The 56,335-nt window shown below is 72.4% G+C and carries 52 protein-coding genes and 6 tRNA genes (1 of these 58 only partly in view); 43 read left to right on the plus strand and 15 right to left on the minus strand.

Annotated features, from left to right (window positions below):
* Window positions 1-23: 23 nt before the first annotated feature.
* From ACFQ6N_RS13230 to ACFQ6N_RS13245, 4 genes are all read right to left on the minus strand, one after another.
* A tRNA-Val gene (locus ACFQ6N_RS13230) sits at window positions 24-95 on the minus strand.
* A gap of 41 nt (window positions 96-136) precedes the next feature.
* Window positions 137-208 (minus strand) — tRNA-Val (locus ACFQ6N_RS13235).
* 33 nt (window positions 209-241) lie between these two features.
* A tRNA-Cys gene (locus ACFQ6N_RS13240) sits at window positions 242-315 on the minus strand.
* Between the two features lie 40 nt (window positions 316-355).
* A tRNA-Gly gene (locus tag ACFQ6N_RS13245) sits at window positions 356-428 on the minus strand.
* 341 nt (window positions 429-769) lie between these two features.
* Here ACFQ6N_RS13245 and ACFQ6N_RS13250 point away from each other — a divergent pair.
* From ACFQ6N_RS13250 to ACFQ6N_RS13260, 3 genes are all read left to right on the plus strand, one after another.
* Window positions 770-1,831, plus strand: a complete 1,062-nt coding sequence (locus tag ACFQ6N_RS13250) for a chorismate-binding protein (RefSeq protein WP_380648949.1) — start codon at window positions 770-772, stop codon at window positions 1,829-1,831.
* A gap of 38 nt (window positions 1,832-1,869) precedes the next feature.
* Window positions 1,870-2,700, plus strand: coding sequence for an aminotransferase class IV (locus ACFQ6N_RS13255; RefSeq protein ID WP_380648950.1), 831 nt, complete (start codon window positions 1,870-1,872; stop codon window positions 2,698-2,700).
* A gap of 80 nt (window positions 2,701-2,780) precedes the next feature.
* Complete coding sequence (locus ACFQ6N_RS13260) at window positions 2,781-3,626, plus strand: GNAT family N-acetyltransferase (RefSeq protein ID WP_380648952.1); 846 nt, start codon at window positions 2,781-2,783, stop codon at window positions 3,624-3,626.
* 12 nt (window positions 3,627-3,638) lie between these two features.
* Here ACFQ6N_RS13260 and ACFQ6N_RS13265 read toward each other — a convergent pair whose 3' ends face one another.
* On the minus strand, window positions 3,639-4,139 hold the full coding sequence (locus ACFQ6N_RS13265; protein ID WP_380648953.1) for a DsbA family protein: 501 nt from the start codon (window positions 4,137-4,139) through the stop codon (window positions 3,639-3,641).
* A 110-nt stretch (window positions 4,140-4,249) separates the two neighbouring features.
* On the opposite strand from ACFQ6N_RS13265, the gene ACFQ6N_RS13270 reads away from it, so the two are divergent.
* Window positions 4,250-4,705: a hypothetical protein gene (locus ACFQ6N_RS13270; RefSeq protein WP_380648954.1), complete on the plus strand. Its 456-nt coding sequence runs from the start codon at window positions 4,250-4,252 to the stop codon at window positions 4,703-4,705.
* Between the two features lie 71 nt (window positions 4,706-4,776).
* Here ACFQ6N_RS13270 and ACFQ6N_RS13275 read toward each other — a convergent pair whose 3' ends face one another.
* Window positions 4,777-5,346: a CGNR zinc finger domain-containing protein gene (locus ACFQ6N_RS13275; RefSeq protein ID WP_380648956.1), complete on the minus strand. Its 570-nt coding sequence runs from the start codon at window positions 5,344-5,346 to the stop codon at window positions 4,777-4,779.
* Window positions 5,347-5,775: 429 nt separating this feature from the next.
* The gene (locus tag ACFQ6N_RS13280; RefSeq protein ID WP_030056266.1) at window positions 5,776-6,189 is read right to left on the minus strand and encodes an SsgA family sporulation/cell division regulator; all 414 of its coding nucleotides are present in this window, start codon (window positions 6,187-6,189) and stop codon (window positions 5,776-5,778) included.
* A 195-nt stretch (window positions 6,190-6,384) separates the two neighbouring features.
* On the opposite strand from ACFQ6N_RS13280, the gene ACFQ6N_RS13285 reads away from it, so the two are divergent.
* The 3 genes from ACFQ6N_RS13285 (at window position 6,385) to ACFQ6N_RS13295 (ending at window position 7,274) form a co-directional block, all read left to right on the plus strand.
* Entirely contained in the window at window positions 6,385-6,843 is a 459-nt protein-coding gene (locus ACFQ6N_RS13285) for a TIGR02611 family protein (protein ID WP_380648957.1), read from the plus strand.
* A gap of 78 nt (window positions 6,844-6,921) precedes the next feature.
* Window positions 6,922-6,993: transfer RNA gene (locus ACFQ6N_RS13290), tRNA-Val, on the plus strand.
* Between the two features lie 209 nt (window positions 6,994-7,202).
* Window positions 7,203-7,274 (plus strand) — tRNA-Val (locus ACFQ6N_RS13295).
* Window positions 7,275-7,354: 80 nt separating this feature from the next.
* On the opposite strand, the gene ACFQ6N_RS13300 is transcribed toward ACFQ6N_RS13295, so the two are convergent.
* On the minus strand, window positions 7,355-8,122 hold the full coding sequence (locus ACFQ6N_RS13300; RefSeq protein WP_380648958.1) for an exonuclease domain-containing protein: 768 nt from the start codon (window positions 8,120-8,122) through the stop codon (window positions 7,355-7,357).
* A gap of 150 nt (window positions 8,123-8,272) precedes the next feature.
* Between ACFQ6N_RS13300 and ACFQ6N_RS13305 the strand changes: the two genes are divergently transcribed.
* The 4 genes from ACFQ6N_RS13305 to ACFQ6N_RS13320 all read left to right on the plus strand — a co-directional run bounded on the left by ACFQ6N_RS13305 (window position 8,273) and on the right by ACFQ6N_RS13320 (window position 12,753).
* Entirely contained in the window at window positions 8,273-8,827 is a 555-nt protein-coding gene (locus ACFQ6N_RS13305) for a DUF4365 domain-containing protein (RefSeq protein WP_380648960.1), read from the plus strand.
* Between the two features lie 32 nt (window positions 8,828-8,859).
* Window positions 8,860-10,011, plus strand: a complete 1,152-nt coding sequence (locus ACFQ6N_RS13310) for a hypothetical protein (protein WP_380648961.1) — start codon at window positions 8,860-8,862, stop codon at window positions 10,009-10,011.
* Between the two features lie 120 nt (window positions 10,012-10,131).
* Window positions 10,132-12,111, plus strand: coding sequence for a threonine--tRNA ligase (gene thrS, locus ACFQ6N_RS13315; protein WP_380648962.1), 1,980 nt, complete (start codon window positions 10,132-10,134; stop codon window positions 12,109-12,111).
* 81 nt (window positions 12,112-12,192) lie between these two features.
* Window positions 12,193-12,753 (plus strand): HIT family protein, encoded by a 561-nt coding sequence (locus ACFQ6N_RS13320; RefSeq protein ID WP_380406880.1) that lies wholly within the window; start codon window positions 12,193-12,195, stop codon window positions 12,751-12,753.
* Window positions 12,754-12,814: 61 nt separating this feature from the next.
* Here ACFQ6N_RS13320 and ACFQ6N_RS13325 read toward each other — a convergent pair whose 3' ends face one another.
* Window positions 12,815-14,461, minus strand: a complete 1,647-nt coding sequence (locus ACFQ6N_RS13325; protein ID WP_380648963.1) for a hypothetical protein — start codon at window positions 14,459-14,461, stop codon at window positions 12,815-12,817.
* A 206-nt stretch (window positions 14,462-14,667) separates the two neighbouring features.
* On the opposite strand from ACFQ6N_RS13325, the gene ACFQ6N_RS13330 reads away from it, so the two are divergent.
* Window positions 14,668-15,093: a thiol-disulfide oxidoreductase DCC family protein gene (locus ACFQ6N_RS13330; RefSeq protein ID WP_380648964.1), complete on the plus strand. Its 426-nt coding sequence runs from the start codon at window positions 14,668-14,670 to the stop codon at window positions 15,091-15,093.
* A gap of 62 nt (window positions 15,094-15,155) precedes the next feature.
* Here the strand turns inward: ACFQ6N_RS13330 and ACFQ6N_RS13335 are convergent, their stop codons facing one another.
* A complete protein-coding gene (locus tag ACFQ6N_RS13335; RefSeq protein WP_380648966.1) occupies window positions 15,156-17,204 on the minus strand; it encodes an elongation factor G-like protein EF-G2 in 2,049 nt (682 codons plus the stop codon).
* 254 nt (window positions 17,205-17,458) lie between these two features.
* Between ACFQ6N_RS13335 and pgsA the strand changes: the two genes are divergently transcribed.
* From pgsA to ACFQ6N_RS13415, 16 genes are all read left to right on the plus strand, one after another.
* Window positions 17,459-18,106 (plus strand): phosphatidylinositol phosphate synthase, encoded by a 648-nt coding sequence (gene pgsA / locus ACFQ6N_RS13340; RefSeq protein ID WP_380648967.1) that lies wholly within the window; start codon window positions 17,459-17,461, stop codon window positions 18,104-18,106.
* 16 nt (window positions 18,107-18,122) lie between these two features.
* Window positions 18,123-19,085: a phosphatidylinositol mannoside acyltransferase gene (locus tag ACFQ6N_RS13345; protein ID WP_380648968.1), complete on the plus strand. Its 963-nt coding sequence runs from the start codon at window positions 18,123-18,125 to the stop codon at window positions 19,083-19,085.
* Between the two features lie 40 nt (window positions 19,086-19,125).
* A complete protein-coding gene (locus ACFQ6N_RS13350; protein WP_380648969.1) occupies window positions 19,126-20,310 on the plus strand; it encodes a glycosyltransferase family 4 protein in 1,185 nt (394 codons plus the stop codon).
* 60 nt (window positions 20,311-20,370) lie between these two features.
* The gene (locus ACFQ6N_RS13355) at window positions 20,371-20,736 is read left to right on the plus strand and encodes a 5-carboxymethyl-2-hydroxymuconate Delta-isomerase (protein ID WP_380648971.1); all 366 of its coding nucleotides are present in this window, start codon (window positions 20,371-20,373) and stop codon (window positions 20,734-20,736) included.
* A 74-nt stretch (window positions 20,737-20,810) separates the two neighbouring features.
* Complete coding sequence (locus ACFQ6N_RS13360; RefSeq protein ID WP_380649046.1) at window positions 20,811-21,311, plus strand: hypothetical protein; 501 nt, start codon at window positions 20,811-20,813, stop codon at window positions 21,309-21,311.
* 129 nt (window positions 21,312-21,440) lie between these two features.
* On the plus strand, window positions 21,441-22,352 hold the full coding sequence (gene pdxS, locus ACFQ6N_RS13365) for a pyridoxal 5'-phosphate synthase lyase subunit PdxS (RefSeq protein WP_030300161.1): 912 nt from the start codon (window positions 21,441-21,443) through the stop codon (window positions 22,350-22,352).
* 101 nt (window positions 22,353-22,453) lie between these two features.
* Window positions 22,454-23,077, plus strand: a complete 624-nt coding sequence (gene pdxT, locus ACFQ6N_RS13370; protein WP_380648973.1) for a pyridoxal 5'-phosphate synthase glutaminase subunit PdxT — start codon at window positions 22,454-22,456, stop codon at window positions 23,075-23,077.
* Window positions 23,078-23,233: 156 nt separating this feature from the next.
* Window positions 23,234-23,992, plus strand: coding sequence for a YebC/PmpR family DNA-binding transcriptional regulator (locus ACFQ6N_RS13375; RefSeq protein WP_380648974.1), 759 nt, complete (start codon window positions 23,234-23,236; stop codon window positions 23,990-23,992).
* A gap of 184 nt (window positions 23,993-24,176) precedes the next feature.
* Window positions 24,177-24,731, plus strand: a complete 555-nt coding sequence (ruvC, locus tag ACFQ6N_RS13380; RefSeq protein ID WP_380648975.1) for a crossover junction endodeoxyribonuclease RuvC — start codon at window positions 24,177-24,179, stop codon at window positions 24,729-24,731.
* Window positions 24,728-25,339, plus strand: a complete 612-nt coding sequence (ruvA, locus tag ACFQ6N_RS13385; protein ID WP_380648976.1) for a Holliday junction branch migration protein RuvA — start codon at window positions 24,728-24,730, stop codon at window positions 25,337-25,339. The genes ruvC and ruvA overlap by 4 nt, the downstream gene beginning before the upstream one ends.
* 55 nt (window positions 25,340-25,394) lie before the next feature.
* A complete protein-coding gene (gene ruvB / locus ACFQ6N_RS13390) occupies window positions 25,395-26,465 on the plus strand; it encodes a Holliday junction branch migration DNA helicase RuvB (protein ID WP_380648977.1) in 1,071 nt (356 codons plus the stop codon).
* A 259-nt stretch (window positions 26,466-26,724) separates the two neighbouring features.
* On the plus strand, window positions 26,725-27,141 hold the full coding sequence (gene yajC, locus ACFQ6N_RS13395; protein WP_380648979.1) for a preprotein translocase subunit YajC: 417 nt from the start codon (window positions 26,725-26,727) through the stop codon (window positions 27,139-27,141).
* Between the two features lie 147 nt (window positions 27,142-27,288).
* Window positions 27,289-29,094 (plus strand): protein translocase subunit SecD, encoded by a 1,806-nt coding sequence (gene secD / locus ACFQ6N_RS13400; RefSeq protein ID WP_380648980.1) that lies wholly within the window; start codon window positions 27,289-27,291, stop codon window positions 29,092-29,094.
* Window positions 29,095-29,098: 4 nt separating this feature from the next.
* Window positions 29,099-30,193 (plus strand): protein translocase subunit SecF, encoded by a 1,095-nt coding sequence (gene secF, locus ACFQ6N_RS13405; RefSeq protein ID WP_380648981.1) that lies wholly within the window; start codon window positions 29,099-29,101, stop codon window positions 30,191-30,193.
* Between the two features lie 28 nt (window positions 30,194-30,221).
* Window positions 30,222-30,773: an adenine phosphoribosyltransferase gene (locus ACFQ6N_RS13410; protein ID WP_380648982.1), complete on the plus strand. Its 552-nt coding sequence runs from the start codon at window positions 30,222-30,224 to the stop codon at window positions 30,771-30,773.
* 177 nt (window positions 30,774-30,950) lie between these two features.
* Window positions 30,951-33,383, plus strand: coding sequence for a RelA/SpoT family protein (locus ACFQ6N_RS13415; RefSeq protein WP_380648983.1), 2,433 nt, complete (start codon window positions 30,951-30,953; stop codon window positions 33,381-33,383).
* 65 nt (window positions 33,384-33,448) lie between these two features.
* Here ACFQ6N_RS13415 and ACFQ6N_RS13420 read toward each other — a convergent pair whose 3' ends face one another.
* A complete protein-coding gene (locus tag ACFQ6N_RS13420; RefSeq protein ID WP_380648984.1) occupies window positions 33,449-34,678 on the minus strand; it encodes a DUF349 domain-containing protein in 1,230 nt (409 codons plus the stop codon).
* A gap of 264 nt (window positions 34,679-34,942) precedes the next feature.
* Window positions 34,943-35,788 (minus strand): peptidylprolyl isomerase, encoded by an 846-nt coding sequence (locus ACFQ6N_RS13425; RefSeq protein ID WP_380648985.1) that lies wholly within the window; start codon window positions 35,786-35,788, stop codon window positions 34,943-34,945.
* 262 nt (window positions 35,789-36,050) lie between these two features.
* Here ACFQ6N_RS13425 and ACFQ6N_RS13430 point away from each other — a divergent pair, with 262 nt between their 5' ends.
* The 7 genes from ACFQ6N_RS13430 to rpsD all read left to right on the plus strand — a co-directional run bounded on the left by ACFQ6N_RS13430 (window position 36,051) and on the right by rpsD (window position 43,789).
* Window positions 36,051-36,758, plus strand: coding sequence for an MBL fold metallo-hydrolase (locus ACFQ6N_RS13430; protein ID WP_380648987.1), 708 nt, complete (start codon window positions 36,051-36,053; stop codon window positions 36,756-36,758).
* 11 nt (window positions 36,759-36,769) lie between these two features.
* The gene (gene hisS, locus ACFQ6N_RS13435; protein ID WP_380648988.1) at window positions 36,770-38,032 is read left to right on the plus strand and encodes a histidine--tRNA ligase; all 1,263 of its coding nucleotides are present in this window, start codon (window positions 36,770-36,772) and stop codon (window positions 38,030-38,032) included.
* Entirely contained in the window at window positions 38,029-39,819 is a 1,791-nt protein-coding gene (gene aspS / locus ACFQ6N_RS13440; RefSeq protein WP_380648989.1) for an aspartate--tRNA ligase, read from the plus strand. The genes hisS and aspS overlap by 4 nt, the downstream gene beginning before the upstream one ends.
* Before the next feature lie 155 nt (window positions 39,820-39,974).
* Window positions 39,975-40,421, plus strand: a complete 447-nt coding sequence (locus ACFQ6N_RS13445; protein ID WP_380648990.1) for a GNAT family N-acetyltransferase — start codon at window positions 39,975-39,977, stop codon at window positions 40,419-40,421.
* A gap of 142 nt (window positions 40,422-40,563) precedes the next feature.
* Window positions 40,564-41,382, plus strand: coding sequence for a polyphosphate kinase 2 (gene ppk2 / locus ACFQ6N_RS13450; protein WP_380648991.1), 819 nt, complete (start codon window positions 40,564-40,566; stop codon window positions 41,380-41,382).
* A 40-nt stretch (window positions 41,383-41,422) separates the two neighbouring features.
* Window positions 41,423-42,865, plus strand: coding sequence for a replication-associated recombination protein A (locus ACFQ6N_RS13455; protein ID WP_380648993.1), 1,443 nt, complete (start codon window positions 41,423-41,425; stop codon window positions 42,863-42,865).
* 309 nt (window positions 42,866-43,174) lie between these two features.
* A complete protein-coding gene (rpsD, locus tag ACFQ6N_RS13460; protein WP_063346792.1) occupies window positions 43,175-43,789 on the plus strand; it encodes a 30S ribosomal protein S4 in 615 nt (204 codons plus the stop codon).
* 147 nt (window positions 43,790-43,936) lie between these two features.
* Here rpsD and ACFQ6N_RS13465 read toward each other — a convergent pair whose 3' ends face one another.
* On the minus strand, window positions 43,937-44,263 hold the full coding sequence (locus ACFQ6N_RS13465) for a tetratricopeptide repeat protein (RefSeq protein ID WP_380648994.1): 327 nt from the start codon (window positions 44,261-44,263) through the stop codon (window positions 43,937-43,939).
* Between the two features lie 64 nt (window positions 44,264-44,327).
* Window positions 44,328-46,586, minus strand: coding sequence for an ATP-binding protein (locus tag ACFQ6N_RS13470; RefSeq protein WP_380648995.1), 2,259 nt, complete (start codon window positions 46,584-46,586; stop codon window positions 44,328-44,330).
* Between the two features lie 221 nt (window positions 46,587-46,807).
* Here ACFQ6N_RS13470 and ACFQ6N_RS13475 point away from each other — a divergent pair, with 221 nt between their 5' ends.
* The 5 genes from ACFQ6N_RS13475 (at window position 46,808) to mltG (ACFQ6N_RS13495) (ending at window position 52,297) form a co-directional block, all read left to right on the plus strand.
* Window positions 46,808-47,287: a DUF948 domain-containing protein gene (locus tag ACFQ6N_RS13475; RefSeq protein ID WP_380648996.1), complete on the plus strand. Its 480-nt coding sequence runs from the start codon at window positions 46,808-46,810 to the stop codon at window positions 47,285-47,287.
* 4 nt (window positions 47,288-47,291) lie between these two features.
* Window positions 47,292-47,717 carry a DUF6167 family protein gene (locus tag ACFQ6N_RS13480; RefSeq protein ID WP_380648998.1) on the plus strand — a complete coding sequence of 142 codons (426 nt, stop codon included), beginning with the start codon at window positions 47,292-47,294 and terminating at the stop codon, window positions 47,715-47,717.
* Entirely contained in the window at window positions 47,717-50,386 is a 2,670-nt protein-coding gene (alaS, locus tag ACFQ6N_RS13485) for an alanine--tRNA ligase (RefSeq protein WP_380648999.1), read from the plus strand. Before ACFQ6N_RS13480 ends, alaS begins: the two co-directional genes overlap by 1 nt.
* Window positions 50,386-50,865: a Holliday junction resolvase RuvX gene (gene ruvX / locus ACFQ6N_RS13490; protein WP_380649000.1), complete on the plus strand. Its 480-nt coding sequence runs from the start codon at window positions 50,386-50,388 to the stop codon at window positions 50,863-50,865. The genes alaS and ruvX overlap by 1 nt, the downstream gene beginning before the upstream one ends.
* 139 nt (window positions 50,866-51,004) lie before the next feature.
* Window positions 51,005-52,297, plus strand: a complete 1,293-nt coding sequence (mltG, locus tag ACFQ6N_RS13495) for an endolytic transglycosylase MltG (protein ID WP_380649001.1) — start codon at window positions 51,005-51,007, stop codon at window positions 52,295-52,297.
* 185 nt (window positions 52,298-52,482) lie between these two features.
* Here mltG (ACFQ6N_RS13495) and ACFQ6N_RS13500 read toward each other — a convergent pair whose 3' ends face one another.
* Window positions 52,483-53,070, minus strand: coding sequence for a hypothetical protein (locus ACFQ6N_RS13500; protein ID WP_380649002.1), 588 nt, complete (start codon window positions 53,068-53,070; stop codon window positions 52,483-52,485).
* A gap of 6 nt (window positions 53,071-53,076) precedes the next feature.
* On the opposite strand from ACFQ6N_RS13500, the gene mltG (ACFQ6N_RS13505) reads away from it, so the two are divergent.
* The 3 genes from mltG (ACFQ6N_RS13505) to aroC all read left to right on the plus strand — a co-directional run.
* Complete coding sequence (mltG, locus tag ACFQ6N_RS13505) at window positions 53,077-54,477, plus strand: endolytic transglycosylase MltG (RefSeq protein WP_380649003.1); 1,401 nt, start codon at window positions 53,077-53,079, stop codon at window positions 54,475-54,477.
* A gap of 40 nt (window positions 54,478-54,517) precedes the next feature.
* Entirely contained in the window at window positions 54,518-55,348 is an 831-nt protein-coding gene (locus tag ACFQ6N_RS13510) for a shikimate dehydrogenase (protein ID WP_380649004.1), read from the plus strand.
* 196 nt (window positions 55,349-55,544) lie between these two features.
* On the plus strand, window positions 55,545-56,335 hold the 5' portion of the coding sequence (aroC, locus tag ACFQ6N_RS13515; protein WP_380649005.1) for a chorismate synthase. It continues 394 nt past the right edge of the window; the window shows 791 of its 1,185 coding nt (coding positions 1-791); it begins with the start codon at window positions 55,545-55,547; its stop codon lies beyond the right edge, outside the window.

Raw genomic sequence — 56,335 nt, forward strand, 5'->3', positions numbered from 1 at the left:
AGCAGGCCCCGAAGGACCTGACGTGCGCGATACTGGGATTGAACCAGTGACCCCTACCGTGTCAAGGTAGTGCTCTCCCGCTGAGCTAATCGCGCCTGGTAAGGCGGTCATGCAGCAGGCCCCGAAGGACCTGACGTGCGCGATACTGGGATTGAACCAGTGACCCCTACCGTGTCAAGGTAGTGCTCTCCCGCTGAGCTAATCGCGCGGGGGGTCTCCCAGCGAAACCGGGTGATCCTCTTGGAGGTGGAGACGGGATTTGAACCCGTGTACACGGCTTTGCAGGCCGTTGCCTCGCCTCTCGGCCACTCCACCAGGCAACACATGAAGAACGATCTTACACTGTTCTCCATCGAGCGGACGACGAGATTCGAACTCGCGACCCTCACCTTGGCAAGGTGATGCTCTACCAACTGAGCCACGTCCGCTTGTCTCCCCGGGGGCCTCACCGGTTTTCCCGGCTGCGCTCCCTGGCGACGTGTTGAACTCTAGCGGATTCCCGGGCCAGCTAAAAATCCGTTCCCGCAGCGTGCCGAGGGGGACGCCGCCGGAGTGCCGTTCCGTCAGCCCTCGCGGCCGGCCACCCGCGGCCACCTGCGGTGCTCCCGGACGATCATCCGCAGGCCACCCGACGCACACCCGCGCGATGTCCGGACCTGCTCGCGCCCCGGCTCGCACGCTCCGTGGCGAGGGCAGCTCACCAGCGCCGGGCCCGCGCCCCCGACCTACACTTCAGGCACCGCCGCCCAGCACACCGCGCAGGAGAACCGTGTCCGGCCACCCCGACCCCCGCACCCCGCTCGCCCGCTTCGGCGGCCGCCTGGCCACCGGACTGCGCGACGTCACCTCGGACCCGGCCGCCCTCGACTCCGCCGGCTACTGGGCCGTCGTCCACGACTTCGAGGGCCGGCTGACCTGCGCCCGGTTCGACGAGGTCCGCCCCGCCCCCGCCCCGCCCTCCGGCGCCGGCTGGCGCGGCCCGGACGCCGGCGACTGGCGGAGCTCACTGGACCGCGCCGCCTACACGGAGGGCGTCCGCCGGATCCGCGAACGGATAGCCGCCGGCGAGGTCTACCAGGCCAACCTCTGCCGCGTGCTGTCCGCGCCGCTGCCCGACCCGGACCTCAGCGACATCGACGCCCTCACCGGCCTGCTCGCCCACGGCAACCCCGCCCCCTACGCGGGCACCGTCCGGCTGCCCGGCCACGGCGTCGAGATCGCCACCGCCTCGCCCGAGCTCTACCTGCGCCGCACCGGCCGCACCGTCTCCTCCGGCCCGATCAAGGGCACCGGCCGCACCGAGGACGACCTCCTCGACAAGGACCACGCCGAGAACGTGATGATCGTGGACCTCGTCCGCAACGACCTCGGCCGGGTCTGCGAGACCGGCACCATCACCGTCCCCGACCTCTGCGCCGTCGAGAAGCACCCCGGCCTGGTCCACCTGGTCTCCACCGTCGAGGGCACCCTGCGCGCGGACGCCGGCTGGCCCGCGCTGCTCGCCGACACCTTCCCGCCGGGCTCCGTCACCGGCGCCCCCAAGTCCAGCGCCCTGCGGATCATCGACGCCCTGGAGACGGCCCCCCGCGGCCCCTACTGCGGCGCCGTCGGCTGGGTCGACGCCGACCGCGGCGAGGGCGAACTCGCCGTCGGCATCCGCACCTTCTGGCTCGACCGGACCGACCCCGGCACACCCGTCCTGCGCTTCGGCACCGGCGCCGGCATCACCTGGGGCTCCGACCCCGAGCGCGAGTGGGCCGAGACCGAACTCAAGGCCGCCCGCCTGGTCGCGATAGCGTCGGGCGGCGACACCGACCCGACCGGGGCATGAGCACACCCCCCCGGTCCACCGCTGAGGAGCAGCACCGCATGCACGACCGCACCACCAGCTGGGTCAACGGCACGCTCGTCGACACCGCCGACGCCGCCGTCTCGGTCCTCGACCACGGCCTCACCACCGGGGACGGCGTCTTCGAGACCCTGAAGGCCGTCGACGGCGAGGCCTTCGCGGTCACCCGCCACCTCGACCGGCTCACCCGCTCCGCCCGCGGCCTCGGCCTGCCCGACCCCGACCGGGACCTGGCCCGCGAGGCCTGCGCCCGGGTCCTCGCCGCCAACCCCGCGCCGCTCGGCCGCCTGCGCGTGACCTACACCGGCGGCCCGGCCCCGCTCGGCTCCGAACGCGGCACCACCGGCCCCACCCTCGTCGTCGCCTTCGGCGCCATCGACCGCCGCCCCGACGAGACCGCCGTCGCCGTCGTCCCCTGGCGCCGCAACGAGCACAGTGCCGTCGCCGGCCTCAAGACCACCTCGTACGCCGAGAACGTCGTCGCCCTGGCCGCCGCCCACCGCGTCGGCGCCTCCGAGGCCCTGTTCGCCAACACCGCGGGCCGGCTCTGCGAGGGCACCGGCTCCAACGTCTTCGTGGTCATCGGCGGACGCCTGCTCACCCCCGTCCTCGCCTCCGGCTGCCTGGCCGGCATCACCCGGCAGCTCGTCATCGACTGGTGCGGAGCGGAGGAGGCCGACCTCCCGCTCGACGCCCTCCAGGACGCCGAGGAGGTCTTCCTGACCTCCACCACCCGCGACGTCCAGGCCGTCACCCGCGTCGACGGCCGCGAACTGCCCGGCACCGGCCCGGTCACCGCCAAGGCCATGAGCGTCTTCGCCGAGCGCAGCGGGGACGACCTCGACCCCTGACCGGCACCCCGGCACCGCCGGGCCGTCCGCGTGGCCGACCCCGTGGATGAACCTTCCGAGCGCAGGGAAGGGACCACCACATGACCACCACCCTGCGCCCCGAGGGCCCGGAGACACCCACCGCGGCCGGCGGCCGCACCAGACGCTGGCGGATCCTCTCCAACGGCCGCCCGGTCGGATTCCTACGCACCACCGCGACCCCCTACGGCGGCCGACTCTGGGGTGAGATATCCGAGTTGGAGGTCACCGAGGGGCGCGGCCGGGGCCGCGGCACGTTCGGCGCGCTGGCCGCGGAGGAGGTGCTGCGCCACTGGGACTGCGTCCGGGTGGACGTCAAGGTCCCGGAGTCGGCCCCGATCGCCCGCGGCCTCGCGGCCACCCTCGGCTACACCGAGCGGATGCGGACCCTGAACAAGCGCCTGGGCGCCGCCCCCGCCCTGCCCGCCGGGGTCCGCACCCGCCCGATCGACGGCGAGGACCTCCGGGCCTGGCTCGACCGGGGCGCGGAACGGTTCGCCCGCGCGCTGGTGGCCTCCGGCCTCACCGAGGAGCAGGCCCGCGCCAAGACGGACAACGGCGGGCGGCACCGGCTCCCGCACGGCACCGACACCCCCGGGGTGGTGCTGAGCAGCCTGTACGGCCCCGACGGCGAGCCGGAGCTGTACGGCTCGCTCTGGCTGGCCCTCCACCTGCGCGACCTGCCGGACGGCGAACCGTTCGCCTGGGTGATGGTGGTCGAGGTGAACCCGGCCCACCGGGGCCGAGGCCACGGCCGCACCCTGATGCTGCTAGCCGAGCGGGAGTGCCTGGCCGCCGGGGTGCACAGCCTCGGCCTCAACGTCTTCGCCGACAACGAGGCGGCCATCCGGCTCTACGACTCGCTCGGTTACCGGGTGGTCGACCGGCTCTACGGCAAGGCGCTGTGAGCCGACGTGGCGTCAGGAAGCCTTCGCTGCCTCGATGACGGCCACGATCTCCGCCCGGAGCCCGTCCTGGCTCTGCCCGCCGTCGAGCCGCTTGCCGCCGATCACGTACGTGGGCGTGCCGGTGATCCCGATCGCCTTCCCCTCGGCCTGGTCGGCGTCGACGGTCAGCATGTGCCGGCCGTCGACCAGCGCGGTGTCGACCTCTTCGACGTCCGCCCCGACCTCGCGGGCGACGTCCAGCAGCACCTGCTGCCCCCGTGCGTCCAACTCCTCGACCCGGGCCAGCAGCGCCTCCACGAAGGGCCAGCCCAGCCCCTGGCCGAACGCCTCCTCGGCCGCCTCCGCGGCGGCGTAGGCGTGCTTGTGCTTCTCCAGCGGGAAGTGCCGCAGCTCCACGGACAGCGCGTCGCCGTACTGGGCGCGCAGCGCCCGCACGTCGTCCAGCGCGGTGCGGCAGTCCGGGCACTGGAGGTCGCACCAGAACTCAAGGCGGGGGAGGGAACCATCGATCATCCCCCCAGTGTTCCACTAGTGGGCGCCCGCTCCGGCCGGTGGTGTGCCCGAGGGCGGACCGAGAGGGAGGCACCGATGACCAGGACGACCGGACGCGAAGGAGTGGCCCCGTGCTGAGCGCGGCGATCAGCTTCATCCTCACGGCGGGCGGCGTGGCCGTCGCGGGCCTGCGGGCCTACCGGCGGCGCTTCCTGTCGGCGACCCGCTGGTTCGCGGTCGCCCTGCTGCCCGCCGGGCTCTACCTGACCGGACTGTTCCCGCTGGCGAGCACGATCGGCCGGGCGTTCACCGACTGGGCGGCCAAGCTGGTCTTCGACCCCCGGGTGTGGACCGGCATCGTGCTGCTCGGCGTCTCCGCGGTCCTGCTGCTCACCACCCGCTGGGCGGGCCGCCGCGGCGCGGTGGAGGCCCCGCCGGAGCGTCCGGCGGCGACGGGCCCGGCGTCCGAGCGCCCGGCGGTGGCTCCGGCGCCGAAGCCGGCGAAGAAGCCGGCCGGGGGCAAGCGGGCGGACGGCCTCGGGGACTTCGAGGACATCGAGGAGATCCTCCGCAAGCGCGGGATCTGAGCGCCGGATCCGAGCACGGGGTCCGAGCCCCGGCGCCGGGACGCCGGGCCCGTGGCCGCCTGGGAGGCGGCTCAGGCGGAGGGCACGGCCTCCGCCGAGCGCTGCCGTGCCCGGTAGGCGGCGACGTGCAGCCGGTTGCCGCAGGTGCGGCTGTCGCAGTAGCGCCGCGAGCGGTTCCGGGAGAGGTCGACGAAGACCCGTGCGCAGTCCGGCGCCTCGCACCGGCGCAGCCGCTCCCGCTCGCCCGCCATCAGGATGAAGGCCAGCGCCATCCCCAGCTCGGCCGCCAGGTGGTCGCCGAGCGCGGCGTGCGGCGCGAAGTAGTGGATGTGCCAGTCGTGGCCGTCGTGGTCGGTCAGCCGGGGCGTCGTCCCGGCGGCTGCCACGATCGCGTTGACCAGTTCGGCGGCCGCCTCGGTGGACTCCGTCCCGAACACCTCGCGCAGCCGGGTGCGCAGCTCGTGCACCCGGCGCAGGTCGTCCTCGGTCAGCGAGTCGATCTCGCTGATCTGCTGGCCGACCACGAAGGCGCCGAGCGCGGCGACGTCCGGCAGCCGCTCGGCGCCGCACACCTCGGGTGCGGTGTTGAGCAGCTCGACGAGGATGCTCAGCGCGCACTCGGTGTCATGGGTGATCAGCACGTTGGGGACTCCTCGCGCAGGGGACTCCGATACCCCGCGTCCACGGTTACCCCAGACCATACCGGGCCTTGTGCCGTAAGGGCGGCGGGTTCTTTCGAAGGCGTGTGCGGATCCCGGCAGAGCGTCCGAAACCGGGCGCGGCCCCGCTGTCGCGGCCGTCGGGGCGGCGTGCGGAGGCCGTGGCCGTGTGCGACTCCGGAAAGACGTCGACGCCCGGCACCCGGGCCGGCCACCCGAACGGATGGCCGACCCGGCTGCCGGGCGCCTGCGGTGCTGCGGACCCGCTCCGGTGGGAGCGGGCCGTCCACCGGCCCCGAGGCCGCGTGGTGCGCGGCTGAGTCCGCTGCCGTGCCCCCGAGTAGGACGGCTGCGATGACGGCAGGGGGTACTGCCCCGCCGACGGCGGGGCGTGACCGCCTCCGGTCGGGGTCAGCTTTCGGCGAGGATGTGGGACAGCTCCCGGTCGAGGTCGAAGTGGCGGTGTTCGGTGCCGGGGGGCACCGCGGCGTCCGTCCGCTTGAGGAACGACTCAAGCGCCCGGGCAGGGGCCTCCAGCAGGGCTTCTCCTTCCGGAGAGCTCAGTGCGATGCAGACCACCCCTTGCCCGTGGCTGCGCGACGGCCACACCCGGACGTCGCCGGTACCGGTGGGTCGGTGCAGCCCCTCCGCGAGGAGATCTCGGGCGAACACCCACTCCACGGTCTCGTCGGCGCCCGTGTGGAACGTGGCGTGCACGGCGTAGGGGTCGGCGGTGTCGTAGCGCAGGCCCGCGGGGACGGGCAGTGAGGACTCGCTGGACACGATGAGGCGCAGGTGCAGCTCGCAGCTGACCGTGGTGTTCATAAGCGCCATGGCCTTTCGCTCAGTGTGCGCTCGGGGAATCGCACGTCGGCGAACGGACCATCCCACCCCCAAGACCGATGTAAACCCCTCTGTCCCGATTCGGGCGCGAGTCGTACCCCTTACGGCGCATTGCGGAATGGTCCCGGAGCGGGCGGGCCAGGCATTACCGAGGTTCTTCTTGGTTAGTTTCCTGGCATGACTGTGCGAAACGACAAGACGGCCGGGAACACGAGAACGGGTGAAGCGGCCGCATCCGCTGACGCGACCGTCGAGGGGGGCCGGGCGGCCGGTTCCAGGGCCCCGGCCTTCGTCCGCCGCTCCCGCGCGCTGCACCGGGCCTGGCAGGTCCTGGTCTTCCTGGCCGGCCTCGCGGTGGTCGGGGCCGGCCTGGTGCTGCTGCCGCTGCCCGGGCCCGGCTGGGTGGTGATCTTCCTGGGCATGGGGATCTGGGCGACCGAGTTCGCCTGGGCCCGGCTGGCCCTGCGCCGGATCCGCCGGAAGGTCGCCGAGGCCGCCCAGCGGGCCTTGGACCCGAGGGTGCGCCGCCGCAACCTGACGGTCACCGCGATCGGGCTGGCCGCGCTCGCGGGGGTGGGCGGCTGGTACCTCGCCCGCTACGGCCTGGCCGTCCCCTGGCCGCAGGAGGAGAGCTGAGCCGGTCGGGCCCGGGGTCGCGGGCCGGGAGGGTGTTCGGACCACCCTCCGGGATGCGGTAATGTTTTCCCTGCACCCGGGCGATTAGCTCAGCGGGAGAGCACTTCGTTCACACCGAAGGGGTCACTGGTTCGATCCCAGTATCGCCCACCGGAATGCATTGTGATACGTGAGGCCCAGCCGATTATCGGCTGGGCCTCACGTGTATTTCCGGAATCCGCCTGAAGGGCCGTCCGTAATCGGCTGAGGCACAGTCACCTTCCGCGCGGAGCGCGAGTTCTGCGGATGCGTCGGCGGTACCCGGAACGGGCGAGTTGTACGACGACCCCCGAATGGTGCTAGAGTTCTTCTCGTTGCCCGGGCGATTAGCTCAGCGGGAGAGCACTTCGTTCACACCGAAGGGGTCACTGGTTCGATCCCAGTATCGCCCACCGGACAGCATGCAGGCCCTGACCAGGAAACAGGTCAGGGCCTGCGGCGCGTTCCGGGCCCGAACGTCCGGGACCGCCCGCTACGCCGCCGCCTCGCAGCCGTGCTCCGGCTCCAGCCGGCGCCCGCAGCCGCACCGGGCCGGGCGCAGCGGCCAGGACAGGTCCACTCGCTCCGTCACCCCCGAGCGGTCGAACCAGCTCTGCAGCCCGCGCGCCTGCGCCGCGTGCCAGACCGCCTGCCGCAGGTGCAGTTCGGACGCCGTCAGCCCGCCGAGCGCGGCCGGGTAGCGGGCGCCTATCCGCCGGGTCAGCGCCAGCGCCGCCGTCGCGTCCGCCGCGGCGTCGTGCGCCCCGGCCAGGTCGACGCCGTAGTGGGCGCACAGGTCGGTCAGCGTCCGGCGGCCCTTGCGGTAGCGGTCCACGTGCTTGTCGAGCACCCGCGGGTCCAGCACCAGCAGCCCGGCCGCCGCCAGGCCGCCGGTGAGCGTCAGCCCGTGGTGGCGGCGCAACTCCCGGTCCAGCAGCGTCAGGTCGTACGGCGCGTTCATCACCACCACCGGGTGCCCGGCCCGGGCCTCGGCCGCCAGCGCGTGGGCGACCTCCGCCACCACCGTGCGGGCCGGCCGGCCGTGGGCGCGCACCTGCTCGTCGGTGATGCCGTGCACCGCGCGGGCGCCGTCCGGGATCGGGACGCCCGGATCGGCGAGCCAGGTGGTGGTCCGCACCGGTTCGCCCGGGGCGGTCTGGACGACCAGGGCGGCCGAGACGATCCGATCGGTCTCCACGTCCACGCCGGTGGTCTCGGTGTCGAAGGAGGCGAGTGGGCCGGTGTACCAGTGCTGCTGCATGACTGCCCCTCAGGCGTGCGTTCCGCGCCCGGTTGATACCCGGTTCTGACGCACCTTCAACCCGTTTGGCCCAGGCCCGACCGGGGATCCTGCCCAAGGACGCTCCGTTCGAACCGGACGGGCCCGGGAGCCGGGGGAGGCCACGGGGCGATGGCACTGACACAGCCGCAGCCCGAGGGCGCGGCGGCCGTCCTGCGGGGGAACCTCGCGGTCACCGCCTGCATGGAGACGCTGCAGGTCGGCTATCTGCACGCGGTCGCCGCCGCGGCCGGCTGCTCGCTCTCCCAGCCCTTCCCGGACAACGGCATCGACTGGCAGGTCAACCACGGCTCCCGGGTGCACGAGGTGGACGACGAGGTCACCATCAAGATCCAGCTCAAGGCCACCCAGCAGACCGCACCCGACCCGGCCGGTCGGTTCTTCAGCTTCACCCTGGACAACGACCACCTGCGCAAGCTCGCCCGGGCCCGGGTCGCCGTGCCCCGGATCCTGGTGGTGATGCTGCTGCCGCGCCGGGTCGACCACTGGCTGCTGGCCCGCCCGGACGCCCTGGAGCTGCGGCACTGCTGCTACTGGGTCAACCTGGCCGGCCACCCGGTCACCGGGCAGCGGCGCACCAACGTCCGGGTGCCCACCGACAAGGTCTTCGACGACCGGGCGCTCTGCGACATCATGGCCCGGGTCGGCGCGGGCGACAGCCCGTGACCGCCCGGCCCCGGCAGCGAGGAGCCGAACCCATGACACCGCCGCACGGAACGGGCGAGCCGGCCCCGACCCTCCCCGACCCGGCCACCGTCGACCCCTCGGTGCTGGCCACCCTGCTCGCCCGGCACGGCTGGGTCCGCCGCGGCGGACCGGCCGCCCGGTACGGCCGCTGGACCCCGCCCGACGACGAGCCCGGCACCAGCCTCCTGGTCCCGGCCGGGGACGGCTTCGACGACGCCGTCGAACTCCTCACCGACGCCGTCACCGCGCTCTCCCGCTCCCGCACCCCCTCCGCCCGCTCGATCCTGCTGGCCCTCGCGGTGCCCGGCGACGAACTGCGCTGGCGCCGCGAACCGCCCGGCCCCGCCGAGGCCACCCCCTGGGAGGACGCCGAGCGGCTGCGGCAGGCGGCGCGCGGGATGCTCGCCGCCGGGGCCAAGGCCGCCCGGACCAGGGCCGGCTACTTCGGCGCCCGGCTGGACGGCCTCGCCGGGGACTTCCTGGACCGCGTCCTGGTGGTCGAGCAGGGCGCCGCGCTCACCGCGTACACCCCGGCCCCCGAGGGCCGCGCCGCCGTCACCACCCTGGTGCGCGCGCTGGAGGCGCTGCGTGACGCCGTCGACTACCGCCGGGTCAGCGGCGGGCCCGAGGCCTTCGAGAACGCCGTCCAGGCCGGGGTCAGCCGGGAACTCGTCCAGTCCGTCGAGGACCTCGTCCGGGACGCGACGGCGGCCCGGCTCACCGTCGCCTGGTCGCCCGGGGCCGGGCCGCCCGGCGGCTTCGGGGACCGCCGGGTCGTCCTCGACTTCTCGCCCGGCGACCTGCCCGCCCTCGCCGAGGCCGCCGACCTGTTGGAGCGGATCGAGCCCGCCGTCGCCGTCACCGTGGTCGGCGTGGTCACCCGGCTCAAGCGCGCCGACCCGGCCGGACCGGGCTCGGTACGGCTGCGCGTCCTCGGCGGCGCCGACGTCCGCGAACTCAAGATCCGGCTGCCCGACCCCGACTACCGGCTCGCCGCCGAGGCCCACCTCGCCGGGCTGCCGGTCCGGGTCTCCGGCCGGCTGGAGCGGCAGGGCGGCTTCCGCCGGCTGACCCGTCCGCACGGGCTGGAGCTGTCCGGCTGGGAGGAAGGGGACCGCGAGCGGCTGCTCAAGGGGCTGGGAGAGGGGAGCGCGGAGGCGTAGCGGGGAGCCGGTCGGACCGGCAGCGGGCGCAGGTGGACGCCGGGGGCGGCGCTCTCGGTACCATCGTCACGCGCAGCGCAGTGCTGCGTCCTCTGAAATCCAGCACGTCAGGAGAGACCGGTGACGGACGTCCGGGTAATCATCAGCCGCGAACCCGATCGGGAAGAGCGCGTGGTGACGACGGGCACCACGGCCGCCGAGCTCTTCGCCGACGACCGCTCGATCATCGCCGCCCGTGTCGGCGGCCAGCTCAAGGACCTCGCCTACGCCGTCCAGGACGGCGACGAGGTCGAGCCGGTCGGGATCGGCAGCAAGGACGGCCTCGACATCCTGCGGCACTCCACCGCGCACGTGATGGCCCAGGCCGTGCAGCAGCTCTTCCCCGAGGCCAAGCTCGGCATCGGCCCGCCGGTCAAGGACGGCTTCTACTACGACTTCGACGTCGAGAAGCCGTTCCACCCCGATGACCTCAAGGCCATCGAGAAGCGCATGCAGGAGATCATCAAGCGCGGGCAGAAGTTCTCCCGCCGCGTGGTCACCGACGAGGCCGCCCGCGAGGAACTGGCCGCCGAGCCGTACAAGCTGGAGCTGATCGGCCTCAAGGGCTCCGCCGCCACCGCCGGGGAGGGCGCCGACGTCGAGGTCGGCTCCGGCGAGCTCACCATCTACGACAACCTGGACGCCAAGAGCGGCGACCTCTGCTGGGGCGACCTCTGCCGCGGCCCGCACCTGCCCAGCACCCGCCAGATCCCGGCGTTCAAGCTGATGCGCAACGCGGCCGCCTACTGGCGCGGCAGCGAGCGCAACCCGATGCTCCAGCGCATCTACGGCACCGCCTGGCCGACCAAGGACGAGCTGAAGGCCCACCTCGACTTCCTGGTCGAGGCCGAGAAGCGCGACCACCGCAAGCTCGGCAACGAGCTCGACCTCTTCTCCATCCCGGAGGAGATCGGCTCCGGCCTCGCCGTCTTCCACCCCAAGGGCGGCATCATCCGCCGGGCGATGGAGGACTACTCGCGCAAGCGGCACGAGGAAGAGGGCTACGAGTTCGTCTACACCCCGCACGCCACCAAGGGGAAGCTCTTCGAGAAGAGCGGCCACCTCGACTGGTACGCGGACGGTATGTACCCGCCCATGCAGCTCGACGAGGGCGTGGACTACTACCTCAAGCCGATGAACTGCCCGATGCACAACCTGATCTTCGACGCGCGCGGCCGCTCGTACCGTGAACTGCCGCTGCGCCTCTTCGAGTTCGGGACGGTGTACCGCTACGAGAAGTCCGGCGTGGTGCACGGCCTGACCCGCGCCCGCGGCTTCACCCAGGACGACGCGCACATCTACTGCACCCGCGAGCAGATGGCGGAGGAGCTCGACTCCACGCTGACCTTCGTCCTCAACCTGCTCCGCGACTACGGTCTGACCGACTTCTACCTGGAGCTGTCGACCAAGGACCCGGTCAAGTACGTCGGGTCGGACGACACCTGGGAGGAGGCCACCGCCGTCCTGGCGGCCGTGGCCGAGAAGCAGGGCCTGCCGCTGGTGCCGGACCCGGGCGGCGCGGCCTTCTACGGCCCGAAGATCTCGGTGCAGGCGCGCGACGCCATCGGCCGCACCTGGCAGATGTCGACGATCCAGCTGGACTTCAACCTGCCGGAGCGCTTCGACCTGGAGTACACCGCGGCGGACGGCTCGCGCCAGCGGCCGGTCATGATCCACCGTGCGCTGTTCGGCTCGATCGAGCGCTTCTTCGCGGTGCTGCTGGAGCACTACGCCGGCGCCATGCCGCCGTGGCTGGCCCCGGTCACCGTGACCGGCATCCCGATCACCGACGAGCACGTGCCGTACCTGCTGGAGGTCGCGGCCGAGCTGAAGAAGCAGGGGATCCGGGTCGAGGTGGACACCTCGGACGACCGGATGCAGAAGAAGATCCGCAACGCCCAGAAGCAGAAGACGCCGTTCATGCTCATCGCGGGCAACGACGACGTCGAGGCCGGCGCGGTGTCCTTCCGCTACCGCAACGGCGAGCAGAAGAACGCCGTGCCGGTGGCCGAGGCCGTCGCCGAGATCGTGGACGCGGTCAAGAACCGGATCCAGGTGTGATCCGGTAGGACGACCGTCACGCGCGGGGCAGGCTCCCAAGGAGTCTGCCCCGCGCGGCTTTGCAAGCCCGGTCGGGCGAATATGCTGATCAGCATGACGACTGAGCCGGAACTGCAGCGGGGCGTCGGGGAGCCGGACGGCTTCCGCCGCCTGTGGACCCCCCATCGGATGGCGTACATCCAGGGTGAGAACAAGCCCACCGGTCCGGCTCCGGACGACGGTTGCCCGTTCTGCTCGATCCCGTCGCTGAGTGACGAGGAGGGGCTGGTCATCGCCCGGGGGAGCGCCGTGTTCGCGGTGCTGAACCTGTACCCCTACAACGGCGGTCACCTGATGGTGGTCCCGTACCGGCACGTGGCCGACTACACCGACCTGGACGGGGCGGAGACGGCCGAGCTGGCGGACTTCACCAAGAAGGCGATGACCGCGCTGCGGGCGGCCTCCGGGGCGCACGGGTTCAACATCGGGATGAACCAGGGCGCGGCGGCCGGTGCCGGGATCGCGGCGCACCTGCACCAGCACGTGGTGCCGCGCTGGGGCGGGGACACCAACTTCATGCCGGTGGTCGGCCACACCAAGGTGCTGCCGCAGCTGCTGGCGGACACCCGGAAGATGCTGGCCGAAGCCTGGCCGCAGGGCTGAGCCGCAGGACGCGAGGAGGGCCCCACCGACAGTCGGTGGGGCCCTCCTCGCGTACTCCGGCTCAGCCGGCGTTGAACGTGTCGACGTCGTACGGGCGCGGGGACTGCGCCTCGGACTTGATGATCGAGGTGCGGTTCTTGAAGAACCGGTCGGCGTCCAGGTCGTGCTCCTGGAGGAACTCCAGGGTGGCGGTGTGGACCGCGTTGAGCACCGGGACGGAGGCGTTCATGGCGTTGTCGACCATGGAGCGGTTGTCCCAGGCGCGGCCGGCCCAGACGTGCCGCAGGCCGAACGGCTCGGGCAGGCCCAGCCCGCCGCCGAGCCAGCCGAGCAGGCCGGGCATCCGGCGGAAGGGGGCCCGGACGGCCTGGCGGACGACCTCGTCGTTGTCGATCAGCGGGAGTTTGATGGTGCGGTCCTCCCAGAACTTCACGGTCTTGGAGACCGTCTTCTCCTTGTCCTTGGGCTTGTCGAAGAAGACGCCCTTGACCGGGCCGAGCGCGTAGCCGGCCACCGAGATGTTCAGGACGTTGGCGAGCAGGGTCACCGTGATGGTGAAGGTGAGGACCAGCTTGCCGTCGTGGGTGATGAACTGGGTGGCGAGGTAGTGCCGGGGGCCGCCGGAGAAGGTCTGCTTGTCGGCGATGGTCTGCACGGCGAAGTCGCGCATCCGGTCGCCGTCCATGTCGGCGTTGCCGGGGCGGCTGATCTCGTCGGCGCCCTCGCCGATGTCGAAGACCACCCACTGCTTGATGGTGACGTTGGGCATGCCGCTGTTGGCGACGTGGCTGATGCCGAGGCCCTTGAGGTGCGAGGAGATCCGGCGGACCAGGTCCCAGGGGTGGAAGGCGCGGAAGTCGACGTGGCCCTCGGCGGGGTGGAGGGTGTCGGCGAGGCGCCACTCGCCCCAGCGGCGACCGGCGCCGAGGATGCCCTTCGGTCCGGCGTAGTGGTGGACGTTGGTGTCCTGCTCGGCGTCCAGGCGGCCGAGCTTGTCCCGCAGCTCGTTGGCCTTCTTGTCGAGGTCGTCGCGGGGGACGGCGGTGGCCACGGTCGCGGCGACGGCGCTGCCCTCGACCAGGGCCTGCCAGCGGGAGCGCAGGTCCTTGGCGGAGCGCTCGACGATCCGCCGGGCGAGGTACCAGCCGATGACCGGGGCCAGCATCGTGACGCGGATGTAGACGCCGAGGGGGCCGGCCACCGGCGGGCGCAGCACGAAGAAGACGGCGAGGGCGGCGGCCAGGGCGAGGACGATGCCCCCGTACACGCCGGCGTTCTTCGGGTTGTCGCGCTTGAGCCAGGCGCGCACCTGGAAGGCGGCGAGCCAGAGCACGGTGCCGGGCAGGGCCAGGGCGCCGGTGACGAGGGTGACCGCGGTGAGCTTCCGGTCGCGGGTGTGGCGCAGTTCCTCGGCGGCCAGGCAGTGTTCGACGACCTGGCGGGTGTCGACACCGAAGGCGGGGACGATGGGTTTGCGGTCGCCGCCGAGGGCACGGGAGACCAGGGCCTTGCTGAAGGCCTCGCCGAGGTTGGGGCGGAAGAGGGCGAAGCGGCCCTTCTTCTCCTTGGCGGCGTCGACGGCCGTGACGAAGCCGGCGATCTCGCCGTCGCGGTAGGCGGCCGAGGAGAGCGCCTGGGTGACGGCGGTCTGCGGGCCGGCGTCCGTCCGGGGTATCTGCGCACCCGGGGTCATGTCGAGTGTGGTCACGGTGGCGTCCCCTCCTCCCCTTGTCAGCGGCAGGTTACCGTGCCGCGGCGCCCCCGCGCGGATGATCGTCTGAAGTGCCGTCACGATCGGGCCGTACCGGGCCCGAGGGGCATGATGCCCAGCTTCGGGCGGGTCGATACCCGCCGGGGCGGGCCGGGTCGGGGTGGAGGAGGATGGTGGTGAAGGCGAGGAGAAGGGGAACTGTTGTGAAGGATCCGGTGCTGGTCTTCGATGGGGACTGCGCGTTCTGTTCGTCCTGCGTGCGGTGGGCGGAGCGGTATCTGCGGCAGACGCTGGCCTCGGGGGGCTGGGAGGCGGTGGCGTTCCAGTTCGCGGACCTCGAGGCGCTGGACGCGCGGGGCGGCGGCCGGGGCGGGGTGTCGGCCGAGCGGGCGGAGCGCGAGGTGCTGTGGGTGACGCCGACCGGGGGGGTGTACGGGGGCGCGCAGGCGGTCGCGCGGCTGCTGATGCGCTCCGGCGGATTGTGGGCGTACCTGGGCGCGGTGTTGACGCTCGCTCCGGTGCGGCCGGTGGCCGGGCTGGTGTACCGGTGGGTGGCGCGCAACCGGCACCGGATGCCCGGGGGGACGGCGGCGTGTGCCCTGCCCGACCGCGGGGCCGTCCGGCCGTAGGGGTCAGACACGCCCCGGGCCCCGAAGTCCGCCCGTCGGCGGGGCCGTTCAGGCGGGGCCGTTCAGTCGGTGAGGCGTTGGGCCAGGGCGGGCGGCACGGGTTCGTGGCGCAGGTAGGCGCGGGAGAACTCGGCGGTGCCGTGGGTGAGGGAGCGCAGGTCGACCGGGTAGCGGACGAGTTCGAGTTCGGGGACCTCGGCGCGCAGCAGGGTGAGGCCGGAGCCGCCGGTCTCGGTGCCGAGGACGCGGCCGCGGCGGGCGGAGAGGTCCCCGAGGACGGCGCCGAGGTAGTCGTCGGGCAGCAGGACGCTTACGGCGGCGACGGGTTCGAGCAGCCGGATGACGGCGTGTTCGGCGGCGTCGCGCAGGGCGAGGGCGGCGGCGTTCTGGAAGGACGCGTCGGAGGAGTCGACGGAGTGGGCCTTGCCGTCGGTGAGGGTGACCCGGACGTCGACGAGCGGGTACCCGGTGGCGACGCCCTTGGCGAGCTGGGCGCGGACGCCCTTCTCGACGGAGGGGATGAAGTGCTTGGGGACGGCGCCGCCGACGACGTGCTCCTGGAACTCGAAGCCGGAGCCGGCCGGGAGGGGTTCGACCTCCAGGTCGCAGATGGCGTACTGGCCGTGGCCGCCGGACTGCTTGACGAGGCGGCCGTGGCCGGCCGCGGCGGTGCCGAAGGTCTCGCGCAGGGCGACCTTGGGTTCGACGGTGTCGACGTGGACGCCGTGGCGGGTGCGCAGGCGGTCGAGGACGACCTCGGCATGGGCCTCGCCGGTGCACCAGAGGACGAGTTGGTGGGTGTCGGGGTTCTGTTCCAGGCGCAGGGCCGGGTCCTCGGCGGTGAGGCGGGTGAGGGCCTGCGAGAGCTTGTCGTCGTCGGCCTTGCTGTGGGCCTCGACGGCGATCGGGAGCAGCGGTTCGGGCAGGGTCCAGCCGTCGAGCTCGACCGGGTGGCCGGGGTCGTGGACGGTGTCGCCGGCGCGGGCGGTGGTGAGCTTGGCGGCGCAGACGAGGTCGCCGGCGACGGCGTGCGGGACGGGGCGCTGGAGCTTGCCGAAGGGGCTGGTCAGCCCGGTGACGCGTTCGTCGCCGTTCTGGGCGGCGGTGTGGGCGGCGCCGAGCAGGTGGATCCTGGTGTCGGGGCGCAGGGTCCCGGCGTACACGCGCAGCAGGCTGATCCGGCCGACGTAGGCGTCGCCGGTGACGCGGACGACCTGGGCGGCGAGCGGGGCGTCGGGGTCGCAGGCGGGGCCGGGGCGGGTGCGTTCGGTGGGGTCGGGGAAGGTGTGCGCGACGAGGTCGAGGAGTTCGGTGGCGCCGAGGCCGTTCTCGCTGGTGGGGACGGCGGGGTGGAGGACGCAGGCGAGGACTTCGCGGCGCAGGCCGGCTTCGAGGGCGTCGGCGTCGAGGGTGTCGCCGGCGAGGTAGCGCTCCATGAGGGTGTCGTCCTGGCCGGAGATGGCCTCGACGAGGCTGTCGTGGGCGGGGCCGGTGTCGGGGAGCGGGGCGGCGTCGCCGTAGGTGTCGCCGGTGATCAGGTCGACGCTGCCGTCGGGCCGGCCGTCGTGGAGGACGGGCAGGAAGAGCGGGCGCAGGGTGTCCGGGCCCAGGTCGAAGGCGTCGTGGCAGGCGGTGAGGATGTCGTCGAAGCCGGTGTGTGCGAGGTCGAGCTTGGCCACGGCGATGGCGCGGGGGATGCCCTCGGCGGCGCACTCGCGCCACAGGGCGCGGGTCGAGGCGGTGACCGGGTCGGTGGCGGAGACGACGAAGACGGCGGCGTCGGCCGCGTGCAGGGCGGCGCGCAGGTCGGCGGTGAAGTCGGGGTGGCCGGGCGGGTCGATCAGGTTGATCTTGACGCCCTTCCATTCGAGCGGCAGCAGCGAGAGCTGGACGGAGCGCTGCTGCTGGTGCTCGATCTCCTCGTGGTCGGAGACGGTGGTGCCGTCGGTGACGCGGCCGACGCGGCCGGTGGCGCCGGCGGCGTGGGCGAGGGATTCGGCGAGCGTGGTCTTGCCCACACCGCTGGAGCCGATGAGGACGACGTTGCGCAGGTCCCGGGGGCCGGTGACGGCGGGCGCCTGGCCGGCTCGTGCCGTGCTGCGGTCGGGCATCGGGGTCTCCTCCCGTGGCGCCGAGGCTGTCCTTCGCAGTTTAGGGGCGGGTCTGCCCGGGGCGCGTGTCGTACGGCCGGTCGGTGACCGTACGTGTGCGTGCCGTGGTGGGGGGTGGGTCCGGCGGTGCGTGAGACGGAGCGTGTCGTCGGCGTGGCTACGATGGGTGGGCCGGTCGGGCTGATCCGACCGGTCGCCTGCCGCGTGTGCTGCGCCAGGCGGGTATCCGGGAGATCGGGGCGGCTGGGAAGGCCATGCTCAACAAATACGCGCGTGCCTTCTTCACACGTGTTCTGACCCCGTTCGCCGCGTTCCTGATCCGGCTGGGCGTGAGCCCGGACGCCGTGACGCTGATCGGTACCGCCGGCTCGGTGGCCGGTGCGCTGGTGTTCTTCCCGCGCGGGGAGTTCTTCTGGGGCACCATCACGATCACGCTGTTCATCTTCTCGGACCTGGTGGACGGGAACATGGCCCGCCAGCTGGGCCGGAGCACCAGGTGGGGGGCGTTCCTGGACTCCACGCTGGACCGGGTCGCGGACGCGGCGATCTTCGGCGGGATCGCGATGTGGTACGCGGGCAAGGGTGATGACAACCTGCTGTGCGCGGTGGCGATCACCTGTCTGGCGAGCGGTCTGGTGGTGTCGTACACCAAGGCGCGGGCGCAGAGCCAGGGCCTGCCGTGCGACGTGTCGGGGCTGGTGGAGCGGGCCGAGCGGCTGGTGGCCGGCCTGGTGGCGGCCGGGGTCTCGGGTCTGCACACGTTCGGTGTCCCGTACGTGGAGTGGCTGCTGCCGGTGGCGCTGTGGCTGGTGGCGGTGGGCAGTCTGGTGACGGTGGTCCAGCGGATGCTGACCGTGCGCCGCGAGGCGTTCGAGGCCGACCGAGCGGCGGCCGGGAGCTGATGGGGGGCGTCCTGCGGTGACGGACCGACTGGTGTACTGGGCGTACGCGCTGGGGTGGGGGCTGCTGAAGCACCTGCCGGAGCCGGTGGCGCGGTGGCTGTTCGACCGGCTCGCGGACTACGCGTGGCGCAAGCGCGGCAAGCGGGTCCTGCAGTTGGAGGCGAACCTGCGCCGGGTCCGTCCGGGCCTGGACGAGGCCGGGCTGCGGGCGCTGTCGCGGGCCGGGATGCGCTCGTACCTGCGCTACTGGATGGAGTCGTTCCGGCTGCCGGTGTGGAGCCGGGAGCGGGTGGCCCGGGACGTCCAGGTCGAGGGCTTCGAGCTCCTGCGGGCGCAGCTGGAGGCCGGTCGGGGCGCGGTGATAGCCCTGCCGCACATGGGCAACTGGGACCTGGCGGGCACCTGGGTGGCGCAGTTGGGCTACCCGTTCACCACGGTCGCGGAGCGGTTGAAGCCGGAGCGGCTGTTCGACCGGTTCGTGGCGTTCCGGGAGGGCCAGGGCATGGAGGTCCTGGCGCTGACCGGCGGTTCGGTGAACGTGATCGGCACGCTGGCGCGGCGGCTGCGCGCGGGCGGGCTGGTGTGCCTGGTGGGGGACCGGGACCTGTCGGAGGCGGGCATCGAGGTGTCGTTCTTCGGCGAGCCGACGCGGATGCCGGCCGGTCCGGCGGCGCTGTGCCAGCGGACCGGGGCGGCGCTGCTGCCGGTGACGCTCTGGTACGACGGCCCGGTGCTGCGCGGGCGGATCCACCCCGAGGTGGCGGTGCCCGAGGAGGGCGACCGCAAGGAGCGGACCCGGGCGATGACCCAGGCCATGGCGGACGTGTGGGAGCGGGGCGTCCGCGAGCACCCGGAGGACTGGCACATGCTGCAGAAGTTCTGGCTGGCCGACCTGCCGGTCCGTGAGACGGTGAGGGAGCCGTCCGCGGTGCGCGCGGAGGCGGACCCGGAGCCCGCGGCCGGGGCCTCCGGGGCGTGATCCCGGCCCGTACCACTGTCCGAAGGAGCTTGAGGAACCCGTGAAGATCGGCATCGTCTGCCCGTACGACTGGGACGTCCCCGGTGGGGTGCAGTTCCACATCCGGGATCTGGCCGAGCACCTGATCGGTCTGGGGCACGAGGTGTCGGTGCTCGCGCCGGCCGAGGACGACGAGGCGCTGCCGCCGTACGTGGTCTCGGCGGGGCGGGCGGTGGCGGTGCCGTACAACGGGTCGGTGGCGCGGCTGAGCTTCGGCATCCTGTCGGCGGCGCGGGTGCGGCGGTGGCTGCACGACGGGCGGTTCGACATCCTGCACGTGCATGAGCCGGCCTCGCCGAGCCTGTCGATGCTGGCCGCCTGGTCGGCGACCGGGCCGATGGTGGGGACCTTCCACACCTCCAACCCGCGTTCGCGGGCGATGATCGCGGCCTCGCCGATCCTGCAGCCGGGCCTGGAGAAGATGCGGGCCCGGATCGCGGTGTCCGAGTACGCCCGCCGGACCCTGGTGGAGCACCTGGGCGGCGACGCGGTGGTGATCCCGAACGGCGTCGACGTGGGCTTCTTCGCGGACGCCGAGTCGGACGAGCGCTGGACCGGCGGAGCGGCGAAGGGCGAGCCGGGCACGATCGGCTTCATCGGCCGGATCAACGAGCCGCGCAAGGGCCTGCCGACGCTGCTGGCGGCGCTGCCGAGGATCCTGGCGGAGCGGCCGGGGGTGCGGCTGCTGGTGGCGGGCAAGGGCGACGAGGCGGAGGCCGTCGCGGGCCTGGCGCCCGAGGTGCGCCGGCAGGTGGAGTTCCTCGGCATGGTGAGCGACCGGGAGAAGGCCCGGCTGCTGCGCAGCGTGGACTTGTACGTGGCGCCGAACACCGGCGGCGAGAGCTTCGGGATCATCCTGGTCGAGGCGATGTCGGCGGGCGCGCCGGTGCTGGCGAGCGACCTGGACGCGTTCAAGCAGGTGCTGGACGGCGGGGACGCGGGCGAGCTGTTCCCGGTGGAGGACGCGGACGCGCTGGCCCGGGCGGCGCTGCGGCTGCTGGGTGACCCGGCGCGGCTGGAGGAGCTGAGCAACGCGGCCTCGCGGCACGTGCGGCGCTTCGACTGGTCGACCGTGGGCGCGGACATCCTGGCGGTGTACGAGACGGTGACGGGGGGTGCCGCGGCGGTGGTCGAGGAGGACGTGCGCAGCGGTCGGCGCGGCCGGTTCGGGCTGGCCCGGGACTGATCCGCGGGGGCGGGGCGTTAGGGTCGGTCGACCGTACCGCTGTGAACCATGGGGGCAACGATGCCGCAGATCTCCGTCGACCACTCGTCGAGCCTGGCCGGTTCCTTCGACCGCCGGGCGCTGGGCCTGGCGATCAACCGCCTGGCGGTGGAGACGATCGACGCCAAGCCGGAGGCGTGCAAGACGGTCTTCCGGTCGAACGAGGAGTTCGTCGTGGGCGAGAGCGAGGGGCCCGACGCGCAGGTGTACGTCGAGTTCCAGATCTTCCCGGGCCGTACGCCGGAGGCGAAGGCGGCGCTGGCCGATGGCGTGCTGGCGCTGCTGGCCGAGCACATCGCGCCGGCGCCCGGCAGTCGGCTGTTCACCGCGGTGAACATCTCGGACATCGACCGGGAGAGCTACCGCAGCGCGACCGCTGCGGGCTGATCCGGTGACACCCGGTAGCGTTGCGCCCCGTGACTACCTGGATCTGGGCCGGCGTGGCCGTGGTGCTCTTCGGCATGTACCTGAGTTGGACGGCCGGCCGGTTGGACCGGCTGCACGCCCGGATCGACGCCGCGCGGGCGGCGCTGGACGCGCAGCTGGTCCGCCGGGCCTCGGTGGCGATGGAGCTGGCGACGTCCTCGCTGCTGGATCCGGCGGCGTCGCTGCTGCTGCTGGACGCGGCGCACGCGGCCCGGCAGGCCGACGACGAGCAGCGCGAGGTCGCGGAGAGCCAGCTGAGCCTGGCGCTGCGGGCGGTGTTCGAGGAGCCGGAGCAGGTGGCCGCGCTGGTGTCGGAGCCGGGCGGCGAGGAGGCGGTTCGTGATCTGACGGCCGCCGCGCGCCGGGTGCCGATGGCCCGCCGGTTCCACAACGACGCGGTGCGGGCGGCGCGGGCGGTGCGGGAGCACCGTCTGGTGCGCTACTTCCGGCTGGCGGGGAAGGCGCCGTTCCCGATGGCGTTCGAGATGGACGACGCTCCACCGCCCGCCCTCACGCCCGAAGGGGCGCCTGCTTAGGGTGTCCCACGGATACGGCCCGTTTGTCGTATCCCTTCGTCCGGGCTGGACTCGGTGGCACATGGATGGCTCACCCGTTCCGCCTACCATAGGGCGATAGCACTGGTTCATCTTCGAGTGAGGTCTCACGTGTCCACCACCCCCACCACCGCAGACCAGCCGCAGATCGGCACCGCCCGGGTCAAGCGGGGCATGGCCGAGCAGCTCAAGGGCGGTGTGATCATGGACGTGGTCAACGCCGAGCAGGCCAAGATCGCCGAGGACGCCGGCGCTGTGGCCGTCATGGCCCTGGAGCGGGTTCCGGCCGACATCCGCAAGGACGGCGGCGTGGCCCGGATGTCCGACCCGAACATGATCGAGGAGATCATCGCAGCGGTCTCCATCCCGGTGATGGCCAAGTCCCGCATCGGCCACTTCGTCGAGGCCCAGGTCCTGCAGTCGCTCGGTGTCGACTACATCGACGAGTCCGAGGTCCTGACCCCGGCCGACGAGGTCAACCACTCGGACAAGTTCGCCTTCACCACCCCCTTCGTCTGCGGCGCCACCAACCTGGGCGAGGCCCTGCGCCGCATCGCCGAGGGCGCGGCCATGATCCGCTCGAAGGGTGAGGCCGGCACCGGCAACGTTGTCGAGGCCGTCCGCCACCTGCGCCAGATCAAGAACGAGATCGCCAAGCTGCGCGGCTTCGACAACAACGAGCTGTACGCCGCCGCCAAGGAGCTGCGCGCCCCGTACGAGCTCGTCAAGGAGGTCGCCGAGCTCGGCAAGCTGCCGGTCGTGCTGTTCTCCGCCGGTGGCGTGGCCACCCCGGCCGACGCCGCGCTGATGCGCCAGCTGGGCGCCGAGGGCGTCTTCGTCGGCTCCGGCATCTTCAAGTCGGGCGACCCGGCCAAGCGCGCCGCCGCCATCGTGAAGGCCACCACCTTCTTCGACGACCCGAAGATCATCGCGGACGCCTCCCGCAACCTCGGCGAGGCCATGGTCGGCATCAACTGCGACACCCTCCCGGAGACCGAGCGCTACGCCAACCGCGGCTGGTAGTCGCCCGCAGTCCCGAGGGCCCCGGCCCGCCGCAGCGCCCCGGCGCCGCGGCGGGCCGCGCCACGTACTTCCGTAGCAACGATCGATTGAGGTTGAAGACCGTGAGCACTCCAGTCATCGGCGTCCTCGCCCTGCAGGGCGACGTCCGCGAGCACCTGGTGGCGCTGGCCGAGGCCGACGCGCTCGCCCGTCCGGTGCGCCGTGCCGAGGAGCTGACCGAGGTCGACGCGCTGGTGATCCCCGGCGGGGAGTCCACCACGATGTCCAAGCTGGCGCTGCTGTTCGGCGTGATGGACCCGCTGCGCGAGCGGGTCGCCGCCGGGATGCCGGTCTACGGCACCTGCGCGGGCATGATCATGCTGGCGGACAAGATCCTGGACGGCCGCGAGGACCAGGAGACCGTCGGCGGCATAGACATGACGGTCCGCCGCAACGCCTTCGGCCGGCAGAACGAGTCCTTCGAGTCCGGGATCGCCTTCGAGGGCCTGGGCGACGCGCCCGTGCACGGCGTCTTCATCCGCGCCCCCTGGGTCGAGTCGGTCGGCGCGGGCGTCCAGGTGCTGGCCGAGCTGCCCGCCGCGGACGGACCGGACAGCCGGATCGTGGCCGTGCGCCAGGGCAACCTGCTGGCCACCTCCTTCCACCCGGAGCTGACCGGCGACCACCGGGTGCACGCGTACTTCGTGCGGATGGTCGAGGAGCACCTCGCGGCGGCCGCGCGCTGACCGCCCCGGCGTCCGGTGCCCGCCGCGCGCCGGTCCCGCGCCGGTCCCGCGCCGGCCGGGTGCTGACCTTGCGCTGACCGTGTGCGCCTCACCCGTGACGACACCGGTAAGATCTCATCTGTTTCATTTCCCTTTGGCGACGAAAAGGAGCTGGCGATGTCCGGCCACTCTAAGTGGGCTACCACCAAGCACAAGAAGGCCGTGATCGACGCCAAGCGCGGCAAGCTCTTCGCCAAGATGATCAAGAACATCGAGGTGGCGGCGCGCACGGGCGGTCCCGACCCGCAGGGAAACCCGACCCTCTACGACGCCATCCAGAAGGCGAAGAAGAGCTCGGTCCCGATCGACAACATCAACCGCGCCGTCAAGCGCGGCGGTGGCCTGGAGGCCGGCGGCGCCGACTACCAGACCATCATGTACGAGGGCTACGGCCCGAACGGCGTCGCGGTCCTGATCGAGTGCCTCACCGACAACCGCAACCGCGCGGCCTCCGACGTCCGCGTCGCGATGACCCGCAACGGCGGCTCGATGGCCGACCCGGGCTCGGTGTCCTACCTGTTCACCCGCAAGGGTGTCGTCATCGTCTCCAAGGCCGACGGCGTGGACGAGGACAAGCTCTTCGAGGTCGTCCTCGACCAGGAGCCGGAGGAGATCAACGACCTCGGCGACTCGTTCGAGATCGTCTCCGAGGCCTCCAAGATGGTCGCGGTCCGCACCGCCCTGGTGGACGCCGGCGTCGACTACGACTCGGCCGAGGCCAACTTCCTCCCGAGCATGCAGGTCGAGCTGGACGTCGACGGCGCCCGCAAGATCCTCAAGCTGATCGACGCGCTGGAGGACAGCGACGACGTGCAGAACGTCTTCGCCAACTTCGACATCTCCGACGAGGTCGGTGCGCAGCTCGACGCCGAGTGATCGCCGCGCGGTGATCGACGGCGAGTGATCGACGGCGAGTGACCGTTCTCACTGCCCGGCCCGGTGGTCCCAGGACCGCCGGGCCGGTGTCGTCGGTCGAGTTGTCGGTCGAGTTGTCGGACCCGGACGGTAGCCTTCGCAGGTCCCTCGCCGGTGAGTGGCGAGTCATGGAGAGGCGGGGCAAGTGGTACGGGTACTGGGCGTCGACCCGGGGCTGACCAGGTGCGGGGTCGGCGTGGTCGACGGCGCGCCGGGCCAGCCGCTGCGGATGCTCGGGGTCGGGGTGGTGCGCACCCCCGCCGAGGCGGAGATCGGGCAGCGGCTGCTGCTGGTCGAGCAGGGCATCGAGGCCTGGCTGGACGAGCACCGGCCGGAGCTGGTCGCCGTCGAGCGCGTCTTCGCCCAGCACAACGTGAGCACCGTGATGGGCACGGCCCAGGCCAGCGCGGTCGCGATGCTCTGCGCGACGCGACGCGGCATCCCCGTCACCCTGCACACCCCCAGCGAGGTCAAGGCGGCCGTCACCGGCTCCGGCCGGGCCGACAAGGCCCAGGTCACGGCCATGGTGCAGCGCCTGCTGCGGTTGGACGCCCCGCCCAAGCCCGCAGACGCCGCCGACGCGCTGGCGCTCGCCATCTGCCACATCTGGCGCGGCGGGGCCGCCAACCGCCTGGAGGCCGCCGTCCGGGCCGCCCGGGCCAAGCCCCGTTCCACCCCCGTGAAAGGAACCCTCCGGTGATCGCCTTCGTGCAAGGGCCCGTGGCGGCCATCTCCTCCGGGATCGCGGTGGTCGAGGTCGGCGGGGTCGGCATGGCGCTGCAGTGCACCCCGAACACCCTGGCCGGTCTGCGGCTCGGTGAGCCGGCCCGGCTGGCGACCTCGCTGGTGGTCCGGGAGGACTCGCTGACCCTCTTCGGCTTCGCGGACGACGACGAGCGCGCCGTCTTCGAGATCCTCCAGGCCGCGCCGGGCGTCGGCCCCAAGCTGGCGCAGGCGATCCTCGGGGTGCACAGCCCCGACGCGCTGCGGGCCGCGATCGCCGGCGGCGACGAGAAGGCGCTGGTCGCCGTCCCGGGCATCGGCAAGGCGAAGGCGGCCAAGCTGCTGCTGGAGTACAAGGACAAGCTCGGCGCCCCGCACGGCGCGGTGCCCGCGCAGAAGCCGATCGCCGCCGGCCCGGCGCCGTGGAGCGAGCAGCTGCACTCCGCGCTGACCGGCCTCGGCTACGCCCCGCGCGAGGCGGACGACGCGGTCGCCGCCGTCGCCCCGGACGCGGAGGCCCAGCAGACGCCGGACGTCGGCGCCCTGCTCCGGCTCGCGCTGCGCGGCCTCAACCGCGCCCGCTGAGCCCATCTGACGATCTGTCCTTTTGTCGACTTCGGAGACTCGGGAGCCCGCGACGATGTACGACCCGGAATCCGCCGACCGGCTGGTCACGGCCGCCGCCGACGGCGAGGACCAGGCGGTGGAGGCGGCGCTGCGCCCCAAGCTGCTGGACGAGTTCATCGGCCAGGAGCGGGTGCGCGAGCAGCTGTCCCTGGTGCTCCAGGCCGCCCGGCAGCGCGGCAGCGCGCCCGACCACGTGCTGCTGAGCGGCCCGCCCGGGCTCGGCAAGACCACCCTGTCCATGATCATCGCGGCCGAGCTGGGCGCCCCGATCCGGATCACCTCCGGCCCGGCCATCCAGCACGCGGGGGACCTCGCGGCGATCCTCTCCTCACTCACCGAGGGGGAGGTGCTCTTCCTCGACGAGATCCACCGGATGTCCCGGCCGGCCGAGGAGATGCTCTACATGGCGATGGAGGACTTCCGGGTCGACGTGATCGTCGGCAAGGGCCCGGGCGCCACCGCCATCCCGCTGGAGCTGCCGCCCTTCACCCTGGTCGGCGCCACCACCCGGGCCGGCCTGCTGCCGCCCCCGCTGCGCGACCGCTTCGGCTTCACCGGGCACATGGAGTTCTACGCCCCGGCCGAGCTGGAGCGGGTGGTGCACCGCTCGGCCGCGCTGCTGGACGTGGAGATAGACCCGGCCGGCGCCGCCGAGATCGCCGGCCGCTCGCGCGGCACCCCGCGCATTGCCAACCGGCTGCTGCGCCGGGTCCGCGACTACGCGCAGGTCAGGCATGACGGCGTGGTCACCCCCGCGATCGCGTCCCAGGCGCTGGACGTCTACGAGGTGGACGCCCGTGGGCTGGACCGGCTGGACCGCGCGGTGCTGGGCGCGCTGCTGCGGCTGTTCGGCGGCGGCCCGGTCGGTTTGTCGACACTCGCGGTCGCCGTGGGGGAGGAGGCCGAGACGGTCGAGGAGGTGGCGGAGCCCTTCCTGGTCCGCGAGGGCCTGCTCGCTCGGACCCCGCGCGGCCGGATCGCCACCGCCGCCGCCTGGCAGCACCTCGGCCTGACCCCGCCGGTCCAGACCACGCGCGGCACCGCGGTGCCCCGGCCGGGACTCTTCCCGGCCGACGAAAGTTGACCGCCCTCGGCTGAACGGGTGAGCCGAGCCCTCACGTTCCGACCGGGTGCGGCCCCGCGCCGCAAGGAGGAGCCGGGAGCGAAGCCCGGGGAAACTGTGCAGGCGGAGGGTCGCCACTTTCGGCGGCAGGATGCGATGCTTGGCGTTGTCCGATCACTTCGGGGTCGCCTAGACTCCGCCGGACCGCCCCTCTCACCTGACGGGCCGACCCATACCACACAGGCCGCCGGCCGGCGGCCCGTAAAGGACCCTGGCTGCAGTGAACCTCATCATCCTTCTCCTCCCGATCATCGCGATCGTGCTCATGTTCCGGTCGCAGAAGAAGCGCCAGCAGCAGCAGCAGAGCATGCAGACTGCACTGGAGCCCGGGGCGGGAGTGCGCACCATCGGCGGCCTGTACGCCCAGGTGAAGGCGGTCAACGACGAGACCGTCGAGCTGGAGATCGCGCCCGGAGTGGTCACCCACTTCACCAAGAGCGCCATCGCGGCCGTCCTGGACCCCCAGGAGTATGACGCGATCATCAACGGTCGTCCCGCCGACGACGAGCTGTCCGAGCCCGAGGCCGAGGACGCGGACGCCGCGCCGGTCGAGGACAAGCCGCTGACGCTGACCAAGGACAGCAAGGACAGCGCCGAGAAGGGCGATGTCGAGGGCGGGGCTCCCGCGAGCAAGTAGTACGGCCGGGCAACCCGCCCGTCCGCGCGGCGCAGTGCCGCGAGCCCACAGGACCTCAGGGCCGCAGAACCTCCGCACCCCCGTTCAGCCACGAGCCGGACGGGGGTCCGGTCGGGGAGGTGGCATGGACAGGGAGAAACGAGCAAGGTGGCAACACCCAAGTCGCGCCCGCGCGACGGCTACCCAGGGCGGGCGCTGGCCCTCATCCTGGTCGTCACCGTCGGACTGGTCGCCCTCATGTTCGGGACGGGCAACACCAAGCCCAGGCTCGGGATCGACCTCGCCGGTGGCACCAGCATCACGCTGACCGCGAAGTCGTCCGATCCCAAGGCGGTCAACAAGGCCAGCATGGACATCGCCACCGGGATCATCGAGCGCCGTGTCAACGGCATGGGTGTCTCCGAGGCGGAGGTCCAGACCCAGGGCGACAACACGATCATCGTGAACATCCCCAAGGGCGGCGACCGGCAGAACGCGGCGGACCAGGTCGGTACCACCGCGAAGCTGTTCTTCCGCCCGGTCCTGGCCGTGGCCCCCAGCGGCGTCACCGCCGCCCCGGTGCCCAGCGGCACCCCGTCCGGCGCCGCCTCCCCGGGCGCGACCCCGTCCGCCGGTGCCACCACCCCGGCCGCCGCCGGAACGCCGTCCGCCCCCGCGAGCGCCACCAAGCAGGGCCGCGCCGTCGGTGAGGCGCTGGCCGCCGAGGGCGCCAGCCCGACCGCCGCCGCGACCGGCGCGAGCACGGCCCCGTCCGCCGCCGCGACCGGCAGCGCCGCCCCGAGCGCCCCGGCGACCCCGCCGAGCGCCGCGGACCTGAGCGCCGCGATGACCCAGGGCACCGTTCCGCCGGAGCTGGCCGCCGCGTTCGCCGCCGTCGACTGCTCCAAGCCCGAGGTCCGCGCCGCCCAGACCGGCCCCGAGGACAAGCCCGTCGTCGCCTGCTCGCAGAAGGCCGAGAACGGCTACTACGAGAAGCTGGCCCTCGGCCCGGTGGCCGTGAAGGGCTCGGACGTCTCCAAGGCCCAGCCCAGCCTCGACACCCAGACGGGTGCCGGCTGGCAGGTCCAGCTCCAGTTCAACGGCGCCGGCACCGACGCCTTCTCCGCCGTCACCGGCAAGCTGGCCACCCAGACCCCGCCGAACAACCAGTTCGCGATCGTGCTGGACAACCAGGTCGTCTCGCACCCGCAGGTCAACGGCCCGATCGCCGGCAACGCGGTCATCACCGGCCGGTTCACCCAGGCCGAGGCGCAGGACCTCTCCAACGTGCTGGGCTACGGCGCCCTGCCGCTGGAGTTCACCAAGAGCGACATCACCACCGTCTCCCCGGCGCTCGGCAGCGACCAGCTCAAGGCCGGCCTGGTCGCCGGTCTGATCGGCATGGTGCTGGTGGTCGCCTACTCCCTGATCTACTACCGCGGCCTCGGCCTGGTCTCGATCGCCGGTCTGATCGTCTCGGCGATCCTGACCTACTCGATCATGAGCCTGCTCGGTGCGGGGATCGGCTTCGCGCTGAACCTGCCCGCGGTCTGCGGCGCGATCGTCGCGATCGGTATCACCGCCGACTCCTTCATCGTGTACTTCGAGCGCATCCGCGACGAGGTCCGCGAGGGCGCCCCGCTGCGCCCGGCGGTCCAGCGGGCCTGGCCGCGCGCCCGACGCACCATCCTGGTCTCGGACTTCGTGTCCTTCCTCTGTGCCGCGGTGCTCTACGTGGTCTCGGTCGGCAAGGTCCAGGGCTTCGCGTTCACCCTCGGTCTGACCACCGCGCTCGACGTCGTGGTGATCTTCCTCTTCACCAAGCCGCTGATCACGGTCCTGGCCCGCCGCAAGTTCTTCCTGAACGGCCACCCGTGGTCCGGTCTGGACCCGAAGCGGCTGGGCGCCCGCCCGCCGCTGCGCAGCAGCCGTCGTCGTAGCTCCTCCTCCTCTGCCGCCGTGAAGGAGGCCTGACACCGTGTCACGCTTCTCCAATCTTGGCCACCGGCTCTACCAGGGTGAAGTCAGCTTCGACTTCGTCGGGCGCCGCAAGCTCTGGTACTCCATCTCCGGTGTGATCGTGCTGGTCGCGGCGATCGGCCTGGCCATGGGCCTGCACCTGGGCATCGAGTTCAAGGGCGGCTCGGTCTACACCGTGTCCAAGCCCGGTCTGACGGTCTCGCAGGCGCAGGACCAGGCCAACCAGGTCGTCTCCTCGCACCCGCTGGTGCAGTCGACCGACAACGGCAAGATCCGGATCCAGGTCAGCACCGAGGAGCCGAAGAGCTCGGACGAGGTGCGCGCGCAGCTCGCCGAGAAGATCGGCGTTCCGCTGGACACCGTCGAGGCCCAGGTGATCGGCCCCAGCTGGGGCAAGCAGATCTCCCAGAAGGCACTCACCGGTCTGATCATCTTTATGGTCCTGGTGACGGTCTACCTGGCGATCGCCTTCGAGTGGCGGATGGCGGTGGCCGCCCTGGTCGCCCTCATCCACGACCTCCTGATCACCATCGGCGTCTACGCCCTGGTGGGCTTCGAGGTCACCCCCGGTACGGTCATCGGCTTCCTGACGATCCTCGGGTACTCGCTCTACGACACGGTCGTCGTCTTCGACACCGTGAAGGAGAACGCCAAGGGGATCACCAAGCAGAACAAGCTCACCTACAGCGAGGCGGCGAACGCCGGCCTCAACCAGACCCTGGTGCGCTCGCTCAACACCACCGTGGTCGCGCTGCTGCCGGTCGCCGCGCTGCTGTTCATCGGCGGCGGCTTCCTGGGCGCCGGCACGCTGAACGACATCTCGCTCGCGCTGTTCATCGGCCTCGCGGCCGGTGCCTACTCCTCGATCTGCGTCGCCACCCCGCTGCTGGCGCAGCTCAAGGAGGAGCAGCCGGAGATGAAGGCGCTGCGCAAGCGCGTCCTGCAGCACCGGGCCTCGGCGGCGGCCAAGGCCGAGGACGAGGTGACCGGGGACGAGCTCGCGGACGAGGGCCAGCCTGCGGGTATGGTCGGACAGCGTGGCCGTGCGGCCGGGACCAGCCGTCCCAAGGGCCGTCCGTCCACCAAGCGCTGACCCGTACCACGACCCCGAGGACACCACCGTGACCACCGCCGACAAGTCCCTGGCCGAGCTGCTGGACAGCCGGATCCGGGACGTCCCGGACTACCCGAAGCCGGGCGTGCTGTTCAAGGACATCGCGCCGCTGCTCGCCGACGCCGAGGCCTTCGGCGCCCTCACCCGGGCGCTGGCGGACCGGGCGAAGGAGCTCGGGGCGACCAAGGTGGTGGGCCTGGAGGCGCGCGGCTTCGTGCTGGCGGCCCCGGCGGCCTTCGCGGCCGGGCTCGGCTTCGTGCCGATCCGCAAGCAGGGCAAGCTGCCCGGCGAGGTGTTCCGGCGCTCGTACGAGCTGGAGTACGGCTCGGCGACGCTGGAGGTGCAGTGCGACGCCTTCGCACCCGGTGAGCGGGTGCTGGTGGTGGACGACGTGCTGGCCACCGGTGGGACCATCGGTGCCTCGCTGGACCTGGTGAAGGAGGCCGGCGCCGAGCTGGCGGGCGTCGTGGTGCTGATGGAGCTGGGCTTCCTGGACGGCCGCGCGCGGCTGGCCGGGCACCTGGCCGGTGCTCCGCTGGAGACGCTGGTCACGGTCTGAGGGACCCCGGTGGAGGGCGGCAGTCGGAACATCCGGCTGCCGCCCTTCCGTTTCATGGCCCGGCCGGATGAACGCCGGGACGCCCGGCTCGGTACCATGAAGATTCATCCCCTCCCGGTTGTGTCCGTCCGTTCGGGCCGCGGGCAGGGGTCGGCCCGGTGCCCCGAGGAGTTGTCCTTGCCCGACGAGGTTGTGCCCACGGCCGCCGCAGCGGCCGCCCCCGAAGACCGTCCCACGCCCTCGGGGGCCACCCCGGCACGCCCGGCGCCGACCTCCTCGCGTTCGCTCGCCCCCTCCGGCCGCGGTTCCACCGGCGGCATGCGGGCCCGTCTGGCCCGCCTCGGCGGCCAGCGCTCCAGCGTGCTCAACCCGGTGCTGGAGCCGCTGTTCCGGTCGATCAGGGCCAACGACCCCAAGGCCGACCCGGCGCTGCTGCGCGACATCGAGAAGGCGTACGCGGTCGCCGAGAAGTGGCACCGCGGGCAGAAGCGCAAGAGCGGCGACCCGTACATCACCCATCCGCTGGCGGTCGCGACGATCCTCGCCGAGCTCGGCATGGACGCCCCGACGCTGATGGCCGGGCTGCTGCACGACACCGTCGAGGACACCGACTACGGCCTGGAGACCCTGCGCAAGGACTTCGGCGACTCGGTGGCCCTGCTGGTGGACGGTGTCACCAAGCTCGACCGGGTCAAGTTCGGCGAGGCGGCGCAGGCGGAGACCGTCCGCAAGATGGTCGTCGCGATGGCCAAGGACCCGCGCGTCCTGGTGATCAAGCTGGCCGACCGCCTGCACAACATGCGCACCATGCGCTACCTCAAGCGGGAGAAGCAGGAGAAGAAGGCCCGCGAGACGCTGGAGATCTACGCCCCGCTGGCGCACCGGCTGGGCATGAACACCATCAAGTGGGAGCTGGAGGACCTCGCCTTCGCGATCCTCTACCCCAAGATGTACGACGAGATCGTCCGGCTGGTCGCCGAGCGCGCCCCCAAGCGGGACGAGTACCTGGCGACCGTCATCGACCAGGTCCAGGCGGACCTGCGCGGCGCCCGGATCACCGCCTCCGTCACCGGCCGGCCGAAGCACTACTACTCGGTCTACCAGAAGATGATCGTCCGGGGCCGGGACTTCGCCGAGATCTACGACCTGGTGGGCATCCGGGTCCTGGTCGACACCGTCCGCGACTGCTACGCGGCGCTGGGCACCATCCACGCGCGGTGGAACCCGGTGCCGGGGCGGTTCAAGGACTACATCGCGATGCCCAAGTTCAACATGTACCAGTCGCTGCACACGACGGTGATCGGCCCCGGCGGCAAGCCCGTCGAGCTCCAGATCCGCACCTTCGACATGCACCGGCGGGCCGAGTACGGCATCGCCGCGCACTGGAAGTACAAGCAGCGCGCGGTCGCCGGGGCCTCCAAGGTCCGCACCGACACTCCGACCCAGGTCCGCAAGGACGACAAGGCCGGCGCCGTCAACGAGATGGCCTGGCTGCGGCAGCTGCTGGACTGGCAGAAGGAGACCGCCGACCCGGGCGAGTTCCTGGAGTCGCTCCGCTTCGACCTGGCCAGCAACGAGGTCTTCGTCTTCACCCCCAAGGGTGATGTGATAGCGCTCCCGGCCGGTGCGACCCCGGTCGACTTCGCCTTCGCGGTCCACACCGAGGTCGGCTACCGGACGATAGGCGCCCGGGTGAACGGGCGGCTGGTGCCGCTGGAGTCGACCCTGGAGAACGGCGACACCGTCGAGGTGTTCACCTCCAAGGCGGAGAACGCCGGGCCGTCCCGGGACTGGCTGGGCTTCGTCAAGTCGCCGCGCGCCCGCAACAAGATCCGCGCGTGGTTCTCCAAGGAGCGCCGCGAGGAGGCGATCGAGCACGGCAAGGAGGCGATCGTCCGGGCGATGCGCAAGCAGGGCCTGCCGATCCAGCGGATCCTGACCGGTGACTCGCTGGTCACCCTGGCCCACGAGATGCGCTACCCCGACATCTCCTCGCTGTACGCCGCGATCGGCGAGGGCCACGTCGCCGCGCAGAACATCGTGCAGAAGCTGGTCCAGGCGCTCGGCGGCGAGGAGGGCGCGACCGAGGACCTGGCGGAGACCGCCACCCCGACGCACGACAACCGCCGCGCGGTGCGCCGCCGGGCCAAGGGCGACCCCGGCGTGATCGTCAAGGGCGTCGAGGACGTCTGGGTCAAGCTCTCCCGCTGCTGCACCCCGGTGCCGGGCGACCCGATCGTCGGCTTCGTGACCCGCGGCAACGGCGTCTCGGTGCACCGTGCCGACTGCGTCAACGTCGAGGCGCTGACCCAGCAGCCGGAACGCATGATCGACGTCGAGTGGGCGGCCACCCAGTCCTCGGTCTTCCTGGTGGCCATCCAGGTCGAGGCGCTGGACCGCTCCCGGCTGCTCTCGGACGTCACCCGGGTGCTCTCCGACCAGCACGTCAACATCCTGTCCGCGGCGGTGCAGACCTCGCGCGACCGGGTGGCGATGAGCCGGTTCACCTTCGAGATGGGCGACCCGAAGCACCTCGGCCACGTGCTCAAGGCGGTCCGCGGCGTCGAGGGCGTCTACGACGTCTACCGGGTCACCTCCGCCCGCAAGTGACGGCGAGCGCATGACGAAGGCCCCCGAGGAAGCTCCCCGGGGGCCTTCGGCGTCGTTCGGGCGGCTCAGCCGCTGAACTCCTCCTGGCTCTTGTGCGCCTGCTCCAGCAGGGTCTGCACGCCGTCCAGCTCGGACTCCAGCTTGGCGATCCGGGAGGCGTTGCCGGCCGCACGGGCCTTGGCCAGGTCCGCCTGGATCTTGTCGGCCTTGGCCTGGAAGAGGCCGACCATGCCGGCCGCACGGGCCTTGGCCTCCGGGTTGGAGCGCTTCCAGTCGGCGTCCTCGGCCTCGCGGATGGCCCGCTCGACCGCGTTCAGCCGGCCGTCCAGCTTCGGACGGACCTCGCGCGGCACGTGCCCGATCGCCTCCCAGCGCTCGTTCAGCTCGCGCAGCGCGGCCTTGGCGGCCTTCAGGTCGGTGATCGGCAGGATCGCCTCGGCCTCGCCGGCCAGCGCCTCCTTGAGCTTCTGGTTCTCCACCTGCTCGGCGTCCCGCTCGCTGAACACCGAGGAACGGGCCTGGAAGAAGACGTCCTGGGCGCCGCGGAACCGCGCCCACAGCTCGTCCTCGATGTCCCGCTGCGCCCGGCCGGCGGCCTTCCAGCGCGCCATCAGGTCGCGGTAGGAGGCCGCGGTGCTGCCCCAGTCGGAGGACGAGGACAGCGCCTCGGCCTCGGCGACCAGCGCCTCCTTGGTCTGCCGGGCCTTCTCGCGCTCGGCGTCCAGGGTGGCGAAGTGCGCCTTGCGGTGCTTGGAGAAGACCGAGCGGGCGTGCGAGAAGCGGTGCCACAGCTCGTCGTCGCTCTTGCGGTCCAGCCGCGGCAGGCCCTTCCAGGTGTCCACCAGGGCGCGCAGCCGGTCGCCGGCCTCCCGCCACTGGGTGGACTCGGCGAGCTGCTCGGCCTCGGCGACCAGGGTCTCCTTGGCCGCGCGGGCCTCGTCCTGGGCCTTGGCCCGGGCGACCTTGCGCTCCTCGCGCCGGCTCTCGATCTCGCCGGTGAGCGTGTCCAGCCGCTTGGCCAGGGCGTCCAGGTCACCGACCGCGTGCCCCTCGACGACCTGGGCGCGCAGGTGCTCCAGCGCGGTCTGGGCGTCCTTGGCGGCCAGGTCGGTGGTGCGCACCCGCTTCTCCAGCAGGCCGATCTCCACCTCGATGCCCTGGTACTTGCGCTCGAAGTAGGCGAGGGCCTCCTCGGGCGAGCCGGCCTGCCAGGAACCCACGACGCGTTCTCCGTCGGCCGTCCTGACGTAGACCGTGCCCTGCTCGTCGACACGGCCCCACGGGTCGCTGCTCATAGCGCGTCCTCCACATGACGTCGCGCCCGCGCCGGGGCGGCGCGCGACCGTCGTCCACAGTTGATGTGCGGCGGACCGAAGAGTCCGCCGTCCCCGTCCGCCGTGCCTTGCTGCCGAGGGTGACGGCTAGGCGGGTCCGGGCACCCTATACAACGCCAACATAGGCGACCAGGACCGGTGCTGTCCGCATCCGGGCCGGGCGATTTCGGGCCGGGGCCGGGCACGGGTGGCGCGGACGCCCCTCGCACCCGGCCCCGGAGCCGGTCAACCCTTCGACACCGTAACGGAGTTGAAGGTGACGTCGGCCATCGGGTGGCCGTCCGCGGAGCCCTCCAGGGTGCCGGCGGCGGCGATCTTCTGCACCACGTCCAGGCCACCGGTGATCTTGCCGAAGGGGATGTACTTCGGCGGCAGCTTCGTCTCCTTGTAGACCAGGAAGAACTGGCTGCCGTTGGTGTCCGGGCCGGAGTTGGCCATCGCCACCGTGCCCGCCGGGTAGGTGGCGTCGGCCAGGTTCTCGTCCTTGAACTTGTAGCCGGGCCCGCCCGTGCCGCCGGGGACGGTCGCGCTGGCGGTCGGGTCGCCGCACTGCAGCACGAAGATGCCGTCGGTGGTGAGGCGGTGGCACTTGGTGTGGTCGAAGAACTGCTCGCCGGCCAGGAACGCGAAGGAGTTCACGGTGTGCGGGGCCTTGGCCGCGTCCAGCGCGACCGTCACCTTGCCGCAGTTGGTGTCCAGCGCCATGGTGTACGAGCCGCCCGCGACCGTCATCGGCGGTTCGGCCTGCCACTGCTTGCCGTTGGGCGCGCCCGGAGCCGGGGCGGCACAGCCGTCCACCGGCTTGCGGGTCGGCGTGGTCGGCTCGCCGGTCTGGGTCGGCGCGGCCTGCGCGGCGCTGCTCGCCGCCGAGGTGGCCTTGTCCTTGTCGTCCGAGCTGAACGCGCCGGTGGCGACCAGCGTGCCACCGCCGGCCAGGACCACCACGGCGAGCGAGGCGCCCAGGATCGTGTTGCGGCGCCTGCGGGCGGCCGCCAACTCGACCCGGCGCTCCATCTGGCGCTCGTACTTCTCGCGGGCGAGCTGCCGCCGCCGCTGTTCGCTGCTGACCACCGGCCGTGTCTCCTACGGATGTGCGGGAAAAGTGGATGGATACCGGAGCGGATCATCGCATCCCTCGGCGGCCAAGTGTAGGGACCGGGCCTGTAAGAACGCGGTGAACCTGTCAGACGGCCGCGCCCCGCCCGCTATCTGGTTCGCAACCGGAGCCGGACCGCCGGTAGGCTGCCCCTGGATCACCAATAGGCGGCACCACCACCGGCGACACCACGACGGTGGCCCCCGCAGCCGACCGCCGCACACCCGAAGGACGCGCGTGTTCATCGCCGGATTCCCCGCTGGAGCCTGGGGCACCAACTGCTACCTGGTCGCTCCGGCGGCGGGCGAGGAGTGCGTCATCGTCGATCCCGGCCACCAGGCGGCCGCCGGGGTCGAGGAGCTGATCCGCGAGCACCGGCTCAAGCCCGTCGCCGTGCTGCTCACGCACGGCCACATCGACCACGTGGCCTCGGTGGTCCCGGTCTGCGGCGCCCGCGGCGTCCCGGCCTGGATCCACCCCGAGGACCGGTACATGATGTCCGACCCGGAGAAGGCGCTCGGCCGCTCCCTGGGCACCCAGCTGATGGGCGAGCTCACCGTCGGCGAGCCGGACGACGTCCGCGAACTCACCGACGGCAGCGTGCTGGACCTGGCCGGCCTGCGGCTCACCGTGGACCACGCCCCGGGCCATACCGGGGGGTCGGTGACCTTCCGGACGCCCGGTGCCGAGGACCTCCCCCCGGTGCTGTTCTCGGGCGACCTACTGTTCGCCGGCTCCATCGGGCGTACCGACCTCCCGGGCGGGGACAGCGCGGCGATCATGAACTCGCTGGCCCGGGTGTGCCTGCCCCTCGACGATTCCACCGTGGTCCTCTCCGGCCACGGCGGCCAGACCACCATCGGCCGCGAGCGCGCCACCAACCCCTACCTCCGACAGGCAGCGGGGGCGGCAGGCGCCCCGGCTTTCCCGCGACGAGGAATGTGACGGAAGAGAAGTTGAGCACCTTCACCGCCCCCAAGGGCACCTACGACCTGCTGCCCCCCAGCTCCGCGACCTTCCTGGCGATCCGCGAGCGCATCGCCGCGCCCGCCCGCCGGGCCGGCTACGGCTACGTCGAGACCCCGGTCTTCGAGGACGTGAAGCTGTTCTCCCGCGGCGTCGGCGAGTCCACCGACATCGTGACCAAGGAGATGTACACCCTCACCACGAAGGGCGGCGACGAGCTCGCGCTGCGCCCCGAGGGCACCGCCTCCGTGCTGCGCGCCGCGCTCCAGGCCAACCTGCACAAGCAGGGCAACCTGCCGGTCAAGCTCTGGTACTCCGGCTCGTACTACCGCTACGAGCGCGCCCAGAAGGGCCGCTACCGCCAGTTCTCCCAGGTCGGCGCCGAGGCGATCGGGGCCGAGGACCCGGCGCTGGACGCCGAGCTGATCATCCTGGCCGACGACGCCTTCCGCGCACTGGGCCTGAGCGACTACTCGCTGCTGCTCAACAGCCTCGGCGACAAGCAGTGCCGCCCGGTCTACCGCGCCGCGCTGATCGCGTTCCTCTCCGGGCTGGACCTGGACGAGGAGACCCGCCGCCGCGCGGAGATCAACCCGCTGCGCGTGCTGGACGACAAGCGCGAGGCGGTGCAGGCCCAGCTGGTCGGCGCGCCGATGCTGCGCGACTTCCTGTGCGAGGACTGCAAGGCGTACGACGAGAAGGTCCGTGAGCTGCTCACCGCGGCCGGCGTGGCCTTCGTGGACGACCCCAAGCTGGTCCGCGGCCTGGACTACTACACCCGCACCACCTTCGAGTTCGTGCACAACGGCCTCGGCGCGCAGTCCGCGATCGGCGGCGGCGGCCGCTACGACGGCCTGTCCGAGATGATCGGCGGCCCCGCGCTGCCGTCCGTCGGCTGGGCGCTCGGCGTGGACCGCACCTACCTGGCCCTGGAGGCCGAGGGCGTCACCCTCGACCTGCCGGCCGCCACCTCCGTGTACGCCGTCGCGCTCGGCGAGGAGGCCAAGAACATCCTGTTCGCCAAGGTGGTCGAGCTGCGCCGGGCCGGCGTCGCCACCGACCTCGCCTTCGGCGTCAAGAGCATCAAGAACGCGATGAAGTCCGCCGACCGGTCCGGCGCCCGCTTCGCCCTGATCGCCGGGGACCGCGACCTCGCCGAGGGCGTCGTCCAGCTCAAGGACCTGAGCACCGGCGAGCAGACCCCCGTCGCCCTCGACGCACTCGTCCCCACCCTGAAGGAGAAGCAGCTGTGATCCGCACGCACGACGCGGGCACGCTCCGCCCGGAGCACGCAGACACCACCGTCACCCTGGCCGGCTGGGTCGCCCGCCGCCGCGACCACGGCGGCGTCGCCTTCATCGACCTGCGCGACGCCTCCGGCACCGTGCAGATCGTGGTCCGCGACCTGGAGTCGGTGCACGGCCTGCGCGCCGAGTACTGCGTCAAGGTCGTCGGCGACGTCCGCGTCCGCCCCGAGGGCAACGAGAACCCGGACATCCCGACCGGCGCCGTCGAGGTCGTCGTCAGCGAGATCGAGGTCCTCTCCGAGGCCGCGCCGCTGCCGTTCCCGGTCGCCGAGTACGAGCCCGGCACGGTCAACGAGGAGGTCCGGCTGCGCTACCGCTACCTGGACCTGCGCCGCGAGGGCCCCTCCAAGGGCCTGCGGCTGCGCTCGAAGGTCAACAACATCATCCGCCGGGTGATGGAGGAGAACGACTTCCTCGACATCGAGACGCCGTACCTCACCCGCTCCACCCCCGAGGGCGCCCGCGACTTCCTCGTCCCGGTCCGCCTCCAGCCCGGCCACTGGTACGCGCTGCCGCAGTCGCCCCAGCTGTTCAAGCAGCTGCTGATGGTGGCCGGCATGGAGCGCTACTACCAGATCGCCCGCTGCTTCCGCGACGAGGACTTCCGCGCCGACCGGCAGCCGGAGTTCACCCAGCTGGACATCGAGGCCTCCTTCGTCGACCAGGAGGACATCCTGGCCCTCGGCGAGAAGATCATCGGTGCCGTCTGGCGCGAGGTGCACGGCTACGAGATCCCGAACCCGCTGCCCCGGATGACCTACGCGGACGCCATGGGCCGCTACGGCTCCGACAAGCCGGATGTCCGCTTCGGCCAGGAACTCACGGACCTCACCGAGTACTTCAAGGGCACCGAGTTCCGCGTCTTCCAGGCCCCGTACGTCGGTGCCGTGGTCATGCCCGGCGGCGCCTCGCAGCCGCGCAAGCAGCTCGACGCCTGGCAGGACTGGGCCAAGGCGCGCGGCGCCAAGGGCCTGGCCTACGTGCTCATCGACGCCGAGACCGGCGAGCTGCGCGGCCCGGTCGCCAAGAACCTCTCCGCGGAGCACCTGGCCGGCCTGGCCGCCGCCGCCGGCGCCAAGAACGGCGACGCCGTCTTCTTCGCCGCCGGCAAGGAGCGCGCCTCGCAGGAGCTGCTCGGCGCCGCCCGTCTGGAGATCGGCCGCCGCTGCGAGCTGATCGACGAGTCGAAGTGGGCCTTCCTCTGGGTCGTCGACTTCCCGATGTTCGAGCCGATCGAGGACGAGAAGGGCGCGTTCCAGGGCTGGCACGCGGTGCACCACCCCTTCACCGCCCCGACCGCCGAGTCGCTGGCGAGCTTCGACACCGACCCGGGCTCGGCGCTGTCCAACGCGTACGACCTGGTCCTCAACGGCTCGGAGCTGGGCGGCGGTTCGATCCGTATCCACCAGCGCGACGTGCAGAAGCGGGCGTTCGACGCGATCGGCCTCTCCGAGGAGGAGGCGGCCTCGCAGTTCGGCTTCCTGCTGGACGCCTTCAACTACGGCCCGCCGCCGCACGGCGGTGTCGCCTTCGGTCTGGACCGGATCGTCACCCTGCTCGGCGGGTACGACACCATCCGCGACGTCATCGCCTTCCCGAAGACGTCCACCGGCGGCGACCCGCTGACCGGTGCTCCGACCCCGATCACCCCGGCGCAGCGCCGCGAGGCCGGCGTGGACGCCCAGCCCAAGGTCCGCGAGGACGCCAAGTCCGAGGCACAGCCCAAGGACTGACACCGCGTCATCCGCTAACCTGCAACGGCCCCGGACGGTCCACCCACCGTCCGGGGCCGGTCCACAACGGTGTGTGACACAGGGAGGGTTGACTGATGCAGGTCACAACGAGAGTCGAATGTCCGCAGGACGCCCCGGCGACCAGACGGGTCCACATGGCCGCGTTCCCCGGCCCGGACGAAGCGGACCTGGTGGACGCGCTGCGGCGCGACCCCGCCTGGCTGCCCGGGCTGTCGCTGGTCGCGGTCGACGGAACCGGGCTGGTGATCGGCCACGCGCTGCTGACCCGGCTGCGGGTCGGGGACGGCGACGCGGTGGCGCTCGCGCCGGTCGCCGTGGCGCCCGAGTGGCAGCGCCGGGGCATCGGCGAACTCGTCGTCCGGGCCGCGCTGTCGGCGGCCGAGGAGGCGGGGGAGAAGCTGGTGGTCGTCCTCGGCGACCCGGAGTACTACGCGCGGTTCGGCTTCGCGCCGGCCGGGCGGCACGAGGTGGTCGGCCCGTTCGAGGTGCCGGAGGCCTACTTCCAGGCACTGCCGCTGGGCGGGCACGACGCCGTCCCGCGCGGGCTCTGCCGCTACCCGGAGCCCTTCGTCGCGGTCTAGACCGACGTTCCGTGCCGCTCCGGACGTCCCGATCCCCGTCGTTGCGCCTGTTCCGGCCGTTCCGACCGGTCCGATCTGCGCTTTCGCCGTGCTGCGCCTACGGTGAGTGTGCATCAGCGGCAGTCGGACGGAGGACCAGAGGGTGGCCGGGAAGCAGCGGACCGCGAAGCCGGAACGACTGGCGAAGAAGCCGTACGAGCGGGAGCTGCTGCGGTTGCAGCAGGAGCTGGTGAAGCTCCAGGAGTGGGTGCGGGTCGAGGGCGCCCGACTGGTGGTGGTCTTCGAGGGGCGTGACGCCGCGGGCAAGGGCGGAGCGATCAAGCGGGTGACGGAGTACCTGAACCCGCGCATCGCCCGGGTCGCGGCGCTGCCCACACCGACCGAGCGGCAGAAGAGCCAGTGGTACTTCCAGCGGTACGTCGAGCACCTGCCGGCGGCCGGGGAGATCGTGCTGTTCGACCGCAGCTGGTACAACCGGGCCGGGGTCGAGCGGGTGATGGGCTTCTGCAGCGACGAGGAGTACTGGCAGTTCCTGCACCAGTGCCCGACCTTCGAGCGGATGCTGACCGAGGCGGGCATCCTGCTGCGCAAGTACTGGTTCTCGGTGAGCGACACCGAGCAGGAGCGGCGCTTCCGGGACCGGCTGGAGGACCCGATGAAGCGCTGGAAGCTCTCCCCGATGGACGTCGAGTCGATCGCCCACTGGGAGGACTACTCGCGGGCCAAGGACGAGATGTTCATCCACACCGACATCCCGGAGTCGCCCTGGCAGGTGGTGGAGAGCGACGACAAGCGCCGGGCCCGGATCAACATGATCGCCCACCTGCTCTCGACCGTGCCGTACCACGAGATCAAGGCGCCGCAGATCGAGCTGCCGCCCCGCCCGGCCTCCCGCGGCTACCAGCGGCCGCCGCGCGACATGCAGAAGTACGTCCCGGACCACGCCGCCGCACTCGAATAGTCCGGCCATGGTTGTCGGAGGCCTCGCATAGGCTTCCGGTGTGGACGAACCGGACCTCTTCACCGCCGCCGCCGAGGAACGCCAGGCCAGGGAGCCCGGGCGGGCGCCCCTGGCCGTACGGATGCGCCCGCGCACCCTGGACGAGGTGGCCGGGCAGCGGCAGCTGCTGAAGCCCGGGTCGCCGCTGCGGCGGCTGGTCGCGGGTTCGCGCGGCCCGGCGGCCACCAGCTCGGTGATCCTCTGGGGGCCGCCCGGCACCGGGAAGACCACGCTGGCGCACGTGATCAGCCAGGCCGTCGAGGGGCGCTTCGTCGAGCTGTCGGCGATCACCGCCGGGGTCAAGGAGGTCCGGGCGGTCATCGACGGCGCCCGGCGGGCGGTCGGCATGTCCGGCCGGGAGACGGTGCTCTTCCTGGACGAGATCCACCGCTTCTCCAAGGCCCAGCAGGACTCGCTGCTGCCGGCCGTGGAGAACCGCTGGGTCACCCTGATCGCGGCGACCACCGAGAACCCGTACTTCTCGGTGATCTCCCCGCTGCTGTCCCGCTCGCTGCTGCTCACCCTGGAGTCGCTGACCGACGAGGACATCCGGGCGCTGCTGCGCCGCGCGGTGGCCGATGAGCGCGGCCTGGAGGGCGCGCTGGAACTCGGCGCGGACGCCGAGGACCATCTGGTGCGGCTGGCCGGCGGGGACGCCCGGCGGGCGCTCACCACGCTGGAGGCGGCGGCCGGGGCGGCGCTGGAGAAGGGCGAGCCGACCATCACCCTGGCCACCACCGAGACGGCGGTCAACCAGGCGGCGGTCCGCTACGACAAGGACGGCGACCAGCACTACGACGTCGCGAGCGCGCTGATCAAGTCGATCCGCGGCAGCGACGTGGACGCCACCCTGCACTACCTGGCCCGGATGATCGAGGCGGGGGAGGACCCCCGCTTCATCGCCCGCCGGCTGATGATCTCGGCGAGCGAGGACGTCGGCCTGGCGGACCCGACCGCGCTGCAGACGGCGGTGGCGGCCGCGCAGGCGGTGGCGCTGATCGGCTTCCCGGAGGCGCGGATCATCCTCTCCCAGGCGGCCATCGCCCTGGCCCTCGCCCCCAAGTCCAACGCGGCCTACCTGGCGATCGACGCGGCGCTGGCGGACGTCCGGCAGGGCATGGCGGGCGCGGTGCCGGCGCACCTGCGGGACGCGCACTACGGCGGCGCGGGCAAGCTCGGCCACGGCAGGGGCTACCAGTACCCGCACGACCTGCCGGAGGGCATCGCCACCCAGCAGTACGCGCCGGACGCGGTGCACGGCAAGGAGTACTACCAGCCGACCCGGCGCGGCGGCGAGGCCCGGTACGCGGACGTCGTGGAGTGGACGCGGGGGCGGTTGCGCGGGGAGCGCCGGAGCGAGCAGCGGGCGGAGCGGAAGCCGGAGAAGGCGGAGAAACCGAAGGCGGCGGAGGCCGAGCGGCAGCCCGGGGAAGAGGCCGGGTGAGCGGCGGCTATACTCGATCGGAGTGCCATGTCCCGGGACGGCGGCGGGGGAGACCCCACCGACCGGCCGCACCAGCGGGGCATCGGCCGTAGGCCCCTTCCGAGGGGCCCGCACCAGGAGCGTCGCGCACCGTTTCGGTGTCGCGGGTGGCCCAGGCTCTGGGCGGTCCGTGTGACAAGCACTCTCGTGCCCGGCTCCGGAGAGCGGCTGATCCCATCGCCTCGGCGACGGGGTTTTCTCCGGGTCGCGACGTGCGACCTCCGTCAACACCTGGTGAAGCCGTATTCATAAGCAAGGAAGGTTTGGTTCATGGCGAACCAGAAGCGCCCCAAGGTCAAGATCGCGCGTGCGCTCGGCGTGCCGCTGACCCCGAAGTCCGTCAAGTACTTCGAGGCCCGCCCGTACCCGCCCGGCCAGCACGGCCGTGGTCGCAAGCAGAACTCGGACTACAAGGTCCGTCTGCTCGAGAAGCAGCGTCTGCGCGCCCAGTACGACCTGAGCGAGAAGCAGATGGCGCGCGCGTTCGACCGCGCGAAGAAGGCCGAGGGCAAGACCGGTGAGGCGCTCGTCGCCGAGCTGGAGACCCGTCTGGACTCCCTGGTCCTGCGTTCGGGCATCGCCCGCACCATCTACCAGGCCCGCCAGATGGTCGTCCACGGCCACATCGAGGTCAACGGCGGCAAGGTCAACAAGCCGTCGTACCAGATGAAGCCGGGCTTCGTGGTGACCGTCCGCGAGCGCAGCAAGGAGAAGGTCCCGTTCCAGGTCGCCCGTGAGGGTGGCTACGCGGGTGAGGGCCAGACCCCGAAGTACCTCGAGGTCAACCTGAAGGCCCTGGCCTTCCGCCTGGACCGTGCGCCGCAGCGCAAGGAGGTCCCGGTGATCTGTGACGAGCAGCTGGTCGTCGAGTACTACTCGCGCTGACCCGCGAGCGGTCCCGCTCCTGGCGGGACCGCGAACGAGCCCCCGTCGCCTTTCGAGGCGGCGGGGGCTCGTCCCTTTTCCGGCGGTGTCCCTTTTCCGGTGGGGTCGCGTTTCCGGCGGTGTCGCGTTTCCGGTGGGGTGCGCCGCTCAGACGCTCTCGCCGGCCATCGCGGCGGCCAGCCGCAGGTGCGGGCGGGCCTCCTCGGCGCGGCCCTGGCGCTCCAGGACGCGGCCGAGCATCAGCCGGGCGTAGTCCTCGGCCGGGTCGGCCTCCAGGATCCGGAGCAACTCGGCCTCGGCCCGGCCGAGTCGGGCGGAGTGGTAGTAGCTGCGGGCGAGCAGCAGCCGGACCGAGAGGTTGGCCGGCTCCTCGGCCAGCACGCCTTCCAGCATGCGGGCGGCGTCGGTGTACGCCTTGGAGTCGAAGTAGAACGTCGCCATGCGGTACTCGTCGGCGGTGTTGTGGACGGCCATGGTGCTCCTTCCGGGTGGATCCTTGCCTCCTCAAGCAATGGACAACTTTCAACTATTCCCGGCCTCAGCTCTTCCGCACCGGCGCGGGCGCCGGTGCGGGCGGCACCGAGCAGGGCCCCGGCCCGGACTCGGGGCCGTCCGCCGAGCCCCCATCGTCGAGCGCCCGGGAGACCGCCGCCTCCAGGTCCAGCCGGCCGCCGGCCCGGTAGCACTCCTCGTACTCCTGCTCGGTCAGCCCGGCCCGGGCCCGCTCGGCACACTCCCGGTGGGTGCCGAAGAAGTTCAGCGACCCGAGGAACGGTGTGCCCACCGTCAGCCAGATCCGGTGCGCGGCGCCCTGGAGCACCCGGGCCTCGCGCAGGTCGCCCGGCTCGCCCGGAGCGTCCGGCTCGGTCTCCAGCAGTGCCAGCAGGTCGATCCCCAGCACGATGCCGAGCAGGTCGTGGAAGAGGTGGTTCAGCCGTACGCACTCCCGGGCCAGCGCGCGGGCCGGCTGGACGGCGCCGTCCAGCCAGTGCGAGTACGCCATCGCGTACAGCACGTACGCGTACGCCCACTGCTCGCCGTGCTCCTCGCACAGCTCGCGGGCCTGGCCGAACCAGAGCTCGGCGCTGTCCAGGTCGCCCCGGAACAGGTGGGCGAGGCCGAGTTCCAGCATGGCCATCACCACGTTGCTGTTGAGCTCGCCGATGGTCCGGTAGTGCCAGAGCGCCTCCTCGAACAGCTCGGCGGCGCGCTCGGGGTCGTCGCCGATCAGGGCGGCGCAGCCCTGGCGGTGGACGGCGTAGGCGAGGGCCCGGTCGTCGCCGGTGTCCAGGGCCTGGCGGCGGCACTCCTCCAGGGCCGGGCGGGCGGCGGCCAGGTCGCCCTGGAGGGTGGCCATGTAGCCGGTGACCCAGAGCGCCTTGGCGCGGGCCTCGGTGGGTTCGCGGTCCAGGGCGAGCGCGCGGTCCAGCCAGTGCCGGCCCTCGCCGAGGTGGCCGCAGCCGACCCAGTAGAACCAGAGCGTGCCGGCCAGGAGCAGCGCGATCTGCTCCTCGCCGGGCTCGCCGAGGCAGAACTCCAGTGCCGCCCGGAGGTTGGTGTGGGCCAGCTCGGTGCGTTCGGCGGTCTCCGTCTGCCGGGGGCCGAACCATTCGACCTCGCCCCAGGTGGCGACACCGAGGTACCAGTCCCGGTGGCGGCGCAGCAGCCGCTGCTCCTCGCCGGCGGCCCGCAGCCAGTGGCCGCCGTACTCGCGCAGGGTGTCCAGCAGGCGGAAGCGGACGCCGAAGGCGCTGTCCTCGCGGAGCACCACGGACTTGGCGACCAGTTCGTCGAGCAGGTCGAGCACGTCCTCGGGCTCGATGCCCTCGCCGGCGCAGATGTACTCGGCGGCCTCCAGGTCGAAGCTACCGGCGAAGACCGACAGGCGGGCCCAGAGTAAACGTTCCTGCACCGTACAGAGCTCATGGCTCCAGCCGATCGTCGTCCGCAGCGTCTGGTGCCGCGGCAGGGCCGTCCGGGACCCGCCGGTGAGCAGCCGGAACCGGTCGTCCAGCCGGACGGTGATCTGCTCGACCGACAGCGCGCGCAGCCGTCCGGCGGCCAGCTCCACGGCCAGCGGGATGCCGTCCAGCCGGCGGCAGAGCAGGCCGACCGCCTCCGCGTTGGCCTCGGTCACCTCGAAGGAGGGCAGCACCGCCCGGGCCCGGTCGACGAACAGCCGGACGGCGTCCGGCAGTTCGCCGCCCGGCACCGGGGCGGCCGGCGGGAGGCCGTACGGCGGTGGGCCGTCGGGCGCCGGGCCGACCGGCAGCGGCGCGAGGGTCAGCAGGTGCTCGCCCGAGGCCCGCAGCGCGGTGCGGCTGGTGGCCAGCAGCCGCAGGCCCGGCAGCGCCCGCAGCAGCGCGTCCGCGAGCTCGGCGCAGGTCTCCACCAGGTGCTCGCAGCCGTCCAGTACCAGCAGCAGGCGCCGGCCGGCCAGCCGCTCGGTCAGGATGTCCAGCGGCGGGCGCGCGGTGCCGTCGGTCAGTCGCAGGGCCTCCAGCAGGGCGTGGCCGAGCAGCAGCGGGTCCTGGACCGGGGCCACGTCCACCAGCCAGGTGCCGTCGGGGAAGGATCCGACCGCGCGGGCCGCGGCGCGCAGGGCCAGCCGGCTCTTGCCCACCCCGCCCGGACCGGTCACCGTCACCAGCCGGGAGGCGGCCAGCAGGGCGGCCAGGTCGGTCAGCTCGCGCTGCCGCCCGACGAAGCCGGTCACCTCGGCCGGGAGCCGCCCGCGCTCCGGCTCCCGCGACCCCGCTGGGGGCTCCCCGGGCTGTGCTGTCCAGTCGCCGGCCAAGCGCTGCTCCCCGTGCTCCAGGCCGGACCGCCGCGGTCCGGACGTCTGTCGGGCCGTACGCGCGACGGCCTGCCTGGCAGAACGAGGTGACCGACCGGTAGGTTACGCGCGCGGATCGCACACCCGGTCGGATCGCCGGAGGGGACGACCCGGTCCGGAAACCGGGCGTCGGCGCGATAGGGTTCCGTCTGGAGAACAGCAAGGCGAGGGAGCGCGCAAAGGTGTCCGTGGGAGAGCTGGCCGGAGTGCTCGTCGCCGTGTTCTGGGCGGTCCTGGTCACCCTGCTCGCCGTGGTCCTGGTCCGCCTCTCCCGTGTGCTGAGGGAGGCCGCCGTCCTGGTCTCCGCCGTCACCGAACAGGCCGTGCCGCTGCTGACCGACGCGGGCGCCGCGGTGCGCAGCGCCAACGAGCAGCTGGAGCGGGTCGACGAGATCACCGCCAACGTGCAGGACGCCGCCGCCAACGCCAACGCGCTCTCCTCCACCGTGGCCGCCACCCTGGGCGGACCGCTGGTGAAGGTCGCGGCCTTCAGCTACGGCGTCCGCAAGGCCGTCGCCAAGCAGCAGGGCGGCCTGCCCTCCGTGCCGCTCCAGAGCGGCGAGCGCGAGGAACTGGCCCGGCTGATCCGGGCCGAGGTGCGCGCCGCGACCGCGCCCAGGGGCGGTCTGCTCTCCAGGGTCCGGCGAGCGGTGAGGGGCTGACGGCGTGGTGCGACGCATCTTCTGGATGGCGGTCGGCGCCGGCGCCACCGTCTGGGCCATGAACAAGGCCAACGAGGCCGTGCACCGGCTCACCCCGGACAGCCTCTCCGGCACCGCCGCGCGCGGCGCGCTGCACCTGGGCGACCTCGCCAAGCAGTTCGCCCAGGACGTGAAGGCCGGCATGGCGGAGCGCGAGGAGCAGCTCAAGGACGACCTCGGGCTGCGCGGCACCGCCGTGGTGGAGCCCCGGAACACCCGCCGGGTCCTGCGCGGTGAACCGCAGTACCGAGCTATCTCGGCGGCGCCCGGCAGCCCGGCCGCCGCCCTGCCTCCGTCCCGCAGTGCCCGCACCACCCCCCGGACCATTGAAGAAACGCCCCGCCGCGCCCTGCCGCCGCGGGGCGGCACCCCGAACCGGAAGGACCACTAATGGAGTCGGCTGAGATCCGCCGCCGCTGGCTGCGCTTCTTCGAGGAGCGCGGCCACACCGTCGTTCCGTCGGCGTCCCTGGTCGCCGACGACCCCACCCTGCTGCTCGTCAACGCCGGCATGGTGCCGTTCAAGCCCTACTTCCTGGGCGAGGTCAAGCCGCAGTTCTCGCGCGCCACCAGCGTCCAGAAGTGCGTGCGCACCCTGGACATCGAGGAGGTCGGGAAGACCACCCGGCACGGCTCCTTCTTCCAGATGTGCGGCAACTTCTCCTTCGGTGACTACTTCAAGGAAGGAGCCATCAAGTTCGCGTGGGACCTGCTCACCACGCCCGTCGCGGACGGTGGCTACGGCCTGGAGAAGGAGAAGCTCTGGATCACCGTCTACAAGGACGACGACGAGGCCGAGCAGATCTGGCGTGACGTCATCGGCGTGCCCTCGGAGCGCATCCAGCGCCTGGGTATGAAGGACAACTTCTGGTCGATGGGCGTCCCCGGCCCGTGCGGCCCGTGCTCGGAGATCAACTACGACCGCGGCCCCGCGTACGGCGAGGAGGGCGGCCCGGCCGTCAACGGCGAGCGCTACCTGGAGATCTGGAACCTGGTCTTCATGCAGTACGAGCGCGGCCACGGCGACGGCAAGGACGGCTTCGAGATCCTCGGCGACCTGCCGAGCAAGAACATCGACACCGGCCTCGGCCTGGAGCGCCTCGCCGCGATCCTCCAGGACGTCGACAACCTCTTCGAGATCGACACCAGCCGGATGATCCTCGACCGCGCCGCCGAGCTCACCGGCCACACCTACGGCGCCGACCACAAGTCGGACGTCTCGCTGCGCGTGGTCACCGACCACATCCGCACCGCGCTGATGCTGGTCGGCGACGGCGTCACCCCCGGCAACGAGGGCCGCGGCTACGTGCTGCGCCGCATCCTGCGCCGCGCCATCCGCAACATGCGCCTGCTGGGCGCCACCGAGCCGGTGGCCAAGGAGCTCATCGACGTCGCGATCAAGGCGATGGCGCCGCAGTACCCCGAGCTGGAGAGCGACCGCAAGCGCATCGAGACGGTCGTCGTCGGCGAGGAGGCGGCCTTCCTCCAGACCCTGAAGGCCGGCACCAACCTGCTGGACGTCGCGGTCACCGAGACCAAGCAGTCCGGCGGCGCGGTGCTCTCCGGCGAGCAGGCGTTCAAGCTGCACGACACCTACGGCTTCCCGATCGACCTCACCCTGGAGATGGCGGAGGAGCAGGGCCTCCAGGTGGACGAGGCGGGCTTCCGCCGCCTGATGCAGGAGCAGCGCAACCGCGCCAAGGCCGACGCCAAGGCCAAGAAGATGGGCCACGCCGACGTCGCGGCGTACCGCGAGGTCGCCGACAAGTCCGGCGCGAGCGTCTTCACCGGCTACACCCTCACCGAGGGCGAGGCCACCGTGGTCGGCCTGCTGGTGGACGGCGTCCCGTCGCCGGCCGCCTCCGAGGGCGACGAGGTCGAGATCATCCTCGACCGCACCCCGTTCTACGCCGAGGGCGGCGGCCAGCTCGCCGACCACGGCCGGATCCGGCTGGAGTCCGGCGCGGTGGTGGAGATCCGCGACGTGCAGCAGCCCGTCCCGGGCGTCGTGGTGCACTCCGGCGGGGTGCTGTTCGGCGAGGTCGTGCTGGGCGCCTCGGCGTACGCCACGATCGACATCGAGCGCCGCCGGGCGATCGCCCGCGCCCACTCGGCCACCCACCTGACCCACCAGGCGCTGCGTGACGCGCTCGGCCCGACGGCCGCCCAGGCCGGCTCGGAGAACGCCCCCGGCCGCTTCCGCTTCGACTTCGGCTCGCCCGCCGCCGTTCCGGGCAGCGTGCTGGTCGACGTCGAGCAGAAGATCAACGACGTGCTGGGCCGCGAGCTGGAGGTCACCGCCGAGGTCATGACGATGGACCAGGCCCGCAAGGCCGGCGCCATCGCGATGTTCGGCGAGAAGTACGGCGACGAGGTGCGGGTCGTCTCCATCGGCGACTTCTCCAAGGAGCTGTGCGGCGGCACCCACGTCGGCAACACCGCCCAGCTGGGCCTGGTGAAGCTGCTCGGCGAGTCCTCGATCGGCTCCGGCGTGCGCCGCGTGGAGGCGCTGGTCGGCGTCGACGCGTACAAGTTCCTGGCCCGTGAGCACACCGTGGTCGCCCAGCTCACCGAGCTGGTCAAGGGCCGCCCGGAGGAGCTGCCGGAGAAGATCTCGGGCATGCTCGCCAAGCTCAAGGACGCCGAGAAGGAGATCGAGCGCTTCCGCGCCGAGAAGGTGCTGGCCGCCGCGGCGGGCCTGGCCGACTCGGCCGAGGACGTGCACGGCATCGCCGTGGTCGCCGCGCAGGTCGCCGACGGCGTGGGCGCGGACGAGCTGCGCAAGCTGGTCCTGGACGTGCGCGGCCGGCTCGGCGCGCGCCCGGCCGTGGTCGCCGCCTTCACCGTGGCCAACGACCGCCCGCTGACCGTGATCGCCACCAACGAGGACGCCCGCGGCCGCGGCATCAAGGCCGGCGAGCTGGTCCGGACCGCCGCCAAGACCCTCGGCGGCGGCGGTGGCGGCAAGGACGACGTCGCGCAGGGCGGCGGCTCCGACGCCTCCGCGGTCGGCGCGGCCATCGCCGCGGTGCGCGGCCTGGTCGCGGAGCGCGCCAGCTGATGGAACCGGAGGAGAGGCCCTTCCGGCGTGGGCGGCGGATCGCCGTCGACGTCGGTGACGCCCGGATCGGGGTCGCGTCCTGCGACCCCGACGGGGTGCTCGCCACGCCTGTGGAGACCGTCCCGGCCGGGGTGAAGTCGCAGGCCAGGATCGCCGCCATCGTCGAGGAGTACGACGCGGTGGAGGTGATCGTCGGGCTGCCCCGCTCGCTGAGCGGCAAGGAGGGCCCGGCGGCGGAGAAGGTCCGGACGTACGCGACGCGGCTGGCCAACCGGCTCTACCCGGTGCCGGTGCGGCTGGTGGACGAGCGGATGTCGACCGTCACCGCCACCCACGGGCTGCGCGCCTCGGGGGTCAAGGCGAAGAAGGGCCGCTCGGTGGTCGACCAGGCCGCCGCCGTGGTGATCCTCCAGACCGCCCTTGAGTCCGAACGGGTGAGCGGCCGTCCGCCCGGTGAGAGCGTCGAGGCGGTCGGCTGAGGAGCCTGCTCTAACGTCCCGTTGAGGGGTCCGTGCGGACGCGTCCGCACGGACCCCTTTTTCGTCCGCTTCCGTATCCGTTTCGGACCGTTCGGTGTCGATCCGGATCGATCTGGGACCGCCGAGGGGACGCGAGCCAATGACCGACCAGGACTTCCACCCGGGGCTCACGCCAGGGCACCTCGGCGCGCCGGTGCTGGACCCGGAGGGCCGTCCGCCGTCCGCGCCCCGGCCGCGCTTCGATGCGCCGGATCCGCACCGACGGCGTAACGGACTGGCCTGCGGACTCACCGCGCTCGCCCTGGTGGCGGTGTTCGGCGGGGTCGGACTGACCGGCTACACCTGGTTCCAGGCGCAGCGCAAACCCCCGGCCGCCGCCGACTTCGGGGGGCAGGGCAGCGGCAGCGTCCAGGTCTCCGTGCCGGAGGGCGCGGGCCTGTCCCAGATCGCGTCCGCGCTGGTCCGCAACGGGGTGGTGGCCAGCTCGCTCGCCTTCACCCGGGCCGCGAAGGGCAGCGCGGCGGCGGCCGGGCGGATCCAGCCCGGGACGTACACCCTGAAGCAGAAGATGTCGGCCGTGGCGGCGCTGGCGGTCCTGATCGACCCGGCCAACGCCAACGGCCTGACCATCCCCGAGGGCTGGCGCGGCTACCAGATCTACGCGGCCGTCGACAAGAAGCTCCACCTGCCCGAGGGCACCACCCAGCGCACCGCGCAGGAGCAGGGCGTCGAACTGGGCCTGCCGGACTTCACCAACGGCAGCCCCGAGGGCTACCTGTTCCCGGCGACGTACAGCGTCACCGACGGGACCACCGCGATCGACCTGCTGAAACAGATGGTGGACCGGGCCGGCAAGGAGTTCACCCGGGACGACGCCACCGTCGTCGCGCAGAACTTCGGGCAGACCGTGTACGGGCTGGTCACCGTCGCCAGCATGGTCCAGGGCGAGGCCGACAACACCGAGGACATGGGCAAGGTGGCCCGGGTGATCTACAACCGGCTGGCCAAGGGCATGCCGCTCCAGCTGGACTCCACGATCAACTACGCGCTCGGCCGGTCGACCCTGAACACCACCGTGACCGAGACCAAGCTCGACTCGCCGTACAACACCTACCTGCACCCCGGGCTGCCGCCGACACCGATCTCCAACCCGGGCCGGCAGGCGATCATGGCGGCGCTGGACCCGACACCGGGGGACTGGCTGTACTTCGTCACCGTGAAGCCCGGGGACACCCGGTTCACCGACAGCTTCGAGGTGCAGCAGCGCAACGTGGCGGAGTTCAACGCCAACCGGGCGGCGGCGAAGCCCTCCGCCTCGGCCACCGCGTCCGGACCGGCGTCCGGACCGGCGTCCGGAGCGGCCTCCGGATCGGCGTCCGCGGCCCCGGCGGGCTCCGGGGCCGCCTCCGGCCCGGGTACGGCGACACCGTGACGACGGTGTGTGTCCTCGGTGAGGTCGCTCACTGACGGTGCTTCCGCCCGGCCGGGGGTGAGGCTGCGGTACGGTAACGTCTCCCTCCAGGCGTTGCGCTAGCACGCCGGTTCGAGAATCAGCCGGGACGGCGTCGTCCCGGACGGCCGGTCCGATCCTCCGGCCGTCACCGTCGGTTAAGGGGATCAATGACCGATCTGGGTGGGGGCTACGTCCCCCAGGGCGAGCCGTGGCACCCCGGGGATCCCGGGTACGACGGCCGGCAGCCGGTCCCCGGCCAGCAGGACGGCCAGTGGCAGCAGCAGTACCCGGCGCAGGGCCAGCACGGCCAGCAGGTTCAGCAGGGCCAGCACGGCCAGCAGGGCCAGCAGCCGTACGGGGACGTGCAGCAGGGGTACCCGCAGCAGCAGATGCAGCAGGGCTACCCCCAGCAGCAGATGCCGCAGCAGATGCAGCAGCAGGGCTACCAGCAGCAGGGGTACCCGGGCGGTCAGCAGGGCTACCCCCAGCAGCAGATGCAGCAGCAGCCGCAGCAGGGCCACCCCCAGCAGATGCCCCAGCAGCAGGTGCAGGGGTTCCAGCAGGAGCACCCGCAGCAGCAGATGCAGGGCTACCAGCAGCAGGGGTACCCGCAGCAGCAGGGCCACCCCCAGCAGCAGATGCCGCAGCAGCAGATGCAGCAGGGCTACCAGCAGCAGGGGTACCAGGGCGGTCAGCAGGACGGCGCCCAGCAGCAGCCCGGTCCGCAGCAGCAGCCGGGGACGCAGCAGCACCCCGGCATGCGGCAGCAGGCGGCTCCGCCCCAGCAGCCGGCGCAGCAGCAGGCCCGGCCGCAGCCGGCGCCCGCCGCGCCCGTCTCGGGCCCCGGCCCGGACGGCATCGACTGGGAGGCCGAGGCCGCCGCCCTGGAGTCCGGTGCCGACCCGGTCGGCACCGCGCACGAGGGCGCGGCCGACGAGTGGGACGGCCACGAGGACGGCCACCACGAGGACGGCGCCTACCTCGACGGGGAGGCCGAGCAGCACGAGAGCGGCTTCCTCGGCGAACAGGACGACTCCCGCGAGGCGAAGAAGAAGCGCAAGGAGAAGGGCAAGAAGTCGGGCCGCCGCAACGGCGGCGCCTGCCTGCTGGTCGCGCTGGTGCTGCTCGGTGCCGTCGGCGGCGCCGGCTGGTGGGGCTACGGCTTCTACCAGGACCACTTCGGCCCGCCGCCGGACTTCGCTGGTGAGGGCACCGGCTCGGTGCAGTTCGAGGTCAAGAAGGACGCGGTCGCCGGCCAGATCGGCCTGGCGCTGAAGAACGCTGGCGTGGTCAAGAGCGTCGACGCCTTCACCACGGCCTGCAAGGCCGAGCCCAAGTGCACCACCGTCCAGCCGGGCTTCTACGGCCTGAAGAAGGAGATGCAGGCCGCCACCGCGCTCAAGGAACTGCTCGCCCAGGCGGGCGGTGCGGCGATCGTGATCCCCGAGGGCAAGAACTCCACCGAGATCTACGCCCTGATCGACGGGAAGCTGAAGCTGCAGAAGGGCGCCACGGCCGCCGTCGCCCAGGCCCAGATCAACGACCTCGGCCTGCCCGCGTACGCCCAGGGCAAGATCGAGGGCTTCCTCTGGCCGACCCGCTACAACATCTCCGACGGCATGAAGCCCGAGGACCTGCTGAAGCAGATGGTGAAGAACGCCACCGACAAGTACGCGAACCTGGACTCCCAGGCCGCCTCGGTGGGCCTGAAGACCGGGTACGAGGTGGTCGTCGAGGCGAGCATCCTCCAGCGCGAGGGCAACAACCCGGCCGACTTCGCCAAGATGGCCAAGACCATCCAGAACCGGCTGGCCGCCGCCGGCGAGATCAACCACAAGCTCGGCATGGACACCACGCTCCAGTACTCCCTGGGTCGCAAGGACCTCAACAGGAAGGACATGGACGACGCGAGCAACCCGTACAACACCTACGTCAACCCGGGCCTGCCGCCGACGCCGATCTCCAACCCCGGCGACGACGCCCTGAACGCGGTGCTGCACCCGGCGGACGGCAAGTGGCTGTACTTCATCGCGATGGACCCGGAGCACACCCTGTTCGCCGAGACGAGCAAGGAGCACTACGCCAACGTCAAGGCGTACTGCCAGGCGGCCGGGCAGGGCTTCGACGAGACCCGCGGCCACTGCACCACCGCCAAGTAGCCCCGGCCGGGCGACAGTCCACGTTCACGGAGAGGTTGCGTTGACCAGCAAGCACCGGGCGGCCGTCCTCGGCTCGCCGATCGCCCACTCGCTCTCGCCGGACCTGCACCGGGCCGCCTTCGCGGCGCTCGGGCTGGACGGCTGGCGCTACGACCGCTTCGAGGTCGACGAGGCCGCGCTGCCCGGCTTCGTCGCCGGGCTGGACGAGGCCGAGTGGGCGGGGCTGTCGCTGACCATGCCGTTGAAGCGGGCGATCATCCCGCTGCTCGACGAGGTCAGTGCGACGGCCCGCTCGGTCGACGCGGTCAACACCGTGGTGTTCACCGCCGACGGTCGGCGCACCGGGGACAACACCGACGTCCCCGGGCTGGTGAACGCGTTGCGCGAGCGCGGGATCACCGAGGTCCCCGGGGCGGCCGTGCTGGGCGCCGGGGCCACCGCCTCCTCGGCGCTGGCCGCGCTCGCCCAGATCTGCACCGGTGAGGTGACGGTGTACGTGCGCAGCGCCGAGCGGGCCCGGGAGATGGCCGAGCTGGGCGAGCGGCTGGGCGTGACCGTCCGCACCGCCGACTGGGACCGCGGCGCGGAGGCGCTGGCGCAGCCGCTGACCGTCTCCACCACGCCGGTCGGCGCGACGGACGCCTTCGCCGGGGCGCTGCCGGCCGAGCCCGGGGCGCTGTTCGACGTGCTGTACCACCCGTGGCCGACTGCGCTGGCCGCCGCCTGCGCCGGGCGCGGGGCGACCGTGCTGGGCGGGCTGGACCTGCTGGTTCACCAGGCGGTGCTGCAGAGCGAGGCCTTCACCGGGCGGACGCCCGGGCCGCTGGCGGCGATGCGCGAGGCGGGGGAGAAGGCGCTCGCCGGGCACTGAGCCCGGCGCGTCGGGTGCGGCGCGTCGGATGCGGCGCCCGGCCCGGGCCGCCGCCCGGCCGGATCGTGGCCGGTTGCCGTCCGTCACGCGGACTGTGCCCCCGGGTGCCGCTGGGGCATGAAAGGATTCAGGCAGAAGGCACGCTCGGGCGGGCCCCGGCGGTGCCGTGGGCCGGTCCGCTGATGAAGGAGCTCCGTTGGGTACGTTGCGCTGGCTGACGGCGGGGGAGTCGCACGGCCCCGCACTCGTCGCGACGCTGGAAGGCCTGCCCGCCGGCGTACCGGTCACCACCGCCGTGGTGGCCGACGCGCTGGCGCGCCGTCGGCTCGGTTACGGCCGCGGGGCTCGGATGAAGTTCGAGCAGGACGAGGTGACCTTCCTCGGCGGCGTCCGGCACGGTCTGAGCATGGGCAGCCCGGTCGCGATCATGGTCGGCAACACCGAGTGGCCGAAGTGGGAGCAGGTCATGTCGGCCGACCCGGTCGACCCCGAGGTGCTGGCGGGCCTGGCCCGCAATGAGGCGCTCACCCGCCCCCGGCCCGGCCACGCCGACCTGGCCGGCATGCAGAAGTACTCGATCGACGAGGCCCGGCCGATCCTGGAGCGCGCCAGCGCCCGGGAGACGGCCGCCCGGGTCGCGCTGGGCGCCGTCGCCCGCGCGTACCTGCGTGAGGTGGCCGGGATCGAGATCGTCAGCCACGTGGTCGAGCTGGCCGCCGCCAAGGCGCCGGCCGGTGTGCTGCCGCTGCCCTCGGACGAGGCGCGGCTGGACGCCGACCCGGTGCGCTGCCTGGACGCGGACGCCTCGAAGGCGATGATCGCCGAGATCGACCAGGCCCACAAGGACGGCGACACCCTGGGCGGCGTGGTCGAGGTGCTGGCGTACGGCGTGCCGGTGGGCCTCGGCTCGCACGTGCACTGGGACCGCCGGCTGGACGCGCGGCTGGCCGCCGCGCTGATGGGCATCCAGGCGATCAAGGGCGTCGA

The sequence above is a fragment of the Kitasatospora sp. NPDC056446 genome, assembly GCF_042796115.1.
Taxonomy (GTDB): domain Bacteria; phylum Actinomycetota; class Actinomycetes; order Streptomycetales; family Streptomycetaceae; genus Kitasatospora.

Bases quoted from the DNA above. Each gene is read 5' to 3' on its own strand.
- pgsA (WP_380648967.1), top strand. From the start codon at position 17,459: ATGCTCAACAAATACGCGCGTGCCTTCTTCACACGTGTTCTGACCCCG.
- ACFQ6N_RS13375 (WP_380648974.1), top strand. From the start codon at position 23,234: ATGTCCGGCCACTCTAAGTGGGCTACCACCAAGCACAAGAAGGCCGTG.
- ACFQ6N_RS13320 (WP_380406880.1), top strand. From the start codon at position 12,193: ATGCTGATCAGCATGACGACTGAGCCGGAACTGCAGCGGGGCGTCGGG.
- ACFQ6N_RS13260 (WP_380648952.1), top strand. From the start codon at position 2,781: ATGACCACCACCCTGCGCCCCGAGGGCCCGGAGACACCCACCGCGGCC.
- ACFQ6N_RS13465 (WP_380648994.1), bottom strand. From the start codon at position 44,263: ATGGCCGTCCACAACACCGCCGACGAGTACCGCATGGCGACGTTCTAC.
- ruvB (WP_380648977.1), top strand. From the start codon at position 25,395: ATGTACGACCCGGAATCCGCCGACCGGCTGGTCACGGCCGCCGCCGAC.
- ACFQ6N_RS13285 (WP_380648957.1), top strand. From the start codon at position 6,385: ATGACTGTGCGAAACGACAAGACGGCCGGGAACACGAGAACGGGTGAA.
- ACFQ6N_RS13420 (WP_380648984.1), bottom strand. From the start codon at position 34,678: ATGAGCAGCGACCCGTGGGGCCGTGTCGACGAGCAGGGCACGGTCTAC.
- rpsD (WP_063346792.1), top strand. From the start codon at position 43,175: ATGGCGAACCAGAAGCGCCCCAAGGTCAAGATCGCGCGTGCGCTCGGC.
- ACFQ6N_RS13255 (WP_380648950.1), top strand. From the start codon at position 1,870: ATGCACGACCGCACCACCAGCTGGGTCAACGGCACGCTCGTCGACACC.
- mltG (WP_380649001.1), top strand. From the start codon at position 51,005: ATGACCGACCAGGACTTCCACCCGGGGCTCACGCCAGGGCACCTCGGC.
- ACFQ6N_RS13305 (WP_380648960.1), top strand. From the start codon at position 8,273: ATGGCACTGACACAGCCGCAGCCCGAGGGCGCGGCGGCCGTCCTGCGG.
- ACFQ6N_RS13280 (WP_030056266.1), bottom strand. From the start codon at position 6,189: ATGAACACCACGGTCAGCTGCGAGCTGCACCTGCGCCTCATCGTGTCC.
- alaS (WP_380648999.1), top strand. From the start codon at position 47,717: ATGGAGTCGGCTGAGATCCGCCGCCGCTGGCTGCGCTTCTTCGAGGAG.
- mltG (WP_380649003.1), top strand. From the start codon at position 53,077: ATGCGGCAGCAGGCGGCTCCGCCCCAGCAGCCGGCGCAGCAGCAGGCC.
- ACFQ6N_RS13335 (WP_380648966.1), bottom strand. From the start codon at position 17,204: ATGCCCGACCGCAGCACGGCACGAGCCGGCCAGGCGCCCGCCGTCACC.
- ACFQ6N_RS13300 (WP_380648958.1), bottom strand. From the start codon at position 8,122: ATGCAGCAGCACTGGTACACCGGCCCACTCGCCTCCTTCGACACCGAG.
- ruvX (WP_380649000.1), top strand. From the start codon at position 50,386: ATGGAACCGGAGGAGAGGCCCTTCCGGCGTGGGCGGCGGATCGCCGTC.
- ACFQ6N_RS13310 (WP_380648961.1), top strand. From the start codon at position 8,860: ATGACACCGCCGCACGGAACGGGCGAGCCGGCCCCGACCCTCCCCGAC.
- ACFQ6N_RS13360 (WP_380649046.1), top strand. From the start codon at position 20,811: ATGTACCTGAGTTGGACGGCCGGCCGGTTGGACCGGCTGCACGCCCGG.
- ACFQ6N_RS13445 (WP_380648990.1), top strand. From the start codon at position 39,975: ATGGCCGCGTTCCCCGGCCCGGACGAAGCGGACCTGGTGGACGCGCTG.
- ACFQ6N_RS13355 (WP_380648971.1), top strand. From the start codon at position 20,371: ATGCCGCAGATCTCCGTCGACCACTCGTCGAGCCTGGCCGGTTCCTTC.
- ACFQ6N_RS13265 (WP_380648953.1), bottom strand. From the start codon at position 4,139: ATGATCGATGGTTCCCTCCCCCGCCTTGAGTTCTGGTGCGACCTCCAG.